Below are 57,671 nucleotides of genomic sequence, written 5' to 3'. Positions count from 1 at the left end.
CGGTGCGGCGTGTGCGGTTGCGTATGCCTCGCCGAACGCGGCGCGGGCCGCGTTCGGCGAGGCGAGCCCGGCGAACCGGTCACCGAAGTTCGCCACGACCGCATCGACGGCGGCCGCGCGCTCGTGGTCGGGGGTGCGTTCGAGCACACCGATCAGGGCCAGGAACGCCAGGACTGCGTCCGTCTGATCGTCGGTGAGGTGGTGCGCCGCCGCAACCTGCGCCATGTGGGATTTCCCGCGGTGGGCGGCGAAGTCGAACCCGGAGGCCGCGATGTCGTCGCCGTCGCAGACGTATCCGGCGGCGGTGATCAGCTCGCCGAGCGGGGTGGTCGGCGCCGTCAGCAGGGACGGGTCGTCGGCCATCAGCTGCCAGATCACATCGTCGAGGGGCTCGGGGCGGTCCTGCGGCACCAGGTCGGTCAGGGCGGCGGTGAGATCGGGTGCGGGTGCGGGTGGGGATCCCGCGGCCGTGAGCCGCAGTACGCCGCCGGTGAAGGTGAGCGCGACCAGGTCACCGGGCCGCAATCCGGTGAGCGTGTCCGGTTCGAGCAGCAGCGCCGCGTCCGCCGGCCAGTCCGGGTCGAGGGCGCCGCGTTCGTCGAACACGTCGTCGTCGAGGTCACGGAAGAGGATGCGCAGGCCCCCTGCGGCCGGGTCGTCGTCGTCGAAGGGCAGCAGCGGCATCAGATCCGGGTGGGCGTCGAGGATGCCGGAGCCGATTTCCACGTCGGTGAGCCAGATGCCACCGTGCAAGCACCTCGCGAAGAGGGGGGACGAACCTCTCTGTTGGTGTGGATTCCGGTCGCGATCGTGTGGCTTCCGACGAAACTGCTGCAGCACCGTGATGTGCGGATGGTGGGCCTCATCGAGGCTGAAGGCCCCGCGGGAACACACCGAGCATCCCGATAACCCCGTCCGGTGATAATTTTGCTTTTGGGGCGGCGTCAAACGGGCCATTCCGAACAATCGGATCACGCCTGTCGACTTCTCAGACCAACGCGGAATCGCGGGACAGGCAGCTGGTGGGGCGGAGTGCCCGCTGAAGAAATGCCATCAAGTTAAGACAGATCGTGGTGGCCAATCGTGAGTGCACCGTGGGTTGCTCATGCATCATCACGTCGGCGAACGCTTTCGCGAGTTCTGCATCGATCACGCCTCCGGTGCGGGCGATGAACGTGGTGTGGCCACTGGCTGCTCGTGCTGGTTACTGCCCGAGAAGTCCTGGGGTGCTCTTCCGGGTCATTTCATCGGCGTCGAGGCGGTGAGTCGGTTGCTGATCAGGCTCGCCAGTCCGTGGGGCTCAAGCAGAAGTCGTAGGCATCCGGGTGGGTGAGTGCGGGAACGACGTCGGTTTCGCCGTCCTGGTAAACCACTAGCCAGCAGTCGCGTCCGTCTGAGGGCACGGTCATCAGAATCTGCGCCCAGTGACCCGTGCGGTAGCCGTGCTGTCCGCGACGGCGGATGAAGTTTCCGATGTGGTCTCGGGCGATGGTGGCGGTCATGGGGATGCCTCCCGGCTGGTGGTGATGTGGCGTGGGTGGGGGAGCATCCGTCGGCGACGCCGCGGGGCAGTCGCCGACGGGGCAGTTTCAGTGGGCCGATCCGGCGGTGCGGAGTTGCTCGGCGGTGGCGTCGAGGAGTTCGGTCCAGGACACCTCGAACTTGTCGACGCCCTCGTCCTCGAGGACCTTGAACACGTCGGGCAGGTCGATGCCGACGGCGCTGAGCTTGTCGAACACCTCCTGCGACTCGACCGCGGTGCCGGACACGGTGTCGCCGGCGACCTCACCGTGATCGGCGAACGCGTCGAGGGTCTTCTCGGGCATCGTGTTCACGGTGTTCGGCGCGACCAGTTCGGTGACGTACAGGGTGTCGGGGTAGTCGGGGTTCTTGACTCCGGTCGACGCCCAGAGCGCGCGCTGCGGGCGCGCCCCGTCCGGTAGCAGACCCTGGAACCGCGGCTGCACCTCGAAGATCTGCTGGTAGGCGGCGTACGCGAGGCGGGCGTTGGCGAGGGCGGCCTTGCCGCGCAGCGCGAGAGCGTCGGGGGTGCCGATCTTGTCGAGCCGCTTGTCGATCTCGGTGTCGACGCGGGAGACGAAGAACGAGGCCACCGAGTGGATGCGGGACAGGTCGTGCCCGGCGGCCTTCGCGGCTTCGAGGCCGTCGAGGTAGGCGCCCATGACGAGTTCGTAGCGTTCCACGGAGAAGATCAGCGTGACGTTGACGCTGATGCCCTCGCCGAGCACCTTGGCGATGGCCGGGATGCCGGCCTCGGTGGCCGGGATCTTGATGAACAGGTTGGGGCGGTCGACGATCTTCCACAGTTCGGCGGCCTGCGCGACGGTCTTGTCGGCGTCGTGCGCGAGGCGCGGGTCGACCTCGATGGACACCCGGCCGTCGACGCCGTGGCTCGCCTCGAACTGCGGGGCGAGGACGTCGCAGGCGGCGCGGACGTCGTCGGTGGTCACGGTGCGGATGGTGGCCGGGGCGTCGGCGCCGCGCTCGGCGAGTTCGCGGACCTGTGCGTCGTAGACGTGGCCCTTGCTGAGTGCGGCCTGGAAGATCGACGGGTTGGTGGTGACACCGACGACGGACTTGGTCGCGATGAGTTCGGCGAGGTTGCCGGACTCGATGCGGTCCCGGGAGAGGTCGTCGAGCCAGACCGAGACGCCGGCTTCGGAGAGCTTCTGCAGGTTGGGGTTCTGAGTCATGGCGTTCTATCCCTTCACGCGTGCGAGCGAGCGCCGTGCGGCGGCGGTGACGGCTTCGGCGGTGAAACCGAACTCGCGGAACAGGGTCTTGTAGTCGGCGGACGCGCCGAAGTGCTCGATGGAGACGATTTCGCCGGCGTCGCCGACGAAGCGGTACCAGGGCATCGAGACGCCGGCCTCCACGGCGACCCGCGCCCTGACCGTCGGAGGCAGCACACCGTCGCGGTAGGCCTGGCCCTGGGCGTCGAACCCGTCCAGGCACGACATCGACTACTCCTGCTCATTGGGCGGGGTGCGGACTGCACGGCCCGTCAGGTTCCCATACCGAGGTGCGCGCCGCCCGCGACGTCAATGGACAGCCCGGTCAGGTAGCGATTCTCCACAGCCGTCAGAAAGGCAACAGTTCGCGCTACCTCGTCCGGCTCTGCGAATCGTTGCATCGGCAACTGACGTGCACGGGCATCACGGGCAGCCCGAGCCGAGCCGGATTGCTCGGCGAATTTCGACCACATTTCGGTGTTCACCGGTCCTGGACTGACAGCGTTGACCGAGATGCCGTTCGGGCCGAGGATCTTGGCGAAGGACCACATGACGTGCAGGACAGCGATCTTGCTGGCGTTGTAAGGCAGATAGTCCACTCGCGCTTCCTTCGCCGCGACGGAGGAGAACAGCACCAGCGTTCCAGCGGTTCCGGCTGCGAGCATCGCGTTTGCGACTTCCCGCGCGATGGTGAAGGTACCGGACGCGTTGATCTGCATGATGCGCTCGAACTCGGCGGTGCTCGTCGAGAGGGGATCGACTGTTTCGCCGAGTACCCCGGCGGTGTGGACCAGCGCATCCAGCCGGCCGTGACGATCGATCACCGTACGCACTGCATCTCTGGTGCGGGCTTCATCGGTGATATCGAGATCGATGAACGAGGCCAGGTCCTGACCTTCTCGCCCGACTCGGTCGGCACCGATGACCACATCGCCACGTGCGGTAAGAGCATCGACGACAGCAGCGCCGATACCTCCACTCGAACCGGTTACCAGTACTACTTGCTCGGCCACCGTGTTCTCCTTCTCTGATCGGGTGCTCACTGGACCGCCTTGCTCGTCCATGTACGTCCCGCCTGTTCTTCGGTGGGAAGCCCGGCACCGGCGAGAATGCGGTCGAGTAATTGCTGCGTCCGGACCGCCTCCCGTCCGGAGGTGAGCGGCTCTCGTCGGTCCCGAACACAATCCAGGAAATGATGGACGGCAGCGGCGAAGCCGAAAGTGTCCGTCGCTGTGGCCCACCCGAATTTTTCGGGGCTCATCGTTCGGACGGTGCGCACACCGTTGTCGGTGACCATGACGGAGTCCGGGGCGATCACCTCGGCGGATTTCATCTGTCCATGGGCGTCGAGCTTTTCTCCCCACGCGCCGGCGGTGCGGGCGGCGACGAGGACGCCGGTGTTCCCGGTGGAGAAGCGGATGAGCGCAGCGCTGCCGTCTTCTTCCCACTTGTCCGCTCCCGCCGATGTCGCGGTCACCTCGACCACGTCACCTCCGCAGAACCACCGTAGTAGATCGACCATGTGAATCGCGTTTTCGAAGGTCGCGCGATACTCGGATCCGGCCCGGTTCTTCTGGGCGAGGCAGAATGTTGCACCGGTGTCGCCGAATACCTCGCGCGCGGCCACGTAGGTGGGAGCGAACCTGCGGTTGAACCCGACCATCAGAACTCGGTTGTGTTCCTGCGCGAGGTCGGCGAGCCGGATCGCGTCCGAGGTCGCAGTGGCCAGTGGCTTCTCGCAGAAGACGTCGACACCGGCCTCGAGTGCTAGTTCGACAGCCTCGACGTGTTCGCTCCGGGGGGTGAGGACGAAGATCGCGTCGAGGTCTTCGCGGCTCACCATGTCCTCCACGGTGCGGTGTACACGGGTGAACCCCCACCGGCGTTGCAGCGCGCTGGGGTCCTCACGCCTCGATACGAGCGCGCGCAGTTCCACGTCGTCGCGCTGGACCAGTGTCGGAAGCTGCGCAATGGAGGCAATGTTGCCGGCGCCGACCACGCCGACTCTCAGTGGCGTCACAAGGCGGCCCCGGTGGTCCGGTCCTGAACACCGCTCTGCGCGAGCAATGCGCGCAGGTGCTCGGCTCCGCGCCGGAAACCGATTTCCGGTTCGTCGAGATCCTGTGGATGCCAGCGGTATTCGTACTCGAGCGACAGGGTGTCGTCGTAGCCGCAGCGGTGCAGGTGTTCCACGATCCGTCCCCATGGAACGGTCCCATCTCCGACGACCCGGGAGCGCACCGAGCGTTCGTCGGCATGCACCCTCGCGGTCTCGGACGAGACGAACGGAGCATCCGGATCGACGAACACCAGATCTTTCACGTGGACGTGTCCGATCAGATCACCCTGGATCGCGAACGCCTGGTCGAGGTCCTCGTCGTGGGAGAACGTCAGGTTGGCCTGGTCGTAGAGGACGCGGACGGCAGGGGAATCCACTTGCCGTACCAATGCCGCGGTGTCGCGTGCGCTCTGCGTCATGGTGCCGAAGTGGTTCTCGGCGCACAGCACAACCCCCGCGTCGGCTGCCGGTACTGCGAGGTCACGCAACGAACGCACCAGTTGCGCCCAATGGTGTGCGTGCCCCTCGGCGCCGGGCTGCCACGAACCCGCGTAGATACGTATCCGTGTCGCGCCGAGGACGTGCGCTGTGTCGATCGCCGAGCGAAGCTCGTCCACGGCTGCGCGGCGGGTCTTGTCGTCGAGGGCATTGATGGCGGTGGTGTACGGGGTCAATCCGATGATCGGGATACCCTCGCCGTCCGCGGCTTTCGCCGCTTCCGCGGCCGCGGTTCCGTCACCGATGCCGAGCCCGCTGGTGTAGCCGTCCTGGTAGATCACTTCTGCGGCGTCGAGGCCCGCGCGGGCGAACAGCTTCAGGGCCTCCGGTACCGAGTGGTGCGGTGTGCCGAGGGTGTGGCCGGCGATCCTCATGTGGGTTCCTCCGAAATGATGGGGGCTGCGGTGTTTCGCCAGTCGTGTGGTCCGACCAGGCGAGGGGGGTCGACGACGCGTGACCGGTCGACGAATTCGAGTACCAGTCCCCACGTGGTCTGTGCGTAGATCCAGCGGTTTCCTGCGACGGGGCTGTCACCGTCGACCTCTTTCCGTGACCCGAGTATCGATAGGTCCGAGTGCCGCTTCAGTGCGTCGACGACGTCGTCGACGTCGTCGACCACGAAGCACAGGTGATGGCCCCCCGCGTCGCTCATCCGCGGAAACCTCGGGGTGCGGTCGGTGCTCCACCACTGAAACAGTTCGATGTTGAGATTCGGTGGCAACCGGAGCATCCGGAGTTCCAGATGTGCGTCCTCGGGCACTCCGAAGTGTTCGGGCATGAAGGATGCGTCCGGTCCCCGGGTGGCTCGGTAGAGTTCCTCGGCGCCGAAGAGGTCGATGAACAGCGCGGCGGCGTCGTCCAGGTCGGGCACCGTGAACGCGACGTGATCGACCCATTTCAGGCCGGGCACCGGGCCGCGGCCGGGTGTGCTGGATTCAGTCATCGAGAGGGCTCCTGTGTGGAAGATCGGACGAGCAGCGTTGGCCGGAGCACGACATGCGCGCTCTGCGCGCCGGAGATGAGTTTGTCTCCGAGTTCGATAGCGATCCGGCCCATCTCGGCTATGGGTTGACGCACGCTGGTCAGGCGGGGGTTGAATCGGGCGCCGAAGTCGAGGCCGTCGAATCCGATGATCGACACATCCTGCGGCACGGCGACGCCGCGAGATCCCAGTTCGGAGATCAACGCGAAAGCGATGAGATCGTTGGAGGCAATGATGGCGGTGGGCCGCGGGTCGTGCTGCAACCATCGCTCGACGATGCCCCCGCTCACCTCGCGCCCCGGTTCCGGCTCAAGAATGATGGGGGAGAGGCCGTGAGCCCGGGCAGTCCGCTGGTAGGCGTCCCACCGGTCCTGCGCGGTGTAGGTGCCCACGATTCCCGGTGCATACGCGACGGCGCGGTGCCCGAGGGTCATCAGATGCTCGAGCGCCAATGCGATACCTTCCCCGCTGTCGACGGTGACCGTGGGGATGGCGGGGTCGTCTTCGACGCGGTCGAGCACGACGATGCGGTTCGCGACGCCGTATCGCGCGAGTGCACCGAGGTCGACTTTCGTCGACGGTGCAATGACCCCGAAGGGTGAGTACATGGCATGCATCGCAGCGAGGTATCCCGCGGTTTGCTCACTGTCTCCGTTGGTGATGCACAAAATGACGTGGTAGCCGCGGGTTTCGGCGGCTGCGGCGGTGGTCCGCGCCAGTTCGGAAAAGAACGGGTTGGTGATGTCGGGAACGATGAGCGGCACGAGACTGCTCGATTTGTTGCGTAACGCGCGGGCGACCGGGCTCATCGAGTACCCGAGATCGGCTGCAATACGCAGCACGTGCTCACGCGTTTCGGCGCGGACCGCTTCCGGTTTCGAGAACGCCCTCGAGACCGTGGAGCGGTGAACGCCTGCGGCGTCTGCGACGTCGTCGATGCTGGGGTTATTCATCGTTGCTCCGAGGTTGTGGCGTCCTGTGACCAGATGATGGCCATCGACCGCACGAATTCGTCGAGGGTGGGCATACCGTGGAATTTCGTTTCGAGCGAGTCGGCAACGTTGTCCACGAAGTGTTCGTACAGCGGATCGCTGTCCACCTCGATTGTCGCCTCGATGGTGTTTCCTGTTGCGTCGGTGAATCGAGCCGAGCCGTTGGTGTCGATCGAGGCGAAGCCGTTCGTTCCCGCCGCCGAGAAGCTGCAGTAGCGCTTGAGCGGGGAATCGGGAAATGCGTACCCCACCTCGACGATCGATTCACGACCGTCATGGGACAGAACCACGGTTGCGTGGTCGTCGACGGTGTCGTGGTGCAAGGTCCGCGACAACTGCACCGAGACGTCGACGTCGTGTCCGATGTGCCGAAGTGCGAGGTCCACGAAATGCGGTCCCAGATTCGTGAGGCATCCGCCTCCCGACAACTGCGGGTCGAGCATCCAGGGATTCCCGTTCTCCCGGTATCGACCGGGCGGGCCCGCGATGAACGAGAGTCGTTCGTAGACAATGTCACCCACCTGGCGCAGCCACGTCTCGACCGGTGCGTTGCGCTGCACGAGCGCCACGGTGGCGGGTACCCCGGCGCGGCGCGCAGCGTCTGCGATCGCGGTGACCTGCGTCAGGTCGACGCCGGCGGGTTTCTCGACGACGAACGCGATGCCGCGGTCGATGAGCTTGCCGCACGCCGCCGCCATCTCGTGATGCGGGCTGAAGACGTAGGCAAGGTCTATCCCGTCGCGGTCGAGCGCTGCATCGACCGAGGTAGTGGACGGCGCACCCCAGAACTGTGCCAGCTTTTCTGCCGCGTCCGCGTTGTCGTCCTGGACCGACAGAACGCGATGACGTCGGCCGATGGCACCGCGGTACAGGGGCACGTGCCAGTGGGAGGCTCCGAGGACGACAGTGCCGACTCGGCGACCGCTACCCGCCGCGGCGGAGCGGCCGGGGTGGGCAGCGGACGGAGCGCGGTCCCAGATATTCGGGTCCACCGTCATCGACTCCTTGCTGTTTGCGGGCCGATTTCGAGCAACGATGAGATCGGTTGCTGAGATCGGTTGCTGAGATCGGTTGCAGCGAGCCTGCCACAGGGTTTGCCCCGGTGTCAACGATCGGGCGGGTGGGGTTGCCACAGCCGGAAAAGATGTATTCACTAGGGCCGTGCATCAGAAACTTGACTCCTTGCAAATCATCCGAAACTCCGGAAATGTGCTCATCGTCCGGCTCGACACGGCAGACGAAGCGTTCGAGGTGGCATCGGCAGCAGTACGAGGCGGAATCCGGGCCCTGGAGATCACACTGTCCATTCCGGGTGCCCTGTCGGTGATCGAGCGGCTCACCGAGAAGTTCGCGCACGAGGACGTCATCTTCGGCGCCGGAACCGTGCTCGACGGCCACGCGGCGTGGGCCAGCATTGCGGCGGGTGCGCGGTTCCTGGTCAGTCCCAACCTGAGCCCCGAGATGATCCGTGTCGCGAATCGCTATCAGATCGCAACCATCAGCGGTGCCTACACGCCGACCGAGATCCTCGACTCGGCCGAGGCCGGAGCCGACATGGTCAAACTGTTTCCGACCGAGGCGGGCGGCGTTCCCTATGCCAAGTCCGTACTGGCACCCCTTGCCCACATCCCGTTGGTCCCCGCCGGCGGTGTCACCACGGCCAACGTGTCCGACTGGTTCGACGCCGGCGTGACCGCTGTCGGGGTCGGAAGCGCGATCACCAAGGCCGGACGCCCCGACGGGGACATGGAGCGGGTGACGGCTGCCGCTCGGGAATTTGTCGAGGCCATCGACCGTGTCCGCGCATGACCTCGCATGATGCGGGACCGCCGGTCGCCTACATCGCCCTGGGTGGGGCCGGGTCGGGGAAATCTACCGTGGCGCAACGGATCAGTTCGATCACCGGGGCGGCATACCTCGACAAGGACACCATTTCCGGGCCCTTCGTGGAGCTGGTACTGGACGCACTCGGCCACGAGGCGACCGACCGCGAATCCAATGACACCTATGTCAACCGAGTGATGCCGCTCGAATACGACACGCTCTTCGCGGTCGCCGGCCGCAATCTCGATCTGGGCCACTCGGTAGTGCTGGATGCGCCCTTCGTGGCGTACCTGTCCGATCCTGACTACCTCCAACGGGCGATCGACGCGGCCGCGTGGCCCGACACCCACATTGTTGTCGTCCACGTGACCGCGTCGGCCGACGTGGTCAAGCAGCGTCTGATCGACCGTGGTCTCGCCCGCGATCACGTCAAGCTCGGCGAATGGGAAAACTACTGGTCTCGGTTCGGATCTCTTCGCTGCCGGTGGTCGATCGGGCAGCATCATCTGTTCGTCAACGACGATGCGCAGTCCCTCCTCGGTATCGAACACCTGGTTCGCCCGACCACGGGAACGCTGCCCGGTGCGGTGACCGGATGGACAGGGCCGGCGGAAGCGGCGCGGTCCGCGCGAAACGGTGGGCAGGGCAGGGTTGACGACCCAGGTTCACTGTGGGACTGTCTGTAACAGCGTTACTTTGTAACCCAGTTCACAAGTCGAGTCCGAGGAGTGCCGCTCATGGCCATGACTGAAGACGTCTCCAATGCCCTGAAGGTGCTCGAACTGCTGTCGTCGGACCCGGAGGGCTGCGGAGTAACGAAGGTCTCGACCGAACTTGCGGTCAACAAGGCCATTGCGCACCGGCTTCTCGGTGCGATGGTCGGTGCCGGTTACGTAGCGCAGGACCGTCGAACATCCAATTACGTTGCGACACACAAACTCGGCGCCCTCGGGCTGCGGCAGCTGACGTCGTCCGGAATCGATTCGTGGGCACAGCGAACACTCGATGCGCTTGCCGCGGAGTGCGAGGAACTGGTTCGCCTCGCAGTGGCGAATGCCGACTCGCTGCAGTGGATCGCCAAGGCGCAGGGTTCCAACTCGTCGCTCCGGCTCGATCCTGTGATGGGGCAAAATGCTGTTCCCCATGCAACAGCGTCCGGAAAGGCCTGGCTGTCGACGCTCGACGACGCGTACGTCACCTCGATCGTGCACAGGCAGAATCCAGGACAACACGCATCGAGGACACCACTCGATCCCGACAAGCTCCGCGCCGAGCTCGACGAAGCGCGCCGCCGTGGTTACGCGACCACATTCGAAGAGATGGACCTCGGCATCAATGCGGTAGCGGTACCCATCTTCGGTGCCGGCACCACTGCCGCGGCGACCGGCACCCTCAGCATCGCTGGTCCTTCCGTGCGCATGACTCGATCGAGACTGATCGAGCTGACGGGGTCGTTGATCGCCGCCGCCGACGACATCGCTGCGACGTGGCCGGCGTTCGCGTATCTGTCGGCGAGCGAGAATATGTCGGCATGATTGCCGCCGGCTGAACCCGCCTCTTCAGGGCCATCCATCCCGGATCTTCCCCGATCGAAACAGGTGCCGCCGGACTTCGGCAGTCCGCTACTCGACGCGCATGAACGGCGCCCCTCCACTTCATGAGGAATTCCAAACAATGACAACTTCGGATCAGCATCACCTACCCACCGAACCAGCGACCGGTGCCACACCAGCACGCGGTCGGCCGTTCAACCTACTCGCCGGGACAGTGGGTCACTTCGTCGAATGGTACGACTGGTACGTGTACGGCCTGCTCGCGGCGGTTTTCTCGAGCCAGATCTTCCCCAGCGAATCGGCCTTCGCTTCCCTGGTCGCTGCGCTCCTCACCTATGCCATCGGCTTCGTCGTGCGGCCTCTGAGCGGAATAATCATCTCTCCGCTCGCGGACAGGTACGGCAGACGCCGAGTACTGACCTTGGCGATCAGCGGAATGGCATTGGGCGCGTTGATCATTGCGCTCACACCCCCCTTCTCGATGATCGGGTACCTAGCTCCGGTCTTGTTCGTTGTCGCGCGTGTCCTCCAAGGCATCTCGGCGGGCAGTGAGGGCCAGAGCGCGATCGCCTACTTGGTCGAGCAGGCACCTGCCAACCGCCGGGGATTGTTCGGCTCGTTCACCAACATGGCGAGCGGGTTGGCAACCCTGGCCGCAACCGGTGCCGCCGCCCTCGTGACCTCGAGCTTCAGCGGTGACGCGCTCGCAACGTGGGGCTGGCGCATTCCGTTCCTGGTGGGAGGACTCCTGGGTGTCGTCGGACTGCTCATGCGGGCACGGGCCGATGAATCACCCGAATTCGAAGCCAGCACCGTAGCGAAACAGAGGTCCGCACCCGCAGGACTGCGCCAACTGATCCGCGACCATCCCAGGGCCCTCCTGCAAACCGCGGCTCTGTCCGCCCCCGCCGTTGCCTACTACACCTGGGCGACATTCCTCCCGACCTATGCCAATCTCACCAGCGGTAGAGGTCTGTCCTCCACGCTGACAGGCAGCGTCATCGGTCTGCTCCTGCTGGTGATTGTCGTGCCGGTCTGCGGAGCACTGTCGGACAGGCTCGGGCGCCGCAAGATCTTCCCCATCGTCGGTGCACTGGGAATGATCATTCTGTTCTATCCATTGCTCTTGCTGCTGAACCAGCCCGGATTCGGTGTCTACGTGATCGTGGCCGCGTCCGGATGGGTTGTGTTGGGAGTTTGGCAGTCGGTGTACCCCACTATCCAGGCGGAGCTGTTTCCGGCGTCGGTTCGCGTGTCAGGCATCGGGTTTGCTCACCAGATCGTCATCGCCGTCTTCGGGGGTACAGCGCCGCTGATCGCCGCGACCTTCGTCAGCGCCGGCCACCCCACTTTCGTCGCGTTCTATATGATCGTGATCGTCGCTCTATGCCTGGCCGTCTACTTCACCCTCCCAGAAACCGGAAGTCGTTCAAACCGAATCACAGTCGCGCTGAACGACTCCGACATCGTCGAGGACGCACTGCCGCGCTGAACGTCTCCGGCGGCCGGGTAGATCAGCGCTGGCCCGGCCTCCGTGATGTCCGTCCCGCAAAACCCCGATTGTGGACTTGGTCGAGTCGGAACTGACTGTCCAGTCCACCGTCCGGGGAGCAGTGCGATTGATAGGGGCCATCAATCTCCAATCGTGAAGCGATCGCTGCCCAATCCGCCGATTTGATGGCCAGAAAGAAGCAGCGGGTGGGCGACATGGGTCGTTTGTGTGACCGCCTGACAGCATTTTTACCATGTGGATATCTATTACAGGAGTTTACGGAATGAGAGCTTTGGTCAGTGGTGGAAGTAGCGGTATAGGCGCGTCTACATGTTTGAGGCTCGCGGAGGCGTCTCTTGCTCGGGGCATCCAGCCGATGATTGCGGTGTGTGGACATAAAAAGAACACCACCCAAGAGCAAGTGGTTCGTTCGATTCAGTCAATGGGAGGCACTGCCATCGCACTGGCGGGTGACCTCGGTGATCCCGACGTGCCACGTCAACTGGTGGAAGCTGCGGTAGCCGAATTCGGCGGCCTGGACGGGTTGATAGCGAATGCTGGAATCGCCAGCCCTGGTGCGATATGTGACCTATCCCTCCAGGATTGGGACGATATGTTCTCCGTGAACCTCCGCGGCGCGTGGCTGCTTGCCAAAGCAAGCTACACGCATTTGAAGGATAGTCGCGGTTCGGCTTGTTTTACCTCTTCGATGTCCGGGCAGCTACCACATGCCGGATCAGGTGCTTATAGCCCCAGCAAAGCTGCTTTGACAATGTTAGCTCAGACGCTCGCGTTGGAGTGGGCACCTGACGGCATTCGTGTGAATGTGGTTTCCCCAGGTATGACTCATACCCCGATGACTGAAAAAATGTACGCCGACCCCCAAATCAAGACTGCACGAGAATGTATCATTCCGCTGTCGCGAATTGGCGACCCCATGGATATTGCGAACGTGATCGAGTTTCTTGTAGGCCCGCTGTCGGGTTATGTCACCGGGCAAGACATCTGTGTCGATGGTGGCTTCTCCAAGTCTATCCTCAGCCATATTCCCGGGCGACCAAGCTCCAACTAGTCGTATTTTTTAACAGTCACTCAGCCGAGAGGATGCTTCGTTATGATTATCAATACTTTTTCTTATCTCTGGTCGTCTACGGCAATCGATGCAATTGCTGAATTGGTCGACAACGGGTATAGGACTTTTGAGGTGCCGATCAGCTCTCCGCATTGTTGGCCGGATGAAATATCCGCAGCGGAGCGTTCGGCCATCAAAGCGCGACTCGATGAATACGGCGCGAAAATCAGATCGCTCAATGCCGGCGGGTATGACATCAATCTGGCAAGCCCCGGCGCTAATATGCGTCGCAAAAGTATTGAGCACATTAAGTCGGTGATCGACTTGGCTGTAGCTTGGAATGTCCCCGAAGTTGTGATATCCCCCGGTACGAGACGCCCTATGATTTCACCTTCACTCGAAAAAACCTATGGATGGATGTACGAGAGTCTGGGTACTTTAGTACCACTGGCCAAACAGGCCGGCACACGACTCCTTCTAGAAAATACTCCTTATTGCTTCACTCCTACCATCGCGGACCTGGCGGGCATCGTAGATACGGTCAACGATGATGCACTCAAGATCGTCTACGATGTCGCCAACGCTGCTTACATAGGGGAGGACCCCGTCGCGGGTTTGCTCTCGAACCACAAATCTATTGCACTTGTGCATATTTCCGATACGGGTTTGGAAACATGGGGTCATGACCCCATCGGCACTGGAGTGGTAGATTTCGAAGGATTAGGCGATGCCGTCGGGGCAACATACGGAGTAAGTAATGTTGTTCTCGAGGTAATACGCGAAGAGAACCCGTTGCATGAATTCAAAAAAGCGATGCACGATCTCAGAAATAAAGGCTGGAAATTAGAAAACTAATTTCAGTGTGTGACAGGCGTTTGGTCCAAGAGCATTCTGAACGTGAATGTCAGCAGCAGTCAGGACGATAATTCAATCGCAGCGTCTGAGACGCATATTAGCCTCGATTTTCGTAAGCCGAGGGTCGCAACGGGAACCTCCGTCGGGTGCTCTCACGCGCACTGCCGGTGGCGATCGACGAGAAGCCCGCCCCCGACTCACCCGAGGTGATCACGGAGGAGCACATCTTCGGGGCGGCTGGCGCTGCCGCGGTGCGTCCCCGAGCTGGCACGAAGAAGGGCCGCAGCGCGGTCGCGTGAATCCCCTCGTCGTCAAGTCCCAGCCGGTGCATGTGCGGCCGCACCACTTTGAGACGCCGCACTCCTACCTCGACCGGCTGTGCGCGGTGAACGTGATCGATCGCCGGCTGGTGAACTCGTTGATTCGTAAGCGCCGCAGCGAAACCGGGCGGCCACACCACCTGGCGCTGGTGATCCACGAACTCGGCGGACCGGACGCCACCCACTTCGCCCGCTCCTATCTCCGGGCCACCCGCACTCGGCCGGACGACGCCGAGACTCTCCTCGCCGAGACCTACCGCACGCGCATCACCGGCGTTCGTCGCGCCTGCACCCGCTGCGCCGCAGGACATTCGGTGGCCACGTTCGACCACCACCAGTTCACGATCTGCCTCAAGCACGGACGCTGGCTCGCCCCCGACCATGGTCACGGACACCAGCGGCAGGTACCTGACCCGAGCGAGTGGGTGCGGGCGGAGCGCCGATACCGGCGTGCCGTCACCACCGGCTTTCTCACTCGACACCTCGTTGACGCCACTTGGCGGATCGTCCGCGACCAGGCCACGGTCCTCGGCCGCCCTCGTGGACAAGAGTTCTCCGCACCGCGGAAGGCAGACCCGGGTTCGTGGACGGTGTGGACGACCGGCTCGCGCTCTACCCGCAGACCACCCGGGTGCTGAACCTGCTGTCCAAGCCCCGCACCTGGGGAGCCATCGACGTCCTGTTCCGCGGCCCTGAGCACCTCCGCGCACACCTGCGCCGTGAACTCGACTGGGTCACCGGTGAGCAGTGGGTCTGATCGAAGCCCTCACTGTCGAGCTGATCCGTTCCCGGAGTGCGCGGCTACACGAGCTCGGAGCACTGCTCCGTCCGCACCGGGACAAACAGTTACGCCGTCACCTCTAACCCGCGACATCCTGATCCGCGGCCGCAGCGTTCGCGAGCAGCCGCTCGACCCACCGGGTCCGGGCGTTGACGTCGCGGGCAGACAGGTATCGCGTGGCGTCCCGCGGCCACCTGTTCGCCTCCTGCGGGTGCGTGGTCGCCAGGTCATTGACCCCGGGCCGCGTCCGTTCGCCCGTGCACACCGGACAGCCGGCACCCCGACGCACCCTCCGCGAGGGCGACTCCTGCCACGAGTGCCCACCTGGTCCGAGCCACCACACCAATCGGTGGCGCGAGACCCGCACCTGCGACGGCTGCAGGCCACGGTTGTGCGTCGGATGCCATTGCTGCGCGAGGTCCGGTGCTACCGACTCGACGCTGCCCGTGTCGGATTTCGTCATCGATTCCCTCCTCAGGGCGGATGCTCGTCAAGTTGTTCATGGTCTGCCGGTGCGTCGCGTCCGGAGTCATCATCGAGGCCGGCATTACGCGGGGATGTTCTGGTCAGCCCGGTGACATGAGTCGATACTGCGGCATCACAACGACCGTTTGAATGCCAATTTTCTTCTCGGCGGGGCAGTGACGGATCCGGTCGATAACCGCCACAGATCTGCTACACCGCCGGATTCCACACCAGCCGTTTTTCGACAATGCACGGCAGCCAGCGTGTGCGCCGGACTGTGAGTGCACTGGTGCGTTCGAGGCTCGTTGCCAGGTCTGCCAGCATCGAACTCAAGGAGAGCCAGAGGGGCGGTTCCCATGCCCAATCTTCACGGGGCCATTCGTTGACACAGCCATGAAGTGGTCCTGGCCGCGTGTCAACGAAAAGGTGATCACCGTCTGCGTTTCCAATAGGGATGAACTCAGACAGAAATGCCTCCGACGGTGAACCTGCGGGCTCTTTCGCGAACTTGTCAGGGGAAACAGGGGGCCCGTAGTAGGCGGTTTTCGAGCCCTCCACCCTGCGATGATGATCGGCGACGACGCGATCAAGGGACAGCAGCTCATGGCGGGGGAAGAGCGAGATCCAGTTCTCTCGCGGAAAACCGTTGATCAATCGATAGAAGACGCGGAGCTCGCTCGTCCACACGCCCGTGGCCTGTTCTGCGAGCGCTATCTGCTCGCCAGTGGCTCCGACGAGCGCCGGATGCGAAAGATTGGTTCGCAACCAGGATGAGATCCGGGTCCACTCCTTGAGCACTGAGCTTGCGGGGGTCGATCGAAGGAGTTCGAGAACCTGCTCTTCTGAGGAGGTATGGAGGATCGCGTTGATAGCGGCGATCTCGTCAGGAGCGTGGCCTCCTATGGTTCCCTCGGGCATCGCACAACGGTGCACACAAGGAAGTGTGCTCGTGTAGATCTGTGCGCATCGTGCCCCGACGCTGACGGCCTTCTACATGGACAACTTCACTGGCATAACCGCGCCGAGTCCGACGATTCGCAACGATTGGACAGAATGATTGGCACACCGACCGGGCATTCCAGCAGCACCGCGGTGGACAATTGCCTGGTCCGATTGGATATCTCCCCTGTCACTTCACAGGTGTCCTCCGCCGGTTGACGCGAGGCACTGCCATCGCGTCCGAGGCAAGTACGGGACCTCTGCCACAAAGATAAGGCATTGCAGGACGTGACCTGCACGTATGGTGGGCTTCGGTGCACCGTCCGATGGCTGGTTACCTCTCAGGCCCGAGCCGCGTCGTTGCTCATCGGATACGGTGCGGAGACTGAAATTTCCGGACTCTCCGGGAAGATGATCCGAGGCCGACTGTGAGGGGTTTTCGGTGAACGCTGGAGAGGGAGAGGTGGTCAACGAATTTGGTGTACGTCGTCCCCGTTCAGCAGTTCGTGGATGGTGGGGTCTTCGGTGTCGTCGAACAGCGGTCGGATTCCGTGTGCTGCCATGATCTGGTCGTTGCTGGCGCCGGCGGCGATTATCGGCCAGACCAACGACACCCACTCCGCGTCCTCGGACCCGGCTTCCGCAGCCATTCCCGCCGGTACGTATGCGGTTGATACCGAGCGATCGATGGTGACGTTCCGCGCCAAGGCGTTCGGGTTGATGTGGGTACGAGGCCGTATCCCGGTACGAGAGGGTTCGATCACGATCAGTGAGGGCCGCATCACCGGGACCGGTCTGCTCGCCGCCGACCGCATCGATACCGCACTGGGACCCCGGGACTGGCACCTGCGGTCCGCGCACTACCTCCACACGGACAAGCACCCCACCATCCGGGTGGCGATCGATGGTGCCTACCTGTCGAGCCAGTCCGTTCCGTGCGAGGTGACGGTCCGGGAGACCACGGCTCCCACCCAGTTGCGACTTCGGTCGATCGAGGCGGTCGACACACTGCACATCACCGCCGAGACGACGGTGGATCGCACCGTGTATCCGATGCTGGGCCCGTGGGTCGGAGTGTCACGTCGTGCGAACCTGTTGATCACCCTCGTCGCCCGGCCAACCCGGAGCGGGTAGCCCTGAAGCCTATGTTGGAGGCAAACTCTCGCGCCCGGTTGGGCGCACGAGCACCGGTGGCCGCCACTGTGCGGCGGCCACCGGTGGGGAGCGATCACATGGCCACTCGTGATGCCGCGACAGCTCTCGAGGCCGGGCGGGCGAGTTTGCTGGAGCAGAAGTCCCTCAAGTATGTCCGGGTCGCGAAGTCGACGTCGTTGATCAGGGTGGACGTCACCATCGTGAGGAGGCGTTGGTAGAACACGACTGGGGTGATGCCGAACTCGGGCAGGATGTATTCGTCTCCGCCGCCGAATCGGGACCATTTGGTGGCGAACGCCAGCATGGCCTGATCCTCTGGGGTCATCATTTCCTCCCTGTCCCCTTGGGTATGTTGTGCCATTTTTTGTCAGAGATCGTCTGGGGTGAAGCCGTTTTCGAGCCGCACTTTGACGGCGGTGAGGAAGCGGGCGGCGTCGGCGCCGTCGACGATGCGGTGGTCGTAGGAAATGGACAGGTATGCCATCGAGCGCACGTCGATACGGAGTTCCCCGTCCTGCCGCGTCGGCACCAGTCGTTCGACGACGGCGCCGATCCCGAGGATCCCGGTCTGCGGTTGGTTGATGATCGGGGTGTCGAACAGTGCCCCGCGACTGCCGGTGTTGGTGAGGGTGAAGGTGCCGCCGGACAATTCGTCGGCGGTGATCGTGCCGGTGCGGACCTTGTCGGCCTTGTCTGCGATCGCCCGGGCCAGGTCTTCGATCCGGAGATCCTGGGCGTCGCGGATGACCGGCACCATCAACCCCTTCTCGCTGTCGACGGCCATGCCGAGGTGACAGTGGTCGTAGTAGGTCACCTCGGTGACCTCGGGGTTCAGCGAGGCGTTGAGGACGCGGTGCTCGGCGAGCGCGTCGACGGCGGCTTTGGCGAAGAACGGCAGAAAAGACAGCTTGAGTCCGGTCCGAGCGAGAAAGCCGTCCTTGTGCGTGGCCCGTAGCCGGGCGATCGCGGTGACGTCGACCTCGAGGACCGTGGTGAGCTGCGCCGAGATGTGCAGCGATTCGACCATCCGCTGGGCGATGGTCCGGCGGATCCGCGGCAGCTTTTCGGTGGTCGAGCCTGATACAGGCTGCGACGGAGCGGGTGCCGCGGTCGTGGTGGCCGGGTCCTCCGCAACAGGTGCCGGTATGGGAGGGTCCGCGGGAGCTGCGGCCGTGCCGCCGGACGCGGTGATGATCGCCAGTTCGGCGTCGATGGCGACGACGTCGTTCTCCTCGGCGAGGATGCGGTGGAGTATCCCGGTGACCGGGGACGGGATTTCGGTGTCGACCTTGTCGGTGGCGACCTCGAGCAGTGGTTCCTCGACGGTGACGTGGTCACCGGGTTGTTTCAGCCACCGGGTGATGGTGCCCTCGTCGACGCTCTCCCCGAGCGCCGGCATCCGCACCGTGGTGCCTTCGAGTTGTTCGGTTGTCATGTGGTGGTGTGCTCCTGGCCTCGAGTGCGGAGGTCTCTGTGATCAGCGGCGGATGTCGAGCGCGGCGCGGACGATGCTGTCGGTGTCGATGCCGTGGTAGCGGTAGACGTCGTCGAGGGAGCCGACCTGCCCGAACCTGCTGACCCCGAGGGCGGTGCTGCGCACCTGGTTGATGCCGGCGAGGAAGGCCAGGGTGTGCGGGTGACCGTCGAGGACGGTGACGATCGGGGTGGCCCGATCGGCCGGGAACAACTGGTCGAGGATCCAGCTCTCCCCGGACCCGCGGCCCTGGCGTGCCTGCACGGCCTCGAACAGCAACCCGGGACTGGTGACGCACACGACGTCCGCCGGGATGGACTGCTCCGCCAGCCGGTCGGCCGCGGCGAGGGCCTCGGTGATCATCGCGCCCATCGCGACGATGGTGACCTGCGCGTCGTCCCGGCGCACCAGCGGATACCCGCCGGCCACCACCTGCCGGCGGCGGCGCTCGCGGGCCGCCGGATCGGTGGGGACGGCGGCCAGGGTCTGATCGACCGGGCGGGTGGACAGCCGCAGGTACGCGGAGGTGCCGTCCGGGCGACCGAGCCGGCCGATGCTGGCCAGCAGGGTCCACTCGGTGTCGATCGCGAACGCCGGCTCGTAGCTGATGCAGCCGGGCTGCTCGAGACCGATCGACGGGGTCTTGATCGACTGGTGCGCACCGCCTTCGGCGGCCAGGGTGACCCCGGAGGGGGTACCGACCAGGATCGATTGCCCGCCCGCGTAGATGCCGTACGACCAGGGTTCCAGGGCCCGTTCGACGAACGGGTCGTACATCACCCCGATCGGGAACAGCGGCTGCCCCCAGCGACTCCAGGTGGCGCCGAGCTCCCCCATCAACCCGACCAGGTTCGTTTCGGCGATACCCAGTTCCATGTGCTGCCCGGTGGGCCGCTCATTCCAGTGCATGATGGTCTCGCGGTCGTCGTCGAACCAGTTGCGGCGCTCGGCCGCCGACCACACCCCCACCTTGTTGACCCACCCGCCGAGGTTGGTCGTCGAACTGACGTCGGGGCTGACCGTCACCACCCGCTTGGCGGCCTCGGGGGCCTCTCGGGTCAGGTCCAGCAGCACCCGGCCCAGCGCGGCCTGGGTGGTGGCGGTGCCCTTGGGGGTGCGGCCGATGTCGGTGGGGATCGTCAGCGCCGGCGACGCCGGGACCGGATCCCGGCGCAGTCGCTGCGCGTTGTCCGCGCACCGCCGCCCGGCCGCGGAATCGACGTCGAACCGGCCCCACGGGTTCGCCGGATCCATGCCCAGATCGGCGGCGAGCGATGCGTATTCCTCCACCGACAACAGCGACGAATGGTTCTGCGGGTGGCCCTGGGTGGGCAGCCCGTAGCCCTTGATGGTGTAGGCGATGATCACCGTCGGCCGGGTGTCGTCGATCTGCCGGTAGGCCGCGGTCAGCGCGGACAGGTCGTGGCCACCGAGGTTGCGGATCGCCGCGGTCAGGGTGCCGTCGTCGAGGCCGGCGATCAGGGCGCTGATCTCCGCACTGCCGGGACCGTCGCCGGGCAGGCGGGTGCGGACCTCATCGGCACTGCAGCGCAGCAGCCGCTGATACTCGGGGTTGGGCATGTCGAGAATGCGGGTGCGCAGCGCCGGCCCACCGGGGCGGGTGAACAACTCTTCGAGCAGCCTGCCGAACTTGACGGTGATCACCTGCCACCCGGCGGCGTCGAACATCTTCTCCAACCGGTTCGCGGCGATGTTCGGAATCACCCGGTCCAGGGACTGCCGGTTCAGATCCACGATCCACACCACCTCACCGAGGTCGGCGATGCCCGGGTCGAGGATCGCCTCCCACACCGCGCCCTCGTCGAGTTCGGCGTCCCCGACCAGCGAATACTGGCGGCCGGTCCCAGCGCCGCCGGTGGTGGTCTGCACGTACCGGCGGGCCATCGCCCCCCAGATCGGCGCGGTCGCGCCGATCCCCACCGAGCCGGTGGAGTAGTCGACGGTGTCGGGGTCCTTGGAGCGGCTGGGGTAGGACTGCAGCCCGCCGAACTCCCGCAGTGTGGTCAGGTACTTCTCGTCGAGTTCCCCGAGCAGGTAGTTGATGCCGTGCAACACCGGGGAGGCGTGCGGCTTGACCGACACCCGGTCACCCGGTTGAAGCTGCTCGAACCACAGCGACGTCATGATCGAGACCATCGACGCACACGAGGCCTGATGCCCGCCGACCTTCAGACCCGTCGGGTTCGGCCGGATCCGGTTGGCGTGATGGATCATCGACGTGGACAGCCACAACACCCGCCGCTGAATGGCTTCGAGCGTCTCGAGATCCACCGAACCGCCGGCCTGGGCGGGGGGAGACACGGTCCCGGGGTCGGCGGGCAGGGTGTTGTGCATCGGATTCTCTTTCCTCACAAGTGCGAATCGCTGCGGCGCGCGCAACTATCAGAACGGCTCCGACGGGGTGGCCGGGAGCAAACCGCTCGACCGGCGACGGGGTGTGTGCGGTCGGATGCGGGATCGGAATGCGGCGGTACCGGATCTGGTCTGACCGCCACCCACCTGTTATAACAGTGGACCAGGATTTTTCCGACTGCGCAATAGTCGGTGCCACGAATGAGCAGAATGCACGTCTTCGGGGCTCTCGAGGGAAGGTGGGATTGGCACAATGCCAAGTACGCACACAGCGGACCCGATCGACGCCCGGCTACTGTCGACTATCGGATCACGCCGCTGGTCGAGACGCTCACCGACTGACACCGTCGATCCACACGCGGACCAGCGCCGAACCGGTGTTATAACCTACGTCGTACGTGGTGAGGCGATGTTCGACACGGTGAGTGAGACGGAGATGGTCGTGGCAACCAGCACGAGAAGCCCGCAACCGCTGGTGCGTTCGCTGACACCCACGTCCGTTCCCGAGCAGGTCGCCAAGGAAATCCGGCGTTCGATCCTCTCCGGTGAACTGCGTCCGGGCCAGACGTTTTCGTTGCGGGAAATCTCCGGCCAGCTGGGGGTGAGTTTCATTCCGGTGCGGGAAGCCCTGAAAGAGCTCGAGGCCCAGGGTCTGGTGGTGACTCGTCCCGGGAAAAGTGCGATGGTTGCCCCGCTCTCGCACGAGGACCTGCACGGAATCTATCGGCTGCGCCGGCAGCTGGAACCGGAAATCGCCGGCCGCGCCTGCAAGATGCTCGACGACGCCGACTTGCGCCGCCTCGACGGCTACGTGGCCATGTTCGGCGATGAGAGCCTCGACCTCGACGACATCTACCAGGCGCACCACGCCTTCCACTACGAGTTGCTGCGGCCCGCCGCCACCGCCTGGGACCTGCGCGTGCTCGACGGCCTGTGGCACGCCGCGGAACGGTATATCCGCCTGGCATTCTCGGGCCGCGAGGCCGAACCGGACGAGCACCAGCGCCGGGAACACGCGCATGCGGACATCCTCACCGTCGTGCGCACCCGCAATATGAGGAAGGTCGCCGCAGCGACCCGGCAGCATCTCGACGACAACGAGCAGATCGCGCTTCGGGCGCTCGACCCGATTGCGCCCTGAACACTGCTGGGCACACGCCCAACTCACGGCTGGGGCCGCCGAAACCCCGGCCACCTCGAGGACTGGTCCTCAGGTGAGCGTCGAGGTGCCTGCACTCTTGTGCTGGAAGCGTTCGGCGTAGTCGATGTACCAGTCGAGGGCGGTGGTGTCGGCGACGGTGGCGCGGTTGATCGCGGTCTCCGGGGCCACTCCCTGGATCAGCTTCTTGACCGGAATCTCGAGCCGCTTACCGGTGCGGGTGGTGGGAATGGCGGGGACGTCGAAAATCGCGTCAGGGACGTGCCGGGGAGAGGCCTCCCGGCGGATCGTGGCGCGAATCTTGTCCACGAGCGCCTCGTCGAGGTCGTATCCGTCGCGCAGGACCACGAACAGCGGCATGTGGTAGCCACCGCCGGGTAGTTCGGCGCCGATCACGAGGGCCTCGGCGATCTCGGGGAGGGCTTCGACGGCTTGGTAGATGTCGGCCGACCCCATCCGGACTCCGCCGCGGTTGATCGTCGAGTCCGACCGGCCGTGGACCACGCAGCCGCCGTCTGCGTCGATGGTGATCCAGTCGCCGTGCCGCCATACTCCGGGATACGTCTCGAAATAGGCGTTCCGGTATCGGCGGCCGTCGGGGTCGTTCCAGAAGTAGATCGGCATCGACGGCATCGGTGCGGCGATCACCATTTCCCCGACCTCCCCGACGACCGCCTTACCGGCGTCGTTCCAGGCCTGCACATCGACCCCCAGGTACGGGCCCTGAAGTTCGCCGGTCCGCACCGGGCTCAGCGGGTTGGCGCCGATGAAGCCGGTGGCGACGTCGGTGCCGCCGCTGTCCGAACCCAAATGAACTTCGCTGCTGACCGTGTCGTAGATCCACCGCCAGGTGCTGTCCGGCAGCGGGGAACCGGTCGACATGATCGACCGCAGCCTCGACAGGTCGAAATCGGTACCGGGCCGGGTGCCGGCCTTCTCGCACAACGTCAGGTAGGCGGCTCCGGTGCCGAATCGTGTTGCCCCGTACCGGGCGCAGATCTCGAATTGGTGGTCGGGCCGCCCGAACGTGGGGCTGCCGTCGTAGGTGATCAGGGTGGCGCCGACCGCCATCACGTTGACGAGCATGTTCCACACGACCCATGCCGTGCTGGCTGCGATGAACACCCGATCGGTGGGGCCGAGGTCGTAGTGCAACGTGTTGGCCTTGAGGGCTTCGAGGAGGATGCCGCCGTGCGAGTGCACGATGCCCTTGGGCAGCCCGGTGGTGCCGGAGCTGTAGAGGATCCACAGCGGATGGTCGAACGGCACCTGCTCGTACTCGGCTGCGGCGTCGCCGACGACGAGGTCGGCGAAGTGGGCGATGCTCTGCCGATGCGTCCCTTCGGCGGGCAGGCCGAGGTTGTCGACGACGATGGCGTGCCGCACCGTCGGCAGCTGGTCCAGCAGGGCGGCGAAGACGTCCCGGCGGTCGATGCGCTTGCCGTTGAATAGGTAGCCGTCGACCCCGATCAGCACGGTCGGCTCGATCTGCGCGAACCGGTCCACCAGGCCTTTGACGCCGAAATCTGGTGCGCAACAGGACCACACCGCACCGATGCTGGCCGCGGCCAGCACTGCGACGACGGTGGGTGCGATGTTCGGCAGCACCGCCGCGATCCGGTCGCCCGGCTGCACCCCGATCTTCCGGAAGTGCGCGGCGAGGTTGGCGACCTGCGCAACCAGCTCGGCCCGCGAGAGTTCCCCGGTGGTGCCGTTTTCGTCGACCGAGATGATCGCGGGCCCGGTCTGGTCGGTATGGCGCAAAAGGTTTTCGGCCCAGTTCAGCTCGGTGCCGGGGAACCACCGGGCCCCGGGCATCTGGGGGTCGGCGAGCACCGTGTGCGGGGGCGCCGAGGCGATGACGTCGAAGTACTCCCAGATCGAGAGCCAGAACGTCTCGAGGTCGCTGATCGACCAACTCCACAGCGAGTCGAAGTCGGTGGTGCAGACGTTCTTCTCGGCCGCGAGCCAGCGTTGGTATCGGCTCATGTTCGAGGCCGCGACCCGCTCGGGCGGCGGGGTCCACAACACTTCACGTCCTGGGGCGGTCATTGTTGGTGCGTCCTTTCCGGCTCCCGCCGCCACGGGCAGACGTGGTGCCTGGGTCTGCCCGCGGGGAGGGATGTTCGTGCGGTGGGGTCAGCGTGAGAGCACGGTGCCGAGTGCGCGGGTGAGCTCGTCGGCGGGGTCGGCGGCGGCGCCGGGGGCGCGCCAGGCGACGTGGTTGTCCGGGCGGACCAGGATGGCGCCGGTGTCGTCGATCTGGCGGAGTTCACTCCAGCGGCCGGTGGGGTCGGTGTAGTCGGTGCCGGCGCCGATCTGGGCGACCTTGATCTGAATACCGAACTTGTCGTTGGCCACCCGGGCGGCGTCGGACCAGGTGGCGCCGTCCGCGGCGGTGATGAGCACGAAGTGCGCGTTGTTGCCGGTGAGGTCGTGGGTGGAGATCTGCTGGCCTTCGTGCTCGAGCCAGGCGTGCGGCAGGCGGTGGCCGGGGCGGGTGGTGGGGTGGTAGGTGTGTCCCATCGGGTCGCGCGGCGGTGCCTCGGTGCCGTCCGGGACGAGCGCCCCGTCCTGGTAGGCGAAGCCGATTTCGAGGTCGTGGGCCTGGAATTCGGTGCGCTGGGTACTGATCACCTCGGCCGCGCGGGCCCTGCGGGTTTCGCCCATCGGGGTGTCGGAGAAGTAGTCCCGGAACACCTGGACCTGGGCTTCGAGCGGTTGGCCGGGGATCAGGCCGAGGCCGGCGTCGACGACCATGTGGTTGAGGAAGGTGAACATGGCCCAGTCGACGTTGCGCATGCCGACGAGGCGGCGTTCGGGCTCGTAGGTGTCGAGCAGGGCGGGGGCGGCGTCACCCTTGATCACCGCGGCCAACTTCCAGGCCAGGTTGTGGGCGTCCTGGATGGCGGTGTTCAGGCCCAGACCGGTGGTGGGCGGGTGTCGGTGGGCGGCGTCGCCGGCGAGGAAGATGCGGCCGACCTGGTACTTGTCGGCGAGCACCCCTTCGAGGATCCAGTGACTGACCTTGTGGATCTTCAATTCGAGGTCGGGCAGCTTGAGCAGCTCGCGCAGCCGCGGAACGATCGCCTCTTCGTCGAACCGGGCCGGATCGTCCGGGCGGAAGGTGAAGTGCAGCACGAATTGTTCCGAGTGCTTGCCCCACGTGGGGCCCATGGCGGCCATGGCGCCGCTGTTCCAGGATCCGGCGCCCTCGGGGTTGAGCAGCCAGGTGATCAGGACGTCGTCCTCCCACCACTGGGACAGGTCGGCGGTGAAGTGGGTGCTGACCATGTCGAGGATCCCGGTGGGGCCCTCCATTTTCACGCCGAGTTCGGGTCCGACGGTCTTGCCGCCGTCGGCGGCGACCAGGTATTGGGCGTGGACGGTGTAGGTCTCCTGGGTGTCGCGGTCGAGGATGACGGCGTGGATTCCGTTCTCGTCCTGCTCGAACGAGACGAGTTCGCGGCCGAAGTGGATCGAGTCCGGTGCCCTCTTCTCGGCGTGCTCCCGCAGGAGGGGTTCGAGCCGGATCTGCGGGTAGTTGGTGGACGGGCAGGGGCTGTCGACCGCGTATGCGCTTTCGAGTCGTCCGCCGCCGAACGATTCGAGGGTGTACAGGGTGCGCCCGTCCAGTTCGCCGTCGCCGCCGAGGGAGGTCACCCACCGGGTCTTACCCATGTTCTTCGGCGGGGTGCCGACCGCGTAGATCGAGTCCGCGACGCCGACCTGGCGCAGCACCTCCATGGTGCGCTGGTTGAGGTAGTGGGCTTTCGGCAGATGGGAGGTGCTGTCGTGCCGCTCGACGAGGTGGTGGTCGATGCCGTGCTCGGACAGCAGGATCGAGGTGGTCAGTCCACACCCGCCTCCGCCGACGATGAGGACGGGAACGGTGATGTCAGACATGGCTGGTGCTCCTGGAAACAGTGGTGAGGGGGTGCGGGCGGGTTGCGGCGGTGAAGTGGTGCCGCATCTCGCCGATGGTGTCGGCGCGGCTGATGAGTTCGTCGTCGACGCCGATGAGCCGCTTGGGATCCCGCGTGAATCCGATACCGGAAGGGGTGCCGGTGAAGATGAGGTCGCCGGGGCGCAGCGGCAGAATCGACGACAGATAGGACACGAGGACCGGGATCGGGAAAATCAGGTGCCGGGTGCGCGAGTTCTGCATCACCTCCCCCGACAGGATTGTGCTGACCGCGATGTCGTCCGGGTTCTCGAATTCGTCCGGGGTGACCAGGACCGGCCCGATCGGGGCGAAACCGGCGAACGACTTGCCGAGGGTGAACTGCTGCGGTGGGGGACCGGACAGTTGCAGGTCCCGCTCGGAGAGATCTTGCCCGAGGGTGAGCCCGGCAACGTGGTCCCAGCCGTCGGAGGCGGGCACGTTGCGGGCTTCCTTGCCGATGACCGCGACGAGTTCGACTTCGAAATCGACTGACCCGCCGGGGTGTTCGATGGTGTCGTAGGGGCCGGTGATCGAGGCGGGGAACTTGGTGAACACGAACGGCGCATCGGGCAGGGTCAGCCCGGATTCTTCGACGTGGTCGGCATAGTTCACGCCGACGGCGAAGATCTGGCCGGGCCGGGGAACCGGAGCCGACAGCTCCGACTCGACCACCGCCGCCCCGTCGTTCATGTCGACCGTGGCTGCCCATGCGGTGAACTCGTCCCACCGGTCGTAAATCTGCTGAGGGTCCGCCGAGAACCGGCCCCCGCTGGCCGTCTCGACGTCGACGGCGATCCCGTCTGCCACGATCTGGAGCCGGCCGGATTGGTTTGCCACACGCATGAAAGGTGTCCTTCGGTGAGAGAGAGGTGCTTCTGCCGGGCCGAGCGCGAGCAGCTCAGCTGGTCAGCGCCGCCATCGGGTCGGGCAGGTCGGGGCTGGTCTGCAGGGCCCACGAGTGGGTGGTGATCTCCGAGACCGGGGTGCCCTGGGCGAGCGCTTCGCGCATCCGCTCGGGGACGAACGAGACACCGACCGGGTTGTTGCCGTACTCCGGGCCGTTCATGTAGGCCGTTGCCTCGTCCGGCGTCGCGAAGTTGTCGATCTGCAGTTCGACGAAGTTGCCGTCCGGGTCCTGGTAGTAGAGCGACGTCGTCACCCCGTGCTGGATCGGGACCTTCGGCTCGATGCCCTTGTCCTTGAGCGCGTCGTACCGGTCGAGCAGATCGTCGAGGGTGTCGAAGGTGTAGGCGGTGTGGTGCATGCCCGCCGCTGCGGGATTGCGCGGTTCGAGCTGTACCGGGGCGCCGAGCAGCGCCACCCGGTGGTGTTCCTCGTCGAAGGTGATGAAGCACAATCCGTGCCCTTCGTAGACCACGTGCGCGTCCAACACGGTGCAGTACCAGTCGCGCATCTCCTCGAACCGGCTGGTCTGCAGTACGACGTGCGCGAATTTGGGGGTGGCGGTCATCGTTGACTCCTTCGATTCCGATCACGGTCGGCGACCGTGAGGGATGTGTGGGACCTAGGTTGAAATGTCCGTTACGGCTTACGGTGCGATCCACACCCGGGCTATATTTGATAACAGCTCGCCGCGAACGTACGCCGAAGGCCTTTGCTGTGGTCCCCGTCACGTTGCGGTCCCACCATTTCACGAAATTCCGTCGCGGATGGCTACTGGCTACGGAACAGGAATTTCGGGAGAAATTGGTTCACAGCCCAATCGGGTGGTGTGTCGGTTGTACTGTTGAGTCGGATCGGAAGGACGTCGAGTGCCGCACTGGACTGGTGAACTGTCGGGAACCCGTGCCCGGAATTCGGAGCTCGAGTGGCTCAGCCCGGACGCCGAGCGGATTCGCGCCGTTCTCGGCGACGGTGCGGTGACCTGGGCCGTGGAAGTCGGTCAGGACATCGCCGCGACAATCTCCCGGAAGGTCCCGGCACTGGGTGAGGGAGTGTCACCTCCGGACGCGTTGCGGCGGGCGACCACGGCGACCGCGTTGCGGGCCTTGACGCTGGTCGCTGGCATCGACGAGTCGGAGACCTCGCTGGCCAGTGCCGAGGTGGAGGAGATCGCCGTCGATTTCGCTCGCCGAGGCATGGAGCTCAACGATCTGCTGCGGGCCATCCGGGTCGGGTACGCCGTGCTGGCAGCGGCCCTGCTCGATGCGGCGACCCGCCTGATCCCGCCGAGCGAGAGCAGCGCCGAACTGCGCCACATCTCCATGCTGCTGTTCGAGGTCCTCGACGACTTCACCGGCGTGGCCGCCTCCGCATTTATCGAGGAGCAGAGCGCGTGGGCGGCGGGGGTGTCGGCGGCGCGACTCGATCTCGTCACCAAGATCATCGCCGCGGGCCCCATCGAATCCGCTCACGCCGCTCAGGTCCTCGGCTACCCTCTCGACGGCGACCACGTGGCCCTCATCGCCTGGAGCGGCCCGCACTCGAGTCATGATCTCCGGGCGGTCGTCGATCCGGTGCTGCGGCACTGGGGAACACCGACGGCAACCTTGGTAATCCCCGTCGGACTCCAGGCGATCTGGGCGTGGGGGGCGGTCACCCCGGATCCGACGCGCGCCCTGTCGGCCTCCCTCCCGACCTTCGGTGACACCTTCGTCGTCGCCGGCCAGCTCGGATCCGGGATGGAGGGGTTCCGCAAGAGTCACCTCGAGGCCCGTGCGGTCGAGCGGTTGGTTCGCCTGCGGGTAGGCCATCCGCCGACCACCACCGGTCACGAGCACATCGCCCTGGAAGTGCTCCTGCTCGCGGACCCGGAAGCTGCGGTGCAGTTCGCCTCCCGTCTGCTGGGCCCGCTCGCGGACGACGACTCTCGCATGGCGGGTCTGCGTTCGACCCTGAGTCTCTATCTCGACATGGACCACAGTCTGGCCAAAGTAGCTTCTGCGGAGCATATTTCGAAGAACACGGTGACCTATCGAGTGCAGAAGGCCCTGAGTTTGTGCACGCCGGCGGGGGGATCGACCACGGACCTGCGTGCCGCGCTCCGCATTTATGAGTGGCTTAAAGACGCCCCCATCGCTCAGTGGTAGCGACCGTAGGCCGATAGCCCAAACCCCCGGCTGGTTCAGAAACCAAAAGTCGGCGAGAACCCTGGGTTCTGCGGTAGTGCGAACCAGGCCACTCATGCGGTCTACTTGTGGTGTAGGACACACCAGCTTCCGGTGATCACGAACACCGTTCCTCCGCCGGGAATCGCGGTGAGAACCGCAGTCGACAGAAGGAAGTCTTTCGATGCACACCCCCTCGAGCCCTGTCCAGGAAGCGTTCAAGGATGTGATGGCGCACGTGGCGACCCCGGTCGCCGTGGTGACCTCCATGGACGGCGGGCTGCCCTTCGGCACCACCGTCAGCGCGTTCACCTCCCTGTCGATGACACCCCCGATGGTCCTGGTCTCCCTGGACAAGGGCTCCGAGACGCTCGAACTGATCACGGCATCGAAGAAGTTCGGGTTGAACGTCTTGGCCAGCGACCAACACGGCACCGCGTTGAAGTTCGCGAAGAAGGGCGGAGTCGGTAAGTTCCACGGCGTGCGGTGGGACCTCGACCACGGCCTTCCCCGAATCGCGGGCGCCGCCGGGTGGATTGCCTGTGACGTCGAGCAGTTCGTCGAGGGCGGCGACCACGTGGTCGTCCTCGGCCACGTCGTTGCGGCTGAGAACAACTACAGCGATCCTCTCACCTATCACCGTCGCGTGTTCGGCACGCACTCGGCGCTCGAATCCGTATAACCCGCCACTCGATCAGTCCGCCGCGGACAGCTCAATCCGGCGCCGCAGCAGGATCTTTCGCAGAAGGAAGGCACGCCATGACGACCTCGTTCGCGGCCTGCGCCCCACACCAACGGGCCTGGTCGACGATCGCCGCAGGTAGCCGCGCCCTCGCCACCGGTGAGCTGATCATTCTCAGCCACCACCGCCGCGTGGTGTTGGTCGGGTGCGCCGGTGACGCGACCACCGAGCAGATGGCCTTCCTGATCCGCCACACCACCGGATTTCTGCAGGTCGCGCTGCACGAACGGATCTGTGACCGCCTCGTCCTGCCGGAGGCGACGCCCACGCGTCGGGTCAGTTCCACGCTCGGCCATGGTCAATGTGTCACCGTCGACGCCGCTGCCGGTATTACCACCGGGATTTCCGGAGCCGACCGGGCCCGCACGGCCCGCATCCTCGCCGACCCGACCACGGTCGCCGACGACCTCACCAGGCCCGGGCACCTGGTTCCGGTTCGCGTGACACCCACAGAGTTTCGGACGCGCCTGACCACCGCCGCCCTCGCCCTCGCGCTCACCGACGCGGCGGCAACCCAGTACTCCGGTGCCGTGTTCGCCGACCTCGACGGCATCGCCGACCCGACCAGCGTCGGGGATCGACACGACGCTGAAACCCTCGCCGACCGATACGGACTCACCCTCGTCGACGGCCCGGACCTGCAGAACAACGTCCACTGAACACCCACCGCGAGGCCGCACGCGACCCGCACACAACCAGCCCGTACCGCCACAGCCGCGGTCCCCGCATGCCCTGACCGCCGCGCCGATCCCCACATCACAACGACAGCCAGCCTCACCGACACCGGAGAAGACAATGGACATCACCCGCACCGAACTCATGGACCGCGTCCACGCCCTGGTACCGGCCTTCGCCGAACGCGCCCAGAAGACCGAAGAAAATCGTGCTCCCCTCGACGAGACGATCACCGACCTCATCGACTCGGGAATCCTGGCCACGCTGACCCCCAAGGAATACGGCGGACTCGAACTCGGACTCGACGTCGCCGCCGAGATCGTCAGCACCATCAGCGCGGCCTGCCCGTCGACCGGATGGGTCACCTCCTTCTACATCGGAGCGGCCTGGCGGGTGAACATCTTCACCGAACAGGCCCAACGGGAAGTGTTCGCCGACAAGCCCTACACCCTCACCGCCGGCACCGCCGCCCCGCTGGGACAGGTGCAGAAGGTCGACGGCGGCTACCGCATCACCGGGCAGACGGCGTGGAACTCCGGCTCGGTACACGCGGACTGGTTCACCTTCGCCGGCGTCGTGTTCGAGGAGGGCAGTGCCCCCACCCCGTTGTGGTTTCTCGTGCCCCGTGAGGATGTCAAGATCCTCGACACCTGGTACATCGCCGGCATGGCCGGCACCGGCAGCAACGACGTCAGCGTCGACGACGTCTTCGTCCCGGACTACCGCACCGGGCCGTTCGCTCTCGCCCTCGCCGGGACCGCACCCGGGCAGCTGATCCACCCCAACCCCATGTACCACCTGCCGTTCCTGCCGTTCGCGATGGCCGAGGTCACCCCGGTCGTCGTCGGTGCCCTGCGCGGCGCCGCGGACGCGTTCGTCCAGCGCACCCGGGACCGGCAGGGAACCATCAGCCAGGAGAAGGCCTCCGGCAAGCAGGCCGCCCAGATGCGCCTCGGTCGGGCGCTGGCCGCCGCCGACGCCGCCGAAACCCTCCTCAACGCCTTCTTCGAGCGCCTCACCGCGCAGCGGCCCGAGCAGTCCGACCCCCGCGATCGTGCCGAAATGAAGCTCAAGGCCGCCTATCTGGCAGACCTGGCCCGCAACGCCCTCAACGACATGGCGCGCGGAATCGGCGGCGACGGGTACCGGACCTCGGCACCGATCCAGCGGTTCTTCCGTGACCTGTCCGTGCTGTCGGTGCACGCCTTCCTCGACATCGACACGGCCTCGGAAACCATCGGCCGGTTCACCCTCGACCTGCCCGTGTCCGATCCACTCCTCTGACCGGATACTGCTACCCCTCATCCCGAGCGTCGGCCGCAGCGCGACCCGCGGCAGCCGAGGCTCGGGATGGGCAATCGAGTAATCGTGCAGGTACCCGATCCCCGTTCCCATACCACCGCCTGCACAGGATCAGGAGAAACGCGCTGGTGACCAGCAACTCGACGATCGACTATCTCGACGACGCATCCAGAGACCTGCTGTTCGTGGGGGCGCGAACCGTCAACAACTTCGCATCGACACCAGTCAGCGATGACCAACTCGCACAGATCTGGGAAATGGCCCGCTGGGCGCCGACGGCCGCGAACTCCCAACCGCTGCGCGTACAGTTCATACGCACCGACGACGGCCGACGCAGACTGCTCGAACACCTGGACGAGGGTAACCGCGCGAAGACGACCTCAGCACCCGTCACCGCCATTCTCGCGGTAGACAGCGAGTTTCACGAGCATCTTCCCCGACTGCTTCCCATCCGGCCGCAGATGCGTGAGGTCTTCGCCGCCAACGGCGCGCTGCGGGAGCGAACGGGCAACTTCAACGCGTCCCTGCAAGCGGGGTACTTCATCCTCGCCGTCCGTGCCGCCGGGCTGGCAGCCGGGCCGATGGCCGGTTTCGACTCCACGGGAGTGGACACCGAATTTTTCTCCGGAACGACCTGGAGATCCATCCTGGTCGTCAACATCGGGCACCCCGGTGAGAATCCGTGGTTCGATCGTCTCCCCAGACTCGACCCCACAGAGACCATGCGCTGGGCCTGAGAGCTGTAGAGGCTCACCGGATCGTGCCCATCTCGAATTCAGATCGACACCCCACCACCGCCGGGGCCATCTCCGTCACATCAGCAGAGAAAGAGAGTCCGCGATGACCACAGCTACGACCGAGGTCGAGACCACCCGCAAACTTCTCGAAGCCGCCGACACCGACATCGCGGCGTTCTTCGACTTCTTTTCCGACGACTGCGTCTTCCGGATGGGCAACAACGCCCCCGTCATCGGCAAGAGCGCGATCCAATCCTGGGTAGCGCAGTACCTGACCTCGGTGGCATCGATGCGCCACGAGATCATCGAGGAATGGTCGGAAGGAAACGTGGCGGCCCTGCGGGTCGAGGTCACCTACACCCTGCAGAACGGTGAATCCTTCACACTCCCGGCCGTCACGCGCACCCGCGTCGAGAACAACAAGGTGACCGAGTACCTGATCTTCATGGACCCTAGCCCCGTTGTCTCGGGCACCTCACAGTAGGGCGTCCACTGCCGGCCCCACCCCGGGGGCCCGGGCATTGCTCGTGAGTCGCATCGCGACTCGAATTCTGCGACAACCCGACGCGCTCAGCGCACTCGACCAGGCGTGCGACGACCGGTACCAACTCGGCCGTCGTCTACTTTCGGAAGGGACTACCCGATGCCGACGCTGGTCCTCCACATTGTGGTCGCACTGTTCGGCCTCCTCCACGGAGATCGGTGGGGCACTGCGGCGCGACGAATAATTCGACACATCGCATCCGCCCGCATTGCGCTGCGCTACGCGCAGGCGTGCGCCGACTCGGCAGAGGGCGTCGAGGCGGCTTCCGCCTCGGGAGGACTACTCGAGGATTGACAACCTCAAGTGACGTGGCGATCCACAAGCACCCGTCCCGAAGCGGGTGAATGTGGTGGGACCATTACGGTTTTCGTTGTGCGAGTCATGGGGGCGCCCGCCCGGAGAGGTCATGGTGACGGTTTCAGATGTAGAAGGTTCAGCGCGGTTGCTGCGGCCGCGCGATGACGATGCCTTGCGCGCCGAGCTACGCGTCATCGCAGCGGGGTTCGCGACACCCGCTGTGATATTCGGCGGCCCCGTCGCAGCGGGAACCCTGAAGATCTCCGAGACGATCGGCACCAGAACTGCCGGACTGCGCGGCCTGCTGGTGTCGCCGATGTTGGGCCTCGGCGGGTGTGCGATGACCCAGCGTCGGCCCCAGTGGGTCGAGGACTACGCGACGGCGCAGACCATCACCCACGACTACGACCGGCCAGTCATCAACGAAGGACTACGATCCATCATCGCGGTACCGGTGGTGGTCGACGGCGGACCGCGCGCCATACTGTACGGCGCACTTCGTCAGTCCACTCCCGTCGGGGATCGACTTGTCGACCTGTTGGGACGGGCCGCGGATCGACTTGCCGCCGAGATCACCATTCGAGATGAAGTCGACCGACGGGTCGAGTTGATCGACACACTTGTCGATGGTGGGCACGCACTCACAACAACGGCGATAATCGAGGGTATCCGTGAAATCCACACCGAGTTGCGGGCACTGATGCGCACCGTCCCGGACTCGGCACTCGCGACAAGCCTGCACGCTCTCGCCGACAAACTCGTCGGCCTGTCCCGCGGCGACCTCCCCGACACCGACGTCACCCTGTCCGGGCGTGAGATCGACGTCCTCACCTATGTGGGGCTCGGCTGCACCAACGCCGTGGTGGCGCAACGGCTGTCGATCAAACCGGAAACGGTGAAGCACTATCTGCGTGGAGCAATGGGGAAACTGGATGCCCGCTCCCGGGTCGAGGCGGTATCGCGTGCTCGTCGACTCGGGCTCCTCCCGTAATCGGCGCATGGCTCCCGCGACGCCCCCATCCGGGGGTCATGACACCTGCTGTGACGCACCTAACATCCGATTCGCGGGCGATCCATCGTGACGCTTCACCGTCATTGTCGACGAAGAAGGAGAATGCTCCGGGGTCGGCCGGGCGGCCATTCGGTTCGGCACCGGGGAGAATGATCGGCGGCGGCCGCCTTGGTGGCCGGTTCTGGGCGGCGTCGTCACCCATCCCTCACCCGAATGTCTCTGGCAGTCAGTCGAGTACATGGGTGACCTAGATGAGGTTCTGAACGGGTTACGGCGGGCTCGCGGCATGATCTGCCGGGGCCTGAGTCGTGGCACAGCCATACCTGGCGTTGCGGTGTGGTGTGGTGTGGTTGGTTCGGAACTGGCGTTCAGGCTTGCCGTGTCCGGGATGAGAGGGTGACCGTGTCCGGTATGAGGGGTGATGAGGTTCGCGTGGCCCGGGACTTCGCGGGGTGGTTGTCGTCTCGGGGATGGACGGTCCGTACCGAGGTGGATGTCGTCGACATCGTTGCCGAGAAGGGTGGACACCTGCTCTACGTCGAGGTTGAGGGTGCGACGACCGCGCCGGGGTTGGATGTCGATTCCGCGATCGGGCAGCTGGTGAGGCGGATGCCGAGCGAGCCGGATCAGTCGGTGTCGTTCGCGTTGGTCGTTCGTGACGAGCCGCGTTCGGTGCAGGCTGCAGTGCGGGCACCTCAGCGGATTCTGGATCTGTTGGGGATGGCACTGTTTGCGGTCGATGACGATGGTGGCGTGCGGCAGCTCTTCGGCCGCGCATGAGCCTTCCCGGCGCGGGGGGGACAGCCGGCAGGTCGGCCGGCAGGATCACCACGCCCCACGACGGGTGGGGGAGTGCGGTGCTGGGGCGACAGCTGCGTCGCGTTCATCGCCGCCCCCCGACAGGACCGTGGGGTGGGGTCGGGCCGCCGGATCAACAGCCGCATCAGATTCGCGTTGATCGCCCGAGGTGCCCCCGGCGGTGGCACCCGCTGGCCAGCCCTGCCTCGGTCACGTCGAAGTCATGCAGCGTTTGACGCTCGTGGCGAGTGAGACCACACGATTGGAGACGTTGACGCTGCTGACGTCACGCTGCCCCGCCGAGTCGCGCGGTCAGATGACTGAGGGCGACCTCATTCTCTGGGGCATCTGTGACTAAAGTCACTGATCTGGACAGACACAGGCCATAGCGTGTTCTCCTAAGCGAATCCTGACGAGTGCTCGCGGTCTCCGAGTCGAACCCCGCGGCGCAAGACGTAGTGCTCGCGACATCTGCGTCGGTTCTGCCAATCGGCAATAAGGTCATGAAGAAGGGATACATTGAATGACGACGACACCCCAACAGGCTCCTTCGCCACAACGAGCATCAAAGGTCCTCGATGCCCTGGTGATCGGCTGCGGCATCACCGGCATCTATCAGCTACACAAGCTGAACCAGGCCGGCATCGACGTCCGAGCGATCGACGCCGCTGAAGGTATTGGTGGTACCTGGTGGTGGAACCGCTACCCCGGCGCTCGGTTCGACTCTCCTTCTTATCTGTATGGCTTCTTCGCTTCGGAGAAGCTGTATCGGGACTGGCGCTGGAGCGAGCATTACGCAGGGCAGCCTGAAATCGAAAGGTATCTCAACAAGGCAGTGCACGAGTTTGGACTTAACGACCTCATCACGTTGAACACAAGAGTCGAGTCAATGTACTTCGATTCTGAGCGAGCTGTGTGGACTGTTCGGACAAACACCGGCGAGCATCTGGAAACACGCTTCGTGGTGTCAGCCCTCGGCGTTTTGTCCCGCCCATTGGTACCTGAAATCCCCGGAACAGAGACATTCGCCGGACATGCCTATCACACAGCGAGGTGGCCCAAGGAACCGATCGACCTCTCAGGCAAGCGTGTGGCTGTGGTAGGGGTCGGCGCTTCTGGCGTTCAAATTGCCACGGAAATCGCGGAGGAAGTCGGTGAACTCGTGGTATTCCAGAGGTCACCGCAATGGGTTACGCCATTGCATAACGCCGAAATCAGCGATGATGAATTTGCTGACATCCAGAATTCTTACAACGAGTATCATGAACAGACCTTGAATAGATCGTTTATGGGATTCGTAGAGACATACCTAGCGCAGCCTGGCGATTTCGCTAACCACACACCGCAACAGCGACGCGAACTATTCGAGGTTGTGTACAACGTTCCCGGATTCCTTAAAGTGTTGGCCAACTATCCTGAGGTGTTTGCGGCCGGCGAAGAGAACGAAGCTTTCTGTGCCTTCTTGGCGGAAAAGATTAGAGAACGCGTCAGGGATCAGGCCGTTGCTGAAAAGCTAATTCCGGACGAGCCCTTTCTTTCGAAGAGGCCGCCGTTCGACAGTGGCTTCGGCTATTACGAGATCTTCAACCTCCCGCACGTCAAACTCGTGTGTACACCCGAGACGCCAATTGTTCGGATCACAGAGTCAGGCATTGAGACTACGGAAGACATTTTCGATGTTGATGTCATAGTCTTCGCAACCGGGTTCCGTGCTATTACAGGAGAGTATGAGGCGATCGATATTGAGGCATACGGACAAAGACTCAACGACAAATGGGCAGGTGGCCCGCAAACGAACATGGGAATCCAGACACCCGGGTTCCCAAACCTGTTTTTCGTCAACGGGCCGCAAATCTCAGGTGGGAACGTGCCTCGGTGTGCCGAACCTGGTTCCGACTTCATTACAGATCTTATCGTTGAATCCTTCAAGCGCGAGGCATCGATCGTGGAAACTACCACGAAAGACACTGAGGTATGGGGAGCTATCGTTGCTGCGGGTGCGGATGGAACTGCGCTCGGAGAAGCCGACAACTGGCAGCGCGGAGCAAATGTCCCGGGTAAAGATCCGGTGCCATTCATGCTGTATATGGGCGGCCTGAGTAACTACGTCGACTACCTGAACAAGTCACGCAAGGGCGGCTTTGAGGGATTCCTCTTCGACAGCGCAACGACGTCGCCTACCTCGGTGTAGCAATCTTCATTAAGGTGTGACTTTTCAGTTCATGATCCCAGAATCTAGGAGACTTCGAAGAATGGTTTGTGGTCCGTGCTCTTCAAGTCACGTCCGACCAACCCAATGTTTCACTCCTAGGAGCATCGTATGTTACTCGTTTGAGAGAAGAATTGATAGCGTGTTTCTGGCCTTCGAGCAGACCTCCAGTTAGCACTGTCCTGAGGCGCGAATAAGCTCGAGGTAGAGGATTCCGCTAGATACACGAGCGTTTGATCGAGAATAAAGTCGACCCTGGTCGAGGGCGGAACGAGTTGTACGAACGGTCACTGCGACGCTCGCATCGCTCAGAAGAACGCAAAGTCCACAACGAATCACCGCGGAGTTGGAGGCCGTCGCTCGCCCTCAGCGGCGGCCTTCGCAGGAGACACAACTCGACTCGCTCATGGCGAGTCCTGCTCGGGGCAACTCAGTTAGTCCAGTGTGTTCTGGCAACACAGACACATAATCGAAGAAGGAATTGTCATGGGACGCGTTGAAGGTAAGGTCGCACTAATCACCGGAGCTGCGCGGGGGCAAGGCCGAAGCCACGCTATTCGACTTGCGGAAGAGGGCGCGGACATAATCGCCCTAGACATATGTGATCATGTCGCGAGTGCTGATCACACGTTAGGTACCGAGCAAGAACTGCAAGAGACAGCCGCACTCGTTGAGAAGCTGGACCGAAGGATAGTGTCGATCGCGACCGATGTTCGTGATCTCTATGCCCTCGAGAGCGCGATTGCGGAAGGTGTCGCAGAGCTGGGGCGTCTCGATATTGTTTGCGCCAACGCAGGCATTGTCTCAATTGCGCCTATACTCGATATGACTGCACAGACGTGGCAGGACGTTATCGATATCAACTTGACTGGCGTATTTTATACGGTGAAGGCCGCGGCTCCCCATCTCATTGTTGGTGGTCGCGGGGGCTCGATCATTCTGACAAGTTCTGCGGGGGCAGCTACCGGTGCGCAGAATCTGGGACACTACGTCGCTGCGAAACAGGGGGTTCTGGGTTTGATGAAGACTCTCGCACTCGAACTTGGCCCACATTCGATCAGAGTGAATTCCTTGCTTCCGGGCACTGTCGATACCCCCATGATCCAGAACGATACATTCTTGAAGCTTTTTATGCCGCACCTTGATCACCCCACCCGAGGTGACGCCGAGCTGCCGGATTCCAACTATCGCGCAGCAAACATTCTACCTGTCCCGTGGGTGGATCCAGCTGACATTAGCAACGCTGTACTCTACCTTGCCTCCGACGAATCGCGTTATGTTACAGGCGTATCTCTGCCAGTTGATGCTGGTTTCATTCTTAAGTAACACGCCGCACACTTTAAGAAGTCTACGTCATGCGGCTAGAGGGCCATGGACGGCAATGCACTCTCGGTGCAACACGAACAACTCGCATTTCCAATAATCTCGCCGTTCGAATGGAGAGGTGAGCTAGAAGTCAACGGTAATGGCTTTGCTTGTCCGACTGGACGCGTGAAGTAGCCAACACTGAGGCAGGTTGCCCTGCGGATCGCGGCGCTGGTCTGATTCATCGGTTTTGTCGGTGATTACCCTCGTATCGGCAACGTTTGCGTATCGGTGAGATCAGGGCTGCGCACGAACAGGATAGTACAACTCCAGTGCAAACTTTCAAGCAGTACGCGTTACCTCTCATAAAGGAGAACAAGATGTCGCAAGACCCTACAACAGCAGCTTCCTTCGGGGCTCTTGAAGTTATCGGAAGTGCGCGTTCGATGCGCTACCTGAAGCCGGATCCCGTTCCGATTGAGATGTTACGGACGCTGGTGTGGGCTGGAACACGTGCTCCGAGCCCCGTCAACAGCCAGCCGTGGCACTTCGTGGTTGTCACGGACCCCGAGGTAATTAGCCGGCTCGGCGCGGCGGTCGCGGCCGGTATCGCCGAGTACGCGCGGTCGAACCCGTCAGATCAACCCGTTTCAAAAAGTGGTGCCCATCTCGCAGAGACAGTAGGTGAAGTGCCCGCGATGATCGTGGTTGGTGCCGAGTTGAGCTTTCCGCCGGAAGATCCTGACGAACTCTACGCCTGGGCATGTGTATTTCCAGCGTCCCAGAACATATTGCTTGCGGCCCGAGCACTAGGTCTAGGGGCAGCATTTACGACCTACCACCACTTCGCGCCGGACTCGTTCAGAGAGGAGCTCAAACTTCCTGCCGAGCTTCGTGTGGGCACCGTGATTCCAGTCGGTTGGCCGGGCCGCGCCTTTGGACCTGTGCGCCGGAGACCAGTGGATGACGTCATCCACTGGGACCGTTGGGACGACAGCAAGACCGGATCGTTCAGACAACGAACGTTCGGACCGTAATTTGGCTCTTTGCAGTGTGGATCTCGAAGCTGAACGGGCTGGCGCGCTAAACGCTCTGTTGCACGGAGCCGACGAAAGTCCTAGCCGTCCAGCTGTGGGAATTCGCAGCGGGTTGGCATCGGCAATTAAAGTAAGTTCGTTTCGAACGGGTGGAAGGGATGGACGGGAGCAGGACGGGCCTGACACGGCATGAATCTGTTCTCGATGACATATTCGTTTCGACGATGGTCAAGACAACTCCGGCAACGACCGGACGCGATTGTTGCTCGGAGACGCCGTTGGTCCTTTTGCACGCCAGGAACGTCGTCGATGCAAAAATCGGAAGTGTCCACGGGGCACCACATTCTGTGCCATCAGAGTTTAGTGCTAGCGGTACGGCGGCCCTGCGAGATGGTTGCAGCGAACGTGCAAGTTCGGTGCAGGTGTAACCCGCTGTTCTAGTCCGGTAGTGCGGTGCCATAGCTAACACGCCAGTAAAATAGGGAGAGATGAATGTACGACTCGAACGAAAGTCCAAAGGCCATCGATGCGCTCACTAAGCGAATCGACCGGCTTGAAAGTAACGCCACTATCGTCAAGCTCATGGCCGACTACTGCCATGGAATTGATAAGCATGATCTTGATCTATTTTCCTCTGTTTGGCACCCCGATGGTGTCCTCGGTATGGGAGAGGGTTTGGGCGCACACAAAGGCATCGAGGAGATCCAACATTTCATCCGAGATTTGGTGTGGATCGAATTACTTCCGGAGTCACACCATTGGACAACGAATATCTCATTGATGTTCTCGGACGACGATCATGCAGAAGCCACGTCCGATGTGCTAACGGTTGCTACAGATTCTAGTGACTCACGACTCTCAATCGCAGCAACGTACTACGACAAGTTCGAACGCCGAAACGGTGTTTGGCGATTGTCGCGGCGCGACTCACAGATTCACTATCAACTACCGATTGTAGTCCCAGAAGCGCAGAAGTGAATCGTGTCGAGATTCGGTTCCCCAGTTCGCTCTGCCTACGGTCCCGGTCCATCTAAGACAGCTGCATCTCCGGACTGCTGTCGGAGACGGTCGTCAACTGTCGTCTGTCGGGGTCGCGTCCGTCGATGACCGTACATTGAGGACATTGGCCTAGTTATTCCAACCACCGCGCAGCAAACGTTCTGCCGATCCCGTGGGTCGATCCAGTCGACATCAGCAACGCTGTGTTCTACCTCGCCTCCGACGAATCGCGTTACGTCACAGGAATTTCCCTGCCGGCCGATGCAGGTTTCCTCCTCAAGTAACATACGCGCATTCCAAGTTGAGGAGCTCCTTCACAAGTTCCGGTGAAACCGCGCCAGGGGCCCGCTCACCCATGTTCGTGAGTTACCGCGCAACGAACTCGGCCACACAGCGCAGTGATGCCGTCGGGGTTGTTTCCCGACGGCATTTCGGCACGTCCTCCTGGCGGGGCCTTTACACCTATCAGTGACTGTCCGGGTACGGGGTTCCGGTGCGGCAGGTGGAGGTGATCGTGCGCGGATGTCTTCGACCCAGGTCTCAAGGATATCGCCGTCGCGCAGGAACACCGAAGGCTTGCGGACCACACCGAAACCGGACGGAGTGCCGGTGAAGATCAGGTCACCGGGCAGCATCGGCAGGGTCGGTCTCCGCTGACGATGATCGTGCACCGTCACGGTCAGTATCGGCGCCATCCACACCCTTCCGACCGCCGCGATGCTCGATTCGTTGGGGCGGCCGGCGTGGTCGACCGAATGGCCCGAGTGGACGATCGCGCGCTGTACGGCCAAGACCGATCCCGCGACACGCCGACCGCTTCACACAAAGTGCGACAGATCCGCAAGCTGCCCGCAGACGGACACGGAAGTGCCCACTGACGGCCAATAGAGTAGTACGGGCGTTCCCCCCGAGGCGTGGACACCAGTTCCTATGCGGCGGTGGCCGGCGTAGCCGATCGCCGCTCGAACTCGACCGGACAGGTGGATGGGTGGGTTCACGAGATGTTCTTTGCAGTTTTCCGAAGAGGGTGACGGTCGGTGCGGTGCGTCGTGCTCGTGGTGTCGACATGTGTGCGTCGCGTCGAACGCAGCAGCTTGGATTTGCAGATGTCTCGGAGCCGCGCACGTGTCCCGGCGTCCATCTCGTCGGTCGGGTCGGTGACAAGGGTGAGGACGCGACGGTAGAAGGCTTCGGGGGTCAGGCCGAACTCGGGGAGGATGTATTCGTCGCCGGCGTCGAACGGGGACCATCGAAGCAGGAAGTCGAGCATGGCCTGGTCGTCGGGGGTCATCGTTTCTCCTCTCGGCAGGGGCAAGCGAATGTCACAGCAGATCGGCTGCGGTGAAGCCGTGTTCGAGGGTGTTCTTGACGGCGGTGAGGAAGCGGGCGGCGTCGGCGCCGTCGACGATTCGATGGTCATAGCTGAGAGACAGATAGGCCATCGACCGTACGTCGATACGCAAGCCGCCGTCGTCGCGAGTGGGGACGAGACGTTCGACGACCGCGCCGGTAGCGAGGATGCCGGTCTGTGGCTGGTTGATGATCGGGGTGTCGAACAACGCACCACGGCTGCCGGTATTGGTGAGGGTGAACGTGCCGCCGGACAACTCGTCCGGGGAGACGGTGCCGGTGCGGACCCGTTCGGCCTTGTCGGCAATCGCCCTGGCGTGGGCTTCGATGCTCATCAGATGAGCATCGCGGATGACCGGCACCATTAGCCCGCGGTCGCTGTCGACGGCCATGCCGAGGTGGCAGTGCCGGTGGTAGGTCACTTCGGTGGCCTCCGGGTCGAGGGAGGCGTTGAGCATGCGGTGCTCGGCGAGCGCTGCGATGGCGGCCTTGGCGAAGAACGGCAGGAACGAGAGTTTGATACCGGTCCGTTGATGGAACGCGTCCTTGTGCGCGGCACGCAGTCGTGCGATCGCGGTGACGTCGACTTCCACCACCGACGTCAATTGCGCCGAGATCTGTAGAGATTCGACCATCCGCCGGGCGATTGTGCGCCGGATCCGGGGTAGTTCTTCCACCACGACGTCGTCCTGCGGGGGCGGCGTCGCCTTCGGGGTCTGGGGTGTCGAGGGCGTCGGTGCAGGGGGTGCCACCTCGGCCTCGTCCGGCGATTGTACGGCAGGAGCAGTAGCGGTGTCCACTGCGGTTGGCGCCGAGTCGGATTCGGTAATGACGGCAAGGTCGGCGCCGACGGCGACTGCATCGTTTTCCTCGGCCAGGATCTGTTGCAGCACACCGGTGACGGGGGAGGGTATCTCGGTGTCGACCTTGTCAGTGGCGACCTCGAGCAGGGGTTCTTCGGCGGTGATGTGGTCGCCGGGTTGTTTGAGCCAGCGGGTGACGGTGCCTTCGGTGACGGACTCGCCGAGGGCCGGCATGGGCACGACGGTGCCGGTGAGTTGTTCGGTGCTCATGAGGGTGCGTGCTCCTGGTGCAGCGCGCCGGATCGGCGTGTCAGGGAAGGATGTCGAGGGCGGCGGTGACGATGCTGTCGGTGTCGATGCCGTGATAGCGGTAGACCTCGTCGAGGCTGCCGACCTGCCCGAACCGGCCGACACCGAGGTGGGTGCTGCGCACCCGGCTGATGCCGGCGAGGAAGGCCAGGGTGTGCGGGTGGCCGTCGAGGACGGTGACCATGGGCGTCGCCCGATCGGCGGGGAAGAGCTGATCGAGAATCCAGCTGTCCCCGGTGGTCCGGCCTTGGCGGGCCTGCCAGGCCTCGAACAGTAGGCCGGGGCTGGTGATGCACAGCACGTCGGCCGGGGTTCCGGCGTCGTCGAGCCGATCGGCGGCAGCGAGCGCTTCGGTGATCATCGCGCCCATTGCGACGATGGTGATCTGCGGGTTGTCGCGGCGCCGGATGGGATACCCGCCGGCGACGACCTGGCGGCGTCGCCGCTCGCGCGCGGCCCGGTCTGCCGGCACCGCGGAGAGGGACTGGTCCACCGGTCGGGTGGACAGCCGCAGGTAGGCGGAGCTGCCGTCGGGGCGGCCGAGCCGGGACAGGGAGGCCAGCAGGGACCATTCGACGTCGATCGCGAAGGCCGGTTCGTAGCTGATGCAGCCGGGTTGTTCGAGTCCGATCGAGGGAGTCTTGATGGACTGATGCGCGCCACCTTCGGCGGCGAGGGTCACCCCGGAGGGGGTGCCGACGAGGATGGACTGGCCGCCGGCGTAGATGCCGTAGGACCACGGCTCCAGCGCCCGTTCGACGAACGGGTCGTAGAGCACCCCGATGGGCAGCAGCGGCTGTCCCCAGCGGCTCCAGGTGGCGCCGAGTTCCCCGATCAGCCCGACGAGGTTGGTTTCGGCGATACCCAGTTCCATGTGCTGGCCGGTGGGGCGTTCGTTCCAGTGCATGATCGTTTCGGGATCGTCGGCGAACCAGTTCTGCCGCTCGGCCGCGGACCACACCCCGACCTTGTTGACCCAGCCGCCGAGGTTGGTGGTGGAGCTGACATCGGGGCTGACTGTGACTACGCGGGTGGCGGCGTCGGGGGATTCGCGGGTCAGATCCAGCAGCACCCTACCCAGGGCGGCCTGGGTGGTGGCGGTGCCCTTGGGGGTGCGCCCGAAATCGGTGGGGATCGCGACCTCGGGCGGCGTCGGCACCGGATCGCGGTGCAGCCGCGCTGCCGCCGCTGCGCACAGCCGGCCCGCTGCGGTGTCGTCGGCGAAGCGGCCCCACGGATGATGCGGGTCAATGCCGAGCGTGTCAGCGAGTTGGATGTATTCGTCGACGGTCAGCAGCGCCGAGTGGTTCTGCGGGTGCCCTTCGGTGGGCAGCCCATAGCCCTTGATGGTGTAGGCGATGACAACCGTGGGGCGGGTGTCGTCGATCTGCCGATACGCCTGCGACAGTGCGGCGAGGTCATGGCCACCGAGATTGCGGACCGCGGCGGTCAGTGTCGAGTCGTCGAGGGTGGCGATCAGTTCGGTGATGCGAGCGGCGTCGGGTCCGGTGCCTGGCAGCCGGTCGCGGACCTCGGACGCGGTACAGCGTAGCAACCGCTGGTATTCCGGGTTCGGCATGTCGAGGATGCGGGCGCGCAGTGCGCCGCCGCCGGGGCGGGTGAACAGTTCTTCGAGGAGTGTGCCGAATTTGACGGTGATGACTTGCCAACCGGCGGCGTCGAACATCTTCTCGAGGCGGCGGGCGGCAATGTTGGGGATGACCCGGTCCAGGGACTGGCGGTTCAAATCGACGATCCACACCACTTCACCGAGATCGGCAATGCCCGGATCGAGGATGGCTTCCCAGACGGCGCCTTCGTCGAGTTCGGCGTCGCCGACCAGGGAGTACTGGCGGCCCCGGCCGGTGCCGGCGAGGTGGGTGCCGATGTAGCGGCGGGCCATCGCACCCCAGATCGGTGCGGTGGCACCGATCCCGACCGAGCCGGTGGAGTAGTCGACGGTGTCGGGGTCCTTCGACCGGCTCGGATAGGACTGCAGCCCGCCGAATTCGCGCAGGGTAGTCAGGTACTTCTCGTCGAGTTCACCGAGCAGATAGTTGATGCTGTGCAGCACGGGGGAGGCGTGGGGTTTGACGGACACTCGATCGCCGGGCTGCAGGTGCTCGAACCACAGGGAGGTCATGATCGACACCATCGAGGCGCAGGAGGCTTGGTGGCCACCGACCTTCAGGCCGGTGGGGTTCGGCCGGACTCGGTTCGCGTGGTGGATCATCGAGGTCGACAACCACAGCACCTGCTGCCGGATCGACTCAAGCGCGGCGAAATCCTCCGACACCGCCGGGCTACCGGTCGGATGGGAGCCGATGGAGTCGGCGGAGACAGGCTGGGACATGGAGAACTCTCTTTCAAAGACAACCACGCGGAACCGGGCAGGTCTACTGCATCGGGTGCTGGGACCAGGCTCGGCCGACGACGGATCGGACGCGGGCCGAGCGGGGTCGAGGAAGGGGGAGGCCGGCCGGATTGTGTCTGCGGAGGCTCTTCCCTAATCTGCGGGGTGTGCACACAGTCCACCAGCAGCCATCTCTTTGCGCAATACTGGACCTGGGAAATGAGCAATATGCACGCCGTTGCGGGTGTGGATGAAAGTGAGGTTGGCATTGTGCCAAGCACCTATCGAGCCGACCGGATCGACGCTCGAATCCTGACTGCCGTGTCCGACGACCCGCGTGCCACGGCAATGGCCATAGCTGAGCGAACCGGGCTGTCCCGCAATACGGTTCAGGCACGGTTGAGTAAGCTCGACGAGGCCGGCGCGCTGCGTTCGTTCGAACGTCGGATAGACCCGGCGATTCTCGGTTATCCGCTGCAGGCCTACGTGCTCACCAATGTCACGCAACGCAAACTCGGCCGGGTGGGGGCCGCGCTGGATGCGATCCCCGAGGTACTCGAGGTGCACGGACTCAGCGGCGTCGCCGATCTGCTCGTCCACGTCGCAGCCAAGGGCGCGGACGATCTGTATCGGGTGGCCGGTGACATTCTGGACATCAAGGGCGTCAAGCGCACCACGACGGCGCTGGTGATGCGCGAAATGGTGGATTATCGGGTCCGTCCGCTGTTGGGTCGGCTTACGGATTGAGTTGCAGGTATAGCTGCTTCGAAGGTTGACGCGCCTCACATCAAGCACTCGCACAACGGAATCCGATGTCGCCGGCTGTGGAGTCCGGGGTATTCGACGAACGTGCGGACACCCGATAGCGGTGGCAGTACGAGGAACGGCACAGATAGGAGCCACCGCGGATGACGCGATGGTGCCGACGTCCGGTCCTCGAGGAGCGAACGGTTCCGATTGGCCGCAGTAGTCCGCATCGAACCAGTCCTGGCGCCATTCCCAGACGTTTCCCGCCATCTGCCACAGGTAGTAGCCGTTGGGGCGGTAGCTCTTCACAGGTGCGGTCGTCAGCTAGCCGTCTTCTTCGGTGTTCTCCACCGGGAAGCGGCCCTGCCAGATGTTGCATCGCCACTGTCCGCGTGGGGTGAGTTCGTCTCCCCATGCGTACCGACGCCCTTCCAGGCCTCGGCGGGCTGCGTATTCCCACTCGGCCTCGGTCGGCAGACGAGTTCCCGGCCAGAGGCAATAGGCGAGCGTCGTCCCAAGACACATGTACCACCGGGTGATTCCGGCGTTCGGAATGTGTCAAGATGATTGAGTCCAACGATCACCGCCCCGTCGGTCGCAGCGAATCAGCTACGCTAGACCAGCTTTCGGATATCGCGCGGTATTTTTTAGAATTCGCGCCCTAGAGTAGGCCGGGACTCGGCCGTAGGAAGGCCAGTATGCGACTCATAATCTGGAGTGTGCATCGTGAGGTGCAGAGACTTCGCGGTCCGCGTAGGAAACCGCGCCGTTGCTCTCGTTCATCACGCCGCGAAAGGATTCTATTGGGAGTGCATCGAAAACTCGGTGAGCGTCCGCGTGTAAGGAGTGAGATAGAAATGAGCTCTTGGTAGGTCAATGAGTGTCTACGTCCCTGCCCTATCAGGAGCTCACTTGCCAATGCCCGAGCCCTCGGACTGGGCTTTACGCGCCCAGGTTAGGTGCTCCAATGATTCGGATGATCCTTCCGAATAATCGATGTCTCGATCAAACCCGAGGCGCTTCAAATCCAGCCTCGGCTACTGCACACCGGCCCGAGCCGGGGCCGACGCACACCAGACCGCCGCCGACGACCTAGCCAGGGCGGCCTGACACGAACGAAAAGCCGAGGACTGTCTAAATTCCTTGACACAGCCCAGTCGGGGCTCGTGTGACAAAAGTCGCTGATCGGGCGGCAACGCGGCTCTAGCGTGTCTTTCCAGCGACTCCTGACGGGTGTTTCGCGGCTTCCGATGAAGGGGAGAGTGCATGAGTGGTCACGGTCTGTGCCGATCGCGGCTCCGCGGTCGCCGGGATACGTGTCGGTGGTGCGGTGCGCGTTGGCGGATTCTTGGTCAACCCTGACGTTCGCCCGCACGCTCATCGCGGGGGTGGGGGCGCGGCCCCGATATGAGGATTGAGCAGCGCCGGGCGATCTTCGAAGAACTGCTCTTTGACACGCGGATGGAGCCTCCCGTCATATCATCCTCGACGAGGTGTGGTGCACGCAGTGGCTTGAGTTAAACCCCCGCAACATCAGACACCCACCCGTGTGTGACTCGCGTCGCGCCGGCCAGGCGCCCACCAACAATCAGGTCATGAACAAGAAGGGAACGATCGAATGACGACGACACCCAAAGTTCTAGGAGAGTATCCTATGATGGGTCGGGTTTCTTTGCTTAGTGAAGCTACGGCGACAAGGGGCACTGCGGTGGCTGACAGCGAATCGGGCCGTTATGGTTTCGTTATCCCCCCATCCGTGCGGACGGCGTCTCAATGGTCACTATCGCGCGTGGGCGGGCCTGCGGCGCTGATCGGCGCAAACGGCATAAGCTTCGGGCCTGACAACCAACTCTATGTTGCCCAAGCGTACGGCAGCGAGATCAGCGCAGTCATGCCAGAGAGCGGCGTGGTCCGAACGATATGCCGCACGGACGATCCGATTACCTGTCCAGACGACATCGCATTCGGTGCAGACGGTACCATGTACATCGCCGAAATGGAGTTGGGGCGTGTGTCCGCACGTGACAGCCTCGGTGAGCTCCAAGTGATCGACTCGAACGTGCCGGATGCGAATGGTATTGCAACTAGCGGAGATCGACTGTTCATCGGCCAATTCCGGCCCGACGGATGCATTTTTGAACTCTTTCGAGACGGGCAAGAACGACGGCTTGTGGCCGACGGTCTTCAGTGGCCTAATGGGATGAGCGTCGGGGCGGATGGTCGGCTGTATTTCCCGTCGGTTCTCGCTGGCGAGATTTGGAGTGTGGATCTCGACGGGGGGGTCCCGCATCTGGTCGTGAGCGGGCTCAGCGCGCCGGTGGCGGTCAAGGCGACGCCCGATGGGAACATCGTTACGACTGAGGCTGCGGGTTCGGTCCTCACCATCGATCCGCGAACCGGAACGACGACAACATTAGCCAAGCTCGCTCCTGGCCTAGACAACTGTGCCTTCGGCCCCGATGGGTCGCTGTTCGTTTCGAACATGATTGATGGCCGGATCACGCAAATCACGACTCAAGGCGTGCTCCGAGACATCGTGCAGCCCGGCTTTATAGGCCCGATGGGGCTTGATGTGTCGGAGGACGGCACACTGTATGTGGCCGATGCGTGGAGCTACGCAGCGGTTCAAGCAAATGGCCCGGTGGAGCGCTTGGGGACCTTTATGGACGCTGGGTTTCCCGGCGTTCTCCGATCACTGGCCCTCGCGGACGACGGGTCACTTCTGCTGGCAACGACCGCGGGCACTGTCGTCAAGACCGACCCGCGAGGTGAGCACCGGACGCTTGCGACTGACCTCGGTGACGTCGTGGGATTGGCGGCCACGGCTGACGGAGCGGTTTATGTCGCTGAATCCTCCGAGGGCAGGCTAGTGCGGATTGATCGCGACGGCGTCATAACAACCGTGGCTTCGGGTCTAGCGCGCCCCATGGGGGTCGCCGCTGCTGCTGATGGGTCGCTCTTCGTGGTCCAAGGGGATGCAGGCAGCGTCTCGCGTGTCGACGGTCGCGGAGTGTCGATCGTCATCGACGGCCTAGAGGACCCGCACGGCCTTGCGGTGAATGGGTCTGATCTGTATGTCGTGGCGCGTGGTAGCCGTAGCCTGCACCACCTTTCGCTTGAGTCGGGGGAATCAACGGTCATTGCCGACAATCTGCCTATCGGTGGCGGCCCTGGAGTGACCCCGAAGGTAGTGGCCGGTCTACCGCCGAATGCACCCGGTCCGTGGATGCCGTTCAACGACCTGGCAGCCAGTCCTGACGGCAGCGTGTTCGTCGGTTGCGACGGAGATGGCAGTGTTCTTCGCTTGGTGCGACGGGACGACGTGTGGGCCTCTGCGACGGGGCATTGAAGCAGCGCGATCAGACAGATTCGGCGGACAAAACAAAGAAACGAAATGGGCTGAGGTAGCGCCAATTCAAGAAGCTTGTTCCGCAAATCGTCTGACCGTTCCACGCATTGAGTCGGTGCCGATTCAAAAGGAGCAACAATGAACGCTTCCGAAAAGCTTCTGGCCGTCGCAAACTCCTACGTCGACTGCTACAACAGCGACGACCTCGACACTATGCGCACTCTGATGAGCGAGGACGTCGAAGTGACACACCACAACCGCGGTGTCCACCGAGTGGGTCGGAACGCCGTGTTCGCTGGCAAGGAAGGTGCATCGAAGACGTTGCCAGACAAGCACTTCCGCGACAGGCGACGCATAGTCGCAGTCGACGACGTGGTCATGATTGAGCACACCTGGTCCGGCACTGCGGCGGTGGACATGCCCGGATTCGCGGAGGCGGGCGAAAGTTTTGCCATCGAGATGTGCACCATCATGACAATCCACCAGGGTCAGATCGTCAAGTACGACGACTACGGCTGAGCGTGGAGGCGTCATCGTGGAGAAAGTGAGTCAGGGTACCTGCAGGTTGGACATAGAGGAGAAGTCTTATCGCCAGGCATTAGGGAGGTACCCTACCGGTTCAGTGCCACATCGCTGCGCACCAACATGGCCTTGGATGCCCTCGACGTGGGCCTGTGGACCCGACAGCGAGCCGCGCAGGACGTCACTGGCCTGACCCCCACAGCGCCAGGGGCGTCAATATCGAGCGGTCCTGTCACCGAGCGGCTCACCGTCGCGGAGGCAGTGGCTTCTGTTGGCTCACGAGGTAATTCGTACGAGATGAGTTGGCGGCGGGAATCGCACCCGCCGCCGCTCTCCGAACCGTGCGTGACAGTCTCCCGTCGCACCTCTCCCGTCATCGAACCGGTAGGCAAACGCGCCGTGCTTTCCAGTGCGCGAACATGCCGGGATACACCGAAGCGATCTCGGCCATTTTTCCAGCGGGCGCGGCCCTTGGCACGACGAAACCGTTTGGAACTTCCGCACTATCTATTTCACCAGAAACGGGTTGATCCGCTGCTCGAGAAACCCGGATCAACTCGGACTTGCAGAAGCGCCCGTAATAGTTGATCCCCCGCCACGGCAGGGTGGATCATCGCAGCGATCGCCTGGAAACTCAGCGCGGTCCAGCGACCCAACTGCCAGATCCGGATGGTCCTGGCCATGGACTTCTTGGCCTGCTTGCTCACCGTGGGCAGGAAGCCGACCTTCAGTCTCCCGTCACGTCACCGAGCCGGGCGACGCCGAAACGTGCACCCGAGGAGGGTGAACTCGGTAACCGGAGACTCCTGGTCCGGTCCCGACCCTCCTGATTGAGTACACGATCCGAGTCTTGTCCGCACGAAGGTTCAGCCCGAACTGCTGTGGCCTGCGCCCAATCGCATCACGGACGAACTCCGCCTGCCGCTCACTGGCCGCAATGGCCCCGGCATCGCCGCAGTACCGCTCGAACCCGACCGACACGATCTCCCGATCCCACTAGGAATCGAAAGGATAGTGCATGAACGGGTTCGACAACAAGGGCGAGATCGCAGACCCTTATGAACAGTGCCAGGTTATGCGCAGCGCTGGCGTGCAAGGCCTGGTGACGGCGATGTCAGAGGTCGATCGCTGCGCATAATCCGCGGATCCTCTGGTCAGGCGGTCCGGTATGGTGCCGGGCCTCCATGATCGGAGGTCAGTTCGTTATGGCGACTTTGTCTGCGTTGGTGTCGGGCCTGGAGGCGGAGTTACAGCGTTTGGGCTACAAGGATTCGACGCTCGTTTGGCACCGGGGCTGTTGGCGGCCGATGCAGAAACACTTCGCTGCTCGTGGTGTCGAGGAGTTCTCCTTGGATGCGGCGATGGCGTGGGTCGACGACGCGTGTGGTTTCTTCGACAAGGAGCAGGCCGGCACCTGAAGCGAACCGATGTGTATTTGTTCAGGGTTGCTCAGATGCTGGAGGATTACGCGGTCCACGGGGCGGTGCTGCGCCACTATAACCCGTCGGTGAGCAAGCTGGACGTGGCCGGCGCCCAGACGGTCGCCCGGTTCCAGGCGCACCTGCGCTCGGCTGGGCGCTCGGCCTCGACCGTGCGGACCTACGGGACGTTGGCCGGGGAGTTCGTCGCGTTCACCGAAACCCGCGGGGGCTGGGCTGCTGCGACGCCGCCATGATCGGGACCTGGAGCGGGAGGCCCCGCCCCTGCATAGCATCAGGGGCGTCCACCCCAAGGGGGTGCCTCACTGCAGTTCGTCGCTGACGAACTCAACGACCGACCCCGCAAAACCCACGACTGGCATACTCCAACCGAGAGGCTCAACGAACTACTCGATGTTGCGATGACCGCATGAATCCGCCGCAGCTGTACTGTTCAAAACAGGCGGCCGAATCTCAGGCCGCGCCCCGCCCCGGCACCTCCTTGCCCGGGAGGCCGGGCCTCGTGTGACATAAGTCGCTGATCGGGCGGCAACGCGGCTCTACCGTGTCTTTCCAGCGACTCCTGACGGGTGTTTCGCGGCTTCCGATGAAGGGGAGAGTGCATTGGAGTGGTCACGGTCTGTGCCGATCGCGGCTCCGCGGTCGCCGGGATACGTGTCGGCGGTGCGGTGCTCGTTGGCGGATCGATGCCGTCGGCTGGCTCGGCGACCTACTTCCCGAGGACGACGTCGTCATCTGGTTTTTCGTCAACCCTGACGTCTGCCCGCACGCTCGTCGCGGGGGTGGGGGCGCTGCCCCGATATGAGGATTGAGCAGCACCGGGCGATCTTCGAAGAACTGCTCTTTGACACGCGGATGGAGCCTCCCGTCATATCATCCTCGACGAGGTGTGGTGCACGCAGTGGCTTGAGTTAAACCCCCGCAACATCAGACACCCACCCGTGTGTGACTCGCGTCGCGCCGGTCAGGCGCCCACCAACAATCAGGTCATGAAGAAGAAGGGAACGATCGAATGACGACGACACCCCAACAGGCCGCTTCGCCATATGAAGCCTCAAGGGTCCTTGATGCTCTGGTGATCGGCTGCGGCATCACTGGAATCTACCAGTTGCACAAGCTAAACCAAGCCGGCCTAAACGTCCGCGCGGTCGACGCCGCTGAGGGCATCGGCGGCACCTGGTGGTGGAACCGCTACCCAGGAGCTCGGTTCGACTCCCAGTCCTATCTGTATGGCTTCTTCGCGTCGGAGAAGCTTTATCGGGAGTGGCGCTGGAGCGAGCACTTCGCAGGACAACCAGAAATCGAGGCGTACCTCAACAAGGCGGTACGTGAATTCGGACTCGACGATCTCATCACGTTGAATACCAGAGTCGAGTCAATGCGGTTTGACCCCGAGCGAGCCGTGTGGACCGTTCGGACTAACACTGGTGAACAGGTGGAAACGCGGTTCGTGGTGCCGGCGCTCGGCGTCTTGTCCCGCCCGCTGGTACCCGAGATTCCTGGCGTAGAGAAGTTCGCCGGACCGGTGCATCACACTGCGAGGTGGCCCAAGGAGCCGGTCGAACTGTCCGGTAAGCGCGTGGCCGTGGTGGGGGTCGGGGCGTCCGGCATTCAGATTGCCACGGAGATTGCGAGCGAGGTCGATGAACTCGTGGTATTCCAGAAGTCGCCGCAATGGGTGACGCCGCTACACAACCAGCCCATCAGCGATGACGAGTTCGCTCAGATCCAGGATTCCTACGACGAGTACCACGAGCGGACCCTGAATTCGTTCATGGGTTTCCTGGAGACCTACCTCGCGGCTCCCGGAGATTTTGCCACTCATACGTCGCAACAGCGACGCGAGCTTTTCGAGGCTGTGTATAAGGTGCCCGGATTCCTCAAGGTCTTGGCAAACTATCCCGAGGTGTTCACGGCCGGCGAGGAGAACGAAGCCTTCCGCGACTTCTTGGCCGAGAAGATCAAGGAACGGGTCAAGGACCCAATCCTTGCCGAGAAGCTCATTCCGGATCACCCCTTCATTTCGAAGAGGCCACCGTTCGATAGCGGCTCCGGCTATTACGAGATATTCAACCTTCCGCACGTCAAACTCGTGTGTACCCCCGAGACGCCGATCGTCCGGATTACGGAGTCGGGTATTGAAACGACGGAGGAGAATTTCGACCTCGATGTCATCGTGTTCGCAACCGGATTCCATGCCGTCACCGGGGAGTACGAGGCCATCGATATCGAGGCCCACGGACAGAAACTCAACAACAAGTGGGCAGACGGGCCACAGACATACCTGGGCATCCAAACACCCGGATTCCCCAACATGTTTTTCGTCAACGGGCCGCAGATCCCAGGGGGGAACGTGCCCAGGTGTGCCGAACCCGGTTCCGACTTCGTAACCGATCTTATCGTCGAATCGCGCAAGCGCGACGCATCGGTCGTCGAAACAACCGCGGAGGACGCTAAGGTATGGGCAAATATCGTCGCGGAGAGCGCTCGCGGAACTGCCTTAGGGAGCGCCGACAACTGGCAGCGCGGCGCGAACGTTCCGGGTAAGAAGCCGGTGCCGTTCATGTTGTACCTGGGTGGCCTAAATAACTACGTGGAATATCTGAACAAGTCGCGGAGCAGCGGGTTCGAGGGATTTCTTTTCGACGGAGCAAAGACGTCCGCTCCTTCGTCGCCGAAATCAGTTACCGACGAAACTTTGGCTCATCGCTCTTGAATCGCGACACGGCGTCGGCGTGACAGATCAGTTGCCGCGAACCGCGGGGTGTCCTTCGCGGGTCGCACCCGCACGGCCACAGCGCCATTCGCAGCGACGTTGACCAGCTCGACGGCCTTGTGGTTGGCGGGCTGCGAGATCAAGCCGGGGTTTCGTCTCTCGTGAAGCACTATGCGATGGCCGGCCACAGCTTGAATCGGATGCTCGAGCTCAAGCCGTTTTCGTCTGGCGGGAGGCATGAATGCGCTGGTGGATAGCATCGCGGCCGATTCGTCCGGTGATTCCGAGAGTCGTTTCGGCCATGGACGAATCGGCTGCGTATGCTGAGGAGCGCCGAATGGTGACCGCGTTGATAGCCAAGCAAGCGCTTTACAAGAACATGGCCGCTATTGCCGCGGGATAGATCGCAATGACTTTGAGCTTGTAAAGTCGACTTTCTGGCGGGAGTCCACTGACGACCATGGCAGGCTCGTCGGAGTCTCCCATGACTTCTGCACTAAGGCATTTGAAGCTCAGAAGGTTTCGTCACACAAGGCCAGTCGCAATAGTCTTTACCAACGTCACAAATGCATGCGTATCGCCCGGTAATAAGTATTCGGCCCGGTCCTTGTAGTGCTGAAGTTCACTGATGAAGTGAACGCAATAACGTCGCCAATATTCCGAATCCGGCCTTGCAGCAGGAGTCTGGACCTCGAATCTTTCTCGCAACCACCGAATTGCTGCACGTCTCGAAGCTGGGCAGGTCTATATCAGCGAATGTTGCTCATCTCGCATCGAGACTTCATTCGGTGGCCACAATCGCGGTGGATACGGTCGAGGAAAGGGCATCGAGGCTTTGCGTGGCTATTTGCAGACGAAACCTCTCATCGTATGTCCCTGACAACACGGTGCCGGCAATGAGGGCTCGCTTGAATCGAGCTGAGCAAAGAAGTTCCAAGGTGAAGCCTCACATCGCGTACCAGGTCTCGAGTCGCGGAGTCAGTGTAATTGATACTTGTACTAAAGAAGGAGCAAGCCTTGTGCTCAGCGGTCACCTAATTGATCACGGATGGCTCAGCAACAAATCCGTGCCGTTCTCTAGAGATGAGCAAAACAATGGCTTTGTCCAAAAAATCTGAATCCGTTGACGCCGGCGAGGTGACAGAGTGGAAGCAGGGTGGCCGCACAGTACTCTTCAGCGCAATCGGATACGGTTCTGCCGCAGTCCTTTTTGTATACACAGCAAGTGTGTTCGTCAAGCCGACAATGCAGGGAACCGGTTGGAGTACCAGTGAAGTGCTGGTGTCGCCGATTGTCATCTTACTGCTCGCGGGCTGTGGCCCGTTGGCGGGTAGAGCAGCGGACCGCTGGGGGGCTCGAAGGACGATCGTAGCGGGACTCGTCCCGTACGCAGTACTGCTTCTTCTCTTCGCGACGCTGCCAATCAGCAAGTTCACATTTTACGGCATGGCAGTAGCTATTGGCATCGTAGGGTCCTTCGTGTATATCGTGCCCTTTAACCACGCGGTCGCATCTTGGTTCGACAAGGGTGCCGGCAAAGCATTCGGTTTGGTCGGTGCTGGTTCGGCGGCAATGCCTCTGATCGCCATTCCGGTTGTTACTCTCGCTATCTACAATATCGGCTGGCAGGCAGGCTATTTTGTGCTTGCCGTATTTGCTCTCCTCATCTCTTTGCCAGCGGTGCTCTTTGGAATGCAGGACCGCCCGCGCCAAGACGAATACTCGCTCTCGGTTGCTGATTTGTCGCCAGGCGAGGATACCGCCGACGGCCTGAGCGTCAGACAAATCCTCCGCACCCCCCGATACTGGATCTTCTCGTTCAGTATTGTCGCGGTCACAGGCACAACGTCGGGGTTCATCGCGAACCTGCAGCCGATCCTGCTTGACGGCGGAGTGAGCCTAGCCGCCGCCACGACGGTCACCACGCTGTGGAGCGTGGGAATGGTGGTCGGTCGTCTGGGCAGCGGTACGCTTCTCGACATTTTTCCCCGACGGAGGGTCACGGTAGCAGTCACGATCTTGATGGTGGCGGCAGTTGGTTCCTTGTCGGTAGGTGTCGTCGGGGCGGTACCTGTAGTCGTCGCCGCGATCGGTGTGATGCTGGTCGCGGTCAGCGGAGGCGCCGAAGCCGACTTCGGTGCATACTTCCTACTAAAGGAGTACGGACGCCGGAATTTCGGCTCGTTGTATGCTACCGCATTGGCATTCAGTGGCGTTGCGGGCGTGTCGTTTCCCTATTTGTTCAGTTTCATTCGCGATTCGACCGGCAGCTACTTCTCGGCGACCTTAGCTGGTGCAGCTGCATTGATGGTTGCGGCACTTTCCATTCTCGTGTTTGGGCTGACAGCTCCCCGTCCAGCGGGTGCGGAATCGGCATCGCTCAAGCACGCTTCCCACCGGGAGGAGGAAAACGTGCATGAGGCGTAGATGGTCTGGAGAGGGTGGGCGCAACCGTTACGGTGATGCTCGCCGCGCAGGAGGTGACCGCGTGGACGGCGTTGCCTGAACACACCCGGACGGTGTTCGGCGCGCCCAGTTTCGCAATCTTCATCCGACTGCTCTCACCGACTTGGTCGATGCCCCGGGGCGGCGCACCGTAACCGCGATGATCGCGGTGGCCGACCCTGCTGGCTGCGGGCCGATGGTGCCTATCCCCGGTCGTTCCG

General features: G+C 63.5%; 52 protein-coding genes and 4 pseudogenes (1 of these 56 running past the window's edge). 32 read left to right on the top strand and 24 right to left on the bottom strand.

Annotated elements, in window-relative coordinates; translation table 11 throughout:
* The 10 genes and pseudogenes from ACFTWF_RS36150 to ACFTWF_RS36105 form a co-directional block, all read right to left on the bottom strand.
* A protein-coding gene (locus ACFTWF_RS36150; RefSeq protein ID WP_378465880.1) for a hypothetical protein crosses the window boundary here: on the bottom strand, positions 1-726 show its 5' portion. Its footprint begins 174 nt before the window's first position; only the first 726 of its 900 coding nucleotides appear in the window; it begins with the start codon at positions 724-726; its stop codon lies off the left edge, out of view.
* A 551-nt stretch (positions 727-1,277) separates the two neighbouring features.
* Positions 1,278-1,502 carry a hypothetical protein gene (locus ACFTWF_RS36145; RefSeq protein ID WP_378465879.1) on the bottom strand — a complete coding sequence of 75 codons (225 nt, stop codon included), beginning with the start codon at positions 1,500-1,502 and terminating at the stop codon, positions 1,278-1,280.
* 87 nt (positions 1,503-1,589) lie between these two features.
* The gene (tal, locus tag ACFTWF_RS36140; RefSeq protein ID WP_378465878.1) at positions 1,590-2,714 is read right to left on the bottom strand and encodes a transaldolase; all 1,125 of its coding nucleotides are present in this window, start codon (positions 2,712-2,714) and stop codon (positions 1,590-1,592) included.
* 6 nt (positions 2,715-2,720) lie between these two features.
* Positions 2,721-2,984, bottom strand: a pseudogene (locus ACFTWF_RS36135) (transketolase); the annotation flags it as partial.
* 41 nt (positions 2,985-3,025) lie between these two features.
* The gene (locus ACFTWF_RS36130; protein ID WP_378465877.1) at positions 3,026-3,766 is read right to left on the bottom strand and encodes an SDR family NAD(P)-dependent oxidoreductase; all 741 of its coding nucleotides are present in this window, start codon (positions 3,764-3,766) and stop codon (positions 3,026-3,028) included.
* 26 nt (positions 3,767-3,792) lie between these two features.
* Entirely contained in the window at positions 3,793-4,773 is a 981-nt protein-coding gene (locus tag ACFTWF_RS36125) for a Gfo/Idh/MocA family protein (protein ID WP_378465876.1), read from the bottom strand.
* Positions 4,770-5,684 (bottom strand): sugar phosphate isomerase/epimerase family protein, encoded by a 915-nt coding sequence (locus ACFTWF_RS36120; RefSeq protein ID WP_378465875.1) that lies wholly within the window; start codon positions 5,682-5,684, stop codon positions 4,770-4,772. The genes ACFTWF_RS36125 and ACFTWF_RS36120 overlap by 4 nt, the downstream gene beginning before the upstream one ends.
* Entirely contained in the window at positions 5,681-6,253 is a 573-nt protein-coding gene (locus ACFTWF_RS36115; RefSeq protein WP_378465874.1) for a VOC family protein, read from the bottom strand. The genes ACFTWF_RS36120 and ACFTWF_RS36115 overlap by 4 nt, the downstream gene beginning before the upstream one ends.
* Positions 6,250-7,245, bottom strand: coding sequence for a LacI family DNA-binding transcriptional regulator (locus ACFTWF_RS36110; protein ID WP_378465873.1), 996 nt, complete (start codon positions 7,243-7,245; stop codon positions 6,250-6,252). Before ACFTWF_RS36110 ends, ACFTWF_RS36115 begins: the two co-directional genes overlap by 4 nt.
* The gene (locus ACFTWF_RS36105) at positions 7,242-8,282 is read right to left on the bottom strand and encodes a Gfo/Idh/MocA family protein (RefSeq protein WP_378465872.1); all 1,041 of its coding nucleotides are present in this window, start codon (positions 8,280-8,282) and stop codon (positions 7,242-7,244) included. Before ACFTWF_RS36105 ends, ACFTWF_RS36110 begins: the two co-directional genes overlap by 4 nt.
* 184 nt (positions 8,283-8,466) lie before the next feature.
* Between ACFTWF_RS36105 and ACFTWF_RS36100 the strand changes: the two genes are divergently transcribed.
* The 9 genes from ACFTWF_RS36100 (at position 8,467) to ACFTWF_RS36060 (ending at position 15,157) form a co-directional block, all read left to right on the top strand.
* Positions 8,467-9,093 carry a bifunctional 4-hydroxy-2-oxoglutarate aldolase/2-dehydro-3-deoxy-phosphogluconate aldolase gene (locus tag ACFTWF_RS36100; RefSeq protein WP_378465871.1) on the top strand — a complete coding sequence of 209 codons (627 nt, stop codon included), beginning with the start codon at positions 8,467-8,469 and terminating at the stop codon, positions 9,091-9,093.
* Positions 9,090-9,794: an AAA family ATPase gene (locus tag ACFTWF_RS36095; RefSeq protein WP_378465870.1), complete on the top strand. Its 705-nt coding sequence runs from the start codon at positions 9,090-9,092 to the stop codon at positions 9,792-9,794. The genes ACFTWF_RS36100 and ACFTWF_RS36095 overlap by 4 nt, the downstream gene beginning before the upstream one ends.
* Positions 9,795-9,845: 51 nt before the next feature.
* The gene (locus ACFTWF_RS36090; RefSeq protein WP_378465869.1) at positions 9,846-10,643 is read left to right on the top strand and encodes an IclR family transcriptional regulator; all 798 of its coding nucleotides are present in this window, start codon (positions 9,846-9,848) and stop codon (positions 10,641-10,643) included.
* Between the two features lie 100 nt (positions 10,644-10,743).
* Positions 10,744-12,153, top strand: a complete 1,410-nt coding sequence (locus tag ACFTWF_RS36085) for an MFS transporter (RefSeq protein ID WP_378465868.1) — start codon at positions 10,744-10,746, stop codon at positions 12,151-12,153.
* A 283-nt stretch (positions 12,154-12,436) separates the two neighbouring features.
* Complete coding sequence (locus ACFTWF_RS36080; protein ID WP_378465867.1) at positions 12,437-13,225, top strand: SDR family NAD(P)-dependent oxidoreductase; 789 nt, start codon at positions 12,437-12,439, stop codon at positions 13,223-13,225.
* 42 nt (positions 13,226-13,267) lie between these two features.
* On the top strand, positions 13,268-14,080 hold the full coding sequence (locus ACFTWF_RS36075; RefSeq protein ID WP_378465866.1) for a sugar phosphate isomerase/epimerase family protein: 813 nt from the start codon (positions 13,268-13,270) through the stop codon (positions 14,078-14,080).
* Between the two features lie 146 nt (positions 14,081-14,226).
* Complete coding sequence (locus ACFTWF_RS36070) at positions 14,227-14,379, top strand: hypothetical protein (protein WP_378465865.1); 153 nt, start codon at positions 14,227-14,229, stop codon at positions 14,377-14,379.
* The gene (locus tag ACFTWF_RS36065; protein WP_378465864.1) at positions 14,376-15,038 is read left to right on the top strand and encodes a hypothetical protein; all 663 of its coding nucleotides are present in this window, start codon (positions 14,376-14,378) and stop codon (positions 15,036-15,038) included. The genes ACFTWF_RS36070 and ACFTWF_RS36065 overlap by 4 nt, the downstream gene beginning before the upstream one ends.
* Positions 14,993-15,157: a hypothetical protein gene (locus ACFTWF_RS36060; RefSeq protein ID WP_378465863.1), complete on the top strand. Its 165-nt coding sequence runs from the start codon at positions 14,993-14,995 to the stop codon at positions 15,155-15,157. The genes ACFTWF_RS36065 and ACFTWF_RS36060 overlap by 46 nt, the downstream gene beginning before the upstream one ends.
* A 103-nt stretch (positions 15,158-15,260) precedes the next feature.
* Here the strand turns inward: ACFTWF_RS36060 and ACFTWF_RS36055 are convergent, their stop codons facing one another.
* Together ACFTWF_RS36055 and ACFTWF_RS36050 are read right to left on the bottom strand one after the other, a co-directional pair.
* Positions 15,261-15,644: a zinc-ribbon domain-containing protein gene (locus tag ACFTWF_RS36055; protein WP_378465862.1), complete on the bottom strand. Its 384-nt coding sequence runs from the start codon at positions 15,642-15,644 to the stop codon at positions 15,261-15,263.
* A 212-nt stretch (positions 15,645-15,856) separates the two neighbouring features.
* Positions 15,857-16,564, bottom strand: coding sequence for a hypothetical protein (locus ACFTWF_RS36050; RefSeq protein ID WP_378465861.1), 708 nt, complete (start codon positions 16,562-16,564; stop codon positions 15,857-15,859).
* A 582-nt stretch (positions 16,565-17,146) separates the two neighbouring features.
* On the opposite strand from ACFTWF_RS36050, the gene ACFTWF_RS36045 reads away from it, so the two are divergent.
* Positions 17,147-17,719 (top strand): YceI family protein, encoded by a 573-nt coding sequence (locus ACFTWF_RS36045; RefSeq protein ID WP_378465860.1) that lies wholly within the window; start codon positions 17,147-17,149, stop codon positions 17,717-17,719.
* Positions 17,720-17,813: 94 nt separating this feature from the next.
* On the opposite strand, the gene ACFTWF_RS36040 is transcribed toward ACFTWF_RS36045, so the two are convergent.
* From ACFTWF_RS36040 to ACFTWF_RS36030, 3 genes are read right to left on the bottom strand one after another with little or no spacing between them, the layout of a single operon-like run.
* Entirely contained in the window at positions 17,814-18,068 is a 255-nt protein-coding gene (locus ACFTWF_RS36040; RefSeq protein ID WP_378465859.1) for a DUF3263 domain-containing protein, read from the bottom strand.
* Positions 18,069-18,107: 39 nt separating this feature from the next.
* Positions 18,108-19,175: a 2-oxo acid dehydrogenase subunit E2 gene (locus ACFTWF_RS36035; protein WP_378465858.1), complete on the bottom strand. Its 1,068-nt coding sequence runs from the start codon at positions 19,173-19,175 to the stop codon at positions 18,108-18,110.
* Positions 19,176-19,217: 42 nt separating this feature from the next.
* Positions 19,218-21,569 (bottom strand): transketolase C-terminal domain-containing protein, encoded by a 2,352-nt coding sequence (locus ACFTWF_RS36030; RefSeq protein WP_378465857.1) that lies wholly within the window; start codon positions 21,567-21,569, stop codon positions 19,218-19,220.
* A 271-nt stretch (positions 21,570-21,840) separates the two neighbouring features.
* On the opposite strand from ACFTWF_RS36030, the gene ACFTWF_RS36025 reads away from it, so the two are divergent.
* Complete coding sequence (locus ACFTWF_RS36025) at positions 21,841-22,728, top strand: GntR family transcriptional regulator (RefSeq protein ID WP_378465856.1); 888 nt, start codon at positions 21,841-21,843, stop codon at positions 22,726-22,728.
* Positions 22,729-22,797: 69 nt separating this feature from the next.
* Here ACFTWF_RS36025 and ACFTWF_RS36020 read toward each other — a convergent pair whose 3' ends face one another.
* The 4 genes from ACFTWF_RS36020 to ACFTWF_RS36005 form a co-directional block, all read right to left on the bottom strand.
* Positions 22,798-24,798, bottom strand: a complete 2,001-nt coding sequence (locus ACFTWF_RS36020) for an acetoacetate--CoA ligase (RefSeq protein WP_378465855.1) — start codon at positions 24,796-24,798, stop codon at positions 22,798-22,800.
* 87 nt (positions 24,799-24,885) lie between these two features.
* Entirely contained in the window at positions 24,886-26,652 is a 1,767-nt protein-coding gene (locus tag ACFTWF_RS36015; RefSeq protein ID WP_378465854.1) for an FAD-dependent oxidoreductase, read from the bottom strand.
* Positions 26,645-27,535 (bottom strand): fumarylacetoacetate hydrolase family protein, encoded by an 891-nt coding sequence (locus tag ACFTWF_RS36010; protein WP_378465853.1) that lies wholly within the window; start codon positions 27,533-27,535, stop codon positions 26,645-26,647. Before ACFTWF_RS36010 ends, ACFTWF_RS36015 begins: the two co-directional genes overlap by 8 nt.
* A gap of 55 nt (positions 27,536-27,590) precedes the next feature.
* The gene (locus ACFTWF_RS36005) at positions 27,591-28,163 is read right to left on the bottom strand and encodes a VOC family protein (protein ID WP_378465852.1); all 573 of its coding nucleotides are present in this window, start codon (positions 28,161-28,163) and stop codon (positions 27,591-27,593) included.
* A gap of 301 nt (positions 28,164-28,464) precedes the next feature.
* Between ACFTWF_RS36005 and ACFTWF_RS36000 the strand changes: the two genes are divergently transcribed.
* The 13 genes and pseudogenes from ACFTWF_RS36000 to ACFTWF_RS35940 all read left to right on the top strand — a co-directional run.
* On the top strand, positions 28,465-29,742 hold the full coding sequence (locus tag ACFTWF_RS36000; protein ID WP_378465851.1) for a PucR family transcriptional regulator: 1,278 nt from the start codon (positions 28,465-28,467) through the stop codon (positions 29,740-29,742).
* A 202-nt stretch (positions 29,743-29,944) separates the two neighbouring features.
* Positions 29,945-30,442 carry a flavin reductase family protein gene (locus tag ACFTWF_RS35995; protein WP_378465850.1) on the top strand — a complete coding sequence of 166 codons (498 nt, stop codon included), beginning with the start codon at positions 29,945-29,947 and terminating at the stop codon, positions 30,440-30,442.
* 77 nt (positions 30,443-30,519) lie between these two features.
* On the top strand, positions 30,520-31,161 hold the full coding sequence (locus ACFTWF_RS35990) for a 3,4-dihydroxy-2-butanone-4-phosphate synthase (protein WP_378465849.1): 642 nt from the start codon (positions 30,520-30,522) through the stop codon (positions 31,159-31,161).
* Between the two features lie 136 nt (positions 31,162-31,297).
* Positions 31,298-32,461: an acyl-CoA dehydrogenase family protein gene (locus tag ACFTWF_RS35985; protein WP_378465848.1), complete on the top strand. Its 1,164-nt coding sequence runs from the start codon at positions 31,298-31,300 to the stop codon at positions 32,459-32,461.
* A gap of 143 nt (positions 32,462-32,604) precedes the next feature.
* Positions 32,605-33,216 carry a malonic semialdehyde reductase gene (locus ACFTWF_RS35980; protein WP_378465929.1) on the top strand — a complete coding sequence of 204 codons (612 nt, stop codon included), beginning with the start codon at positions 32,605-32,607 and terminating at the stop codon, positions 33,214-33,216.
* Between the two features lie 103 nt (positions 33,217-33,319).
* Positions 33,320-33,700 (top strand): nuclear transport factor 2 family protein, encoded by a 381-nt coding sequence (locus ACFTWF_RS35975; protein ID WP_378465847.1) that lies wholly within the window; start codon positions 33,320-33,322, stop codon positions 33,698-33,700.
* A gap of 466 nt (positions 33,701-34,166) precedes the next feature.
* The gene (locus ACFTWF_RS35970; RefSeq protein ID WP_378465846.1) at positions 34,167-35,048 is read left to right on the top strand and encodes a LuxR C-terminal-related transcriptional regulator; all 882 of its coding nucleotides are present in this window, start codon (positions 34,167-34,169) and stop codon (positions 35,046-35,048) included.
* A 453-nt stretch (positions 35,049-35,501) separates the two neighbouring features.
* Positions 35,502-35,849 carry a hypothetical protein gene (locus ACFTWF_RS35965; RefSeq protein WP_378465845.1) on the top strand — a complete coding sequence of 116 codons (348 nt, stop codon included), beginning with the start codon at positions 35,502-35,504 and terminating at the stop codon, positions 35,847-35,849.
* 541 nt (positions 35,850-36,390) lie between these two features.
* Complete coding sequence (locus ACFTWF_RS35960; protein WP_378465844.1) at positions 36,391-38,058, top strand: flavin-containing monooxygenase; 1,668 nt, start codon at positions 36,391-36,393, stop codon at positions 38,056-38,058.
* Positions 38,059-38,562: 504 nt separating this feature from the next.
* Entirely contained in the window at positions 38,563-39,402 is an 840-nt protein-coding gene (locus ACFTWF_RS35955) for a mycofactocin-coupled SDR family oxidoreductase (RefSeq protein ID WP_378465843.1), read from the top strand.
* A 359-nt stretch (positions 39,403-39,761) separates the two neighbouring features.
* Positions 39,762-40,418, top strand: a complete 657-nt coding sequence (locus ACFTWF_RS35950; RefSeq protein ID WP_378465842.1) for a nitroreductase family protein — start codon at positions 39,762-39,764, stop codon at positions 40,416-40,418.
* A gap of 492 nt (positions 40,419-40,910) precedes the next feature.
* Positions 40,911-41,396, top strand: a complete 486-nt coding sequence (locus tag ACFTWF_RS35945; protein WP_378465841.1) for a nuclear transport factor 2 family protein — start codon at positions 40,911-40,913, stop codon at positions 41,394-41,396.
* Between the two features lie 176 nt (positions 41,397-41,572).
* Positions 41,573-41,701, top strand: a pseudogene (locus ACFTWF_RS35940) (SDR family oxidoreductase); the annotation flags it as partial.
* Between the two features lie 30 nt (positions 41,702-41,731).
* On the opposite strand, the gene ACFTWF_RS35935 reads toward ACFTWF_RS35940, so the two are convergent.
* From ACFTWF_RS35935 to ACFTWF_RS35920, 4 genes are all read right to left on the bottom strand, one after another.
* Positions 41,732-42,052, bottom strand: a complete 321-nt coding sequence (locus ACFTWF_RS35935; protein ID WP_378465928.1) for a fumarylacetoacetate hydrolase family protein — start codon at positions 42,050-42,052, stop codon at positions 41,732-41,734.
* A gap of 359 nt (positions 42,053-42,411) precedes the next feature.
* Positions 42,412-42,708: a DUF3263 domain-containing protein gene (locus tag ACFTWF_RS35930; RefSeq protein WP_378465840.1), complete on the bottom strand. Its 297-nt coding sequence runs from the start codon at positions 42,706-42,708 to the stop codon at positions 42,412-42,414.
* Between the two features lie 31 nt (positions 42,709-42,739).
* Complete coding sequence (locus ACFTWF_RS35925; protein ID WP_378465839.1) at positions 42,740-43,840, bottom strand: 2-oxo acid dehydrogenase subunit E2; 1,101 nt, start codon at positions 43,838-43,840, stop codon at positions 42,740-42,742.
* A 40-nt stretch (positions 43,841-43,880) separates the two neighbouring features.
* Positions 43,881-46,232 (bottom strand): pyruvate dehydrogenase, encoded by a 2,352-nt coding sequence (locus ACFTWF_RS35920; protein WP_378465838.1) that lies wholly within the window; start codon positions 46,230-46,232, stop codon positions 43,881-43,883.
* Positions 46,233-46,502: 270 nt separating this feature from the next.
* Between ACFTWF_RS35920 and ACFTWF_RS35915 the strand changes: the two genes are divergently transcribed.
* Positions 46,503-46,979 carry an Lrp/AsnC family transcriptional regulator gene (locus ACFTWF_RS35915; RefSeq protein ID WP_378465927.1) on the top strand — a complete coding sequence of 159 codons (477 nt, stop codon included), beginning with the start codon at positions 46,503-46,505 and terminating at the stop codon, positions 46,977-46,979.
* 40 nt (positions 46,980-47,019) lie between these two features.
* Here the strand turns inward: ACFTWF_RS35915 and ACFTWF_RS35910 are convergent.
* A pseudogene (locus tag ACFTWF_RS35910) lies at positions 47,020-47,523 on the bottom strand (SUMF1/EgtB/PvdO family nonheme iron enzyme); the annotation flags it as partial.
* Positions 47,524-48,687: 1,164 nt separating this feature from the next.
* Here ACFTWF_RS35910 and ACFTWF_RS35905 point away from each other — a divergent pair.
* The 7 genes and pseudogenes from ACFTWF_RS35905 to ACFTWF_RS35875 all read left to right on the top strand — a co-directional run bounded on the left by ACFTWF_RS35905 (position 48,688) and on the right by ACFTWF_RS35875 (position 57,432).
* A complete protein-coding gene (locus tag ACFTWF_RS35905) occupies positions 48,688-50,328 on the top strand; it encodes a gluconolaconase (protein WP_378465837.1) in 1,641 nt (546 codons plus the stop codon).
* A 138-nt stretch (positions 50,329-50,466) separates the two neighbouring features.
* On the top strand, positions 50,467-50,847 hold the full coding sequence (locus tag ACFTWF_RS35900) for a nuclear transport factor 2 family protein (RefSeq protein WP_378465836.1): 381 nt from the start codon (positions 50,467-50,469) through the stop codon (positions 50,845-50,847).
* A 1,187-nt stretch (positions 50,848-52,034) separates the two neighbouring features.
* Positions 52,035-52,268, top strand: a complete 234-nt coding sequence (locus ACFTWF_RS35895) for a hypothetical protein (protein WP_378465835.1) — start codon at positions 52,035-52,037, stop codon at positions 52,266-52,268.
* Positions 52,269-52,279: 11 nt separating this feature from the next.
* Positions 52,280-52,525: a hypothetical protein gene (locus ACFTWF_RS35890; RefSeq protein WP_378465834.1), complete on the top strand. Its 246-nt coding sequence runs from the start codon at positions 52,280-52,282 to the stop codon at positions 52,523-52,525.
* A gap of 776 nt (positions 52,526-53,301) precedes the next feature.
* Entirely contained in the window at positions 53,302-55,005 is a 1,704-nt protein-coding gene (locus ACFTWF_RS35885) for a flavin-containing monooxygenase (RefSeq protein WP_378465833.1), read from the top strand.
* A 670-nt stretch (positions 55,006-55,675) separates the two neighbouring features.
* Positions 55,676-55,885: pseudogene (locus ACFTWF_RS35880) on the top strand (aldehyde dehydrogenase family protein); the annotation flags it as partial.
* Between the two features lie 215 nt (positions 55,886-56,100).
* On the top strand, positions 56,101-57,432 hold the full coding sequence (locus ACFTWF_RS35875) for an MFS transporter (RefSeq protein WP_378465832.1): 1,332 nt from the start codon (positions 56,101-56,103) through the stop codon (positions 57,430-57,432).
* The last annotated feature ends 239 nt before the right edge of the window (positions 57,433-57,671 follow it).

The organism is Rhodococcus sp. NPDC056960 (assembly GCF_042674125.1).
Classification (GTDB): domain Bacteria; phylum Actinomycetota; class Actinomycetes; order Mycobacteriales; family Mycobacteriaceae; genus Rhodococcus_F.
Note: the sequence above shows the minus strand (reverse complement) of the source record. Positions and strands in the feature narration are given on the sequence as shown.

Coding starts and splice junctions, on each gene's coding strand:
- ACFTWF_RS36085 (WP_378465868.1), top strand. CDS start 10,744: ATGAACGGCGCCCCTCCACTTCATGAGGAATTCCAAACAATGACAACT.
- ACFTWF_RS36095 (WP_378465870.1), top strand. CDS start 9,090: ATGACCTCGCATGATGCGGGACCGCCGGTCGCCTACATCGCCCTGGGT.
- ACFTWF_RS35975 (WP_378465847.1), top strand. CDS start 33,320: ATGACCACAGCTACGACCGAGGTCGAGACCACCCGCAAACTTCTCGAA.
- ACFTWF_RS36010 (WP_378465853.1), bottom strand. CDS start 27,535: ATGCGTGTGGCAAACCAATCCGGCCGGCTCCAGATCGTGGCAGACGGG.
- ACFTWF_RS36055 (WP_378465862.1), bottom strand. CDS start 15,644: ATGACGAAATCCGACACGGGCAGCGTCGAGTCGGTAGCACCGGACCTC.
- ACFTWF_RS36040 (WP_378465859.1), bottom strand. CDS start 18,068: ATGATGACCCCAGAGGATCAGGCCATGCTGGCGTTCGCCACCAAATGG.
- ACFTWF_RS35895 (WP_378465835.1), top strand. CDS start 52,035: ATGATCGGAGGTCAGTTCGTTATGGCGACTTTGTCTGCGTTGGTGTCG.
- ACFTWF_RS36035 (WP_378465858.1), bottom strand. CDS start 19,175: ATGACAACCGAACAACTCGAAGGCACCACGGTGCGGATGCCGGCGCTC.
- ACFTWF_RS36050 (WP_378465861.1), bottom strand. CDS start 16,564: ATGCCCGAGGGAACCATAGGAGGCCACGCTCCTGACGAGATCGCCGCT.
- ACFTWF_RS36005 (WP_378465852.1), bottom strand. CDS start 28,163: ATGACCGCCACCCCCAAATTCGCGCACGTCGTACTGCAGACCAGCCGG.
- ACFTWF_RS36120 (WP_378465875.1), bottom strand. CDS start 5,684: ATGAGGATCGCCGGCCACACCCTCGGCACACCGCACCACTCGGTACCG.
- ACFTWF_RS35950 (WP_378465842.1), top strand. CDS start 39,762: ATGTCGCAAGACCCTACAACAGCAGCTTCCTTCGGGGCTCTTGAAGTT.
- ACFTWF_RS35990 (WP_378465849.1), top strand. CDS start 30,520: ATGACGACCTCGTTCGCGGCCTGCGCCCCACACCAACGGGCCTGGTCG.
- ACFTWF_RS36075 (WP_378465866.1), top strand. CDS start 13,268: ATGATTATCAATACTTTTTCTTATCTCTGGTCGTCTACGGCAATCGAT.
- tal (WP_378465878.1), bottom strand. CDS start 2,714: ATGACTCAGAACCCCAACCTGCAGAAGCTCTCCGAAGCCGGCGTCTCG.
- ACFTWF_RS36115 (WP_378465874.1), bottom strand. CDS start 6,253: ATGACTGAATCCAGCACACCCGGCCGCGGCCCGGTGCCCGGCCTGAAA.
- ACFTWF_RS36025 (WP_378465856.1), top strand. CDS start 21,841: ATGCCAAGTACGCACACAGCGGACCCGATCGACGCCCGGCTACTGTCG.
- ACFTWF_RS35960 (WP_378465844.1), top strand. CDS start 36,391: ATGACGACGACACCCCAACAGGCTCCTTCGCCACAACGAGCATCAAAG.
- ACFTWF_RS35875 (WP_378465832.1), top strand. CDS start 56,101: ATGGCTTTGTCCAAAAAATCTGAATCCGTTGACGCCGGCGAGGTGACA.
- ACFTWF_RS36105 (WP_378465872.1), bottom strand. CDS start 8,282: ATGACGGTGGACCCGAATATCTGGGACCGCGCTCCGTCCGCTGCCCAC.
- ACFTWF_RS36110 (WP_378465873.1), bottom strand. CDS start 7,245: ATGAATAACCCCAGCATCGACGACGTCGCAGACGCCGCAGGCGTTCAC.
- ACFTWF_RS35925 (WP_378465839.1), bottom strand. CDS start 43,840: ATGAGCACCGAACAACTCACCGGCACCGTCGTGCCCATGCCGGCCCTC.
- ACFTWF_RS36080 (WP_378465867.1), top strand. CDS start 12,437: ATGAGAGCTTTGGTCAGTGGTGGAAGTAGCGGTATAGGCGCGTCTACA.
- ACFTWF_RS35985 (WP_378465848.1), top strand. CDS start 31,298: ATGGACATCACCCGCACCGAACTCATGGACCGCGTCCACGCCCTGGTA.
- ACFTWF_RS35900 (WP_378465836.1), top strand. CDS start 50,467: ATGAACGCTTCCGAAAAGCTTCTGGCCGTCGCAAACTCCTACGTCGAC.
- ACFTWF_RS36015 (WP_378465854.1), bottom strand. CDS start 26,652: ATGTCTGACATCACCGTTCCCGTCCTCATCGTCGGCGGAGGCGGGTGT.
- ACFTWF_RS35995 (WP_378465850.1), top strand. CDS start 29,945: ATGCACACCCCCTCGAGCCCTGTCCAGGAAGCGTTCAAGGATGTGATG.
- ACFTWF_RS35955 (WP_378465843.1), top strand. CDS start 38,563: ATGGGACGCGTTGAAGGTAAGGTCGCACTAATCACCGGAGCTGCGCGG.
- ACFTWF_RS35935 (WP_378465928.1), bottom strand. CDS start 42,052: ATGCTGCCCGGTGACCTGATCTTCACCGGCACTCCGTCCGGTTTCGGT.
- ACFTWF_RS35885 (WP_378465833.1), top strand. CDS start 53,302: ATGACGACGACACCCCAACAGGCCGCTTCGCCATATGAAGCCTCAAGG.
- ACFTWF_RS36145 (WP_378465879.1), bottom strand. CDS start 1,502: ATGACCGCCACCATCGCCCGAGACCACATCGGAAACTTCATCCGCCGT.
- ACFTWF_RS35930 (WP_378465840.1), bottom strand. CDS start 42,708: ATGACCCCCGACGACCAGGCCATGCTCGACTTCCTGCTTCGATGGTCC.
- ACFTWF_RS36090 (WP_378465869.1), top strand. CDS start 9,846: ATGGCCATGACTGAAGACGTCTCCAATGCCCTGAAGGTGCTCGAACTG.
- ACFTWF_RS36020 (WP_378465855.1), bottom strand. CDS start 24,798: ATGACCGCCCCAGGACGTGAAGTGTTGTGGACCCCGCCGCCCGAGCGG.
- ACFTWF_RS35970 (WP_378465846.1), top strand. CDS start 34,167: ATGGTGACGGTTTCAGATGTAGAAGGTTCAGCGCGGTTGCTGCGGCCG.
- ACFTWF_RS36030 (WP_378465857.1), bottom strand. CDS start 21,569: ATGCACAACACCCTGCCCGCCGACCCCGGGACCGTGTCTCCCCCCGCC.
- ACFTWF_RS35945 (WP_378465841.1), top strand. CDS start 40,911: ATGTACGACTCGAACGAAAGTCCAAAGGCCATCGATGCGCTCACTAAG.
- ACFTWF_RS36045 (WP_378465860.1), top strand. CDS start 17,147: ATGATCTGGTCGTTGCTGGCGCCGGCGGCGATTATCGGCCAGACCAAC.
- ACFTWF_RS35920 (WP_378465838.1), bottom strand. CDS start 46,232: ATGTCCCAGCCTGTCTCCGCCGACTCCATCGGCTCCCATCCGACCGGT.